This is a genomic window from Synechococcus sp. UW106, assembly GCF_900474015.1.
GTDB lineage: Bacteria > Cyanobacteriota > Cyanobacteriia > PCC-6307 > Cyanobiaceae > Parasynechococcus.
Genome location: NZ_UCNV01000001.1, coordinates 1 through 55,244, shown reverse-complemented (window position 1 = coordinate 55,244; position 55,244 = coordinate 1). Strand labels below are relative to the sequence as shown.

Sequence of the window (55,244 nt, the reverse complement as noted above, 5' to 3'; positions counted from 1 at the left end):
ACCGGCCTGCTGAGCTGCATCCCCCGATCGTCGGTGCTGAACGGCCATGGCGGTGCTCATGGCCAGATTGCGGACGCTCAGATCAACCACTCCATCCCCAGCGCTGCGCAGTTGCCCGACAACGGCGTCGGGCAACCGATCCATGAGCACACTGTCTCCTGCAAGGCTCACTACAAAAAATCCCCGGGCGCCATCTCGGCTGGCCACCATTTCACCGATGCGGTCGGCCAGCACTTCATCACTGATCTCCTCGTTGTCCCATTGCTGCAGCCAAGCGGCAGTGATCTCCATCGCCTGCTGGAAGGTGGGCTGCTGATCCGCCATGGCCCTCTCGAAATCCTCCCATCAGGCTATTGAACGATTCAACGGCGGCGCAGACTTGGGGCATGCACCCAACTCCGCTGCCAGAGGATTACCGCTCTGGCTTCATCGCACTGATTGGTCGCCCGAATGTGGGCAAATCCACCCTGTTGAATCAGCTGGTGGGGGAAAAAGTGGCAATCACCTCCCCTGTGGCTCAGACCACGCGAAACCGCCTGAGGGCGATCCTCACCACTGAGATGGCTCAGATGGTGCTGGTGGACACCCCTGGCATCCACAAACCCCACCATCTGCTTGGGGAACGATTGGTGAAGAGTGCTCGTAGTGCCATCGGTGAGGTGGACCTGGTGGTATTGCTTTTGGAGGGGTGTGAGCGCCCGGGGCGGGGTGATGCCTTCATCGTGAATCTGCTGCAGCAGCAGTCCTTGCCGGTGTTGGTGGCCCTCAACAAGTGGGACAAGTTGGCGGAGGGGCATCAGTCCGAGGCGGATGAGGCTTACAACGCCCTTCTGCAGGAGACCAACTGGCCGGTGCATCGCTGCAGCGCTCTGTCAGGAGATGGTTGCGCCGAGCTCACAGCAGCGATGGCAGCTCAGTTGCCCTTGGGGCCACAGCTCTATCCGCCTGAGATGGTTTGCGATCAACCGGAGCGGGTGCTGCTGGGGGAACTCATTCGCGAGCAGGTGCTTCTCCATACGCGAGAAGAGGTGCCCCACAGCGTCGCCGTCACGATTGATCGAATTGAGGAGATGCCGGCCAAGGGCAAAGGAACGGGGCGGACCGCAGTACTGGCCACCGTTCTGGTGGAACGCAAGAGTCAGAAGGGAATCCTGATCGGCAAAGGCGGGGCGATGCTTAAAACGATCGGACAGGGGGCGCGTCTGCAGATGCAGGTGCTCATCGATGGCCCGGTGTATCTGGAGCTGTTCGTCAAGGTGGTGCCGGATTGGCGAAGCAAACCTGCCCGCTTGGCTGAACTTGGGTACACAGGGGACCACTGAACGCTTCCTTAGAGCTGGCCGATGAATCCGGGGATCAGGAATGCATTGACCAGATCCAGGAAAAAGGCAGACACCAGCGGAACGATCAGAAAGGCCCGCGTCGAGGCTCCGTATTGCTGCGTCACAGCCGTCATGTTGGCCATGGCCGTTGGTGTGGAACCGAGGGCGATCCCGCCAAAGCCCGCGCAGATCACAGCTGCGTCATAGGTCCGTCCCATGAGCCGGAACACGAGCAGCAGGTTCACGGCCAGAGCGACGATGAACTGGGTCAGCAGGATCACCAGCAAGGGCAGGGCAAGACCGACCAAGGTCCACAGCTGCAAGCTCATCAGGGACATGGCCAGGAAGATTCCCAGGGACAGTTCACCGATCAGATCGAGGGATGGAGATTGACGGGGCCAATGGAAAACAGCTCGCTCAGATCGCTCTGCTGGGAGCAGATTCGAATACAAGATGCCCACTAGCAAACAGGGCACGAACAGCGGCAGTTTCAGGCCGAGGGCGGCAATGCCACCGTTCAGCAACGTGCCGGTGATGATGCAGATGTTGATGGCCAACAGGGCTGCCAGGAAGGAGGTCATGTCGATTTGCCTTCTTCCAGGCAACGGATCTTGTTCGTCGTTGGCTTGGCCTCTTTGGTTCTTATCTTCAACCGTTGAGCTCGGACAGGGAATCTGGAAACGACGAATCAGGAATTGGGCGATGGGTCCGCCGCTGGCACTGGCCAGCACCAACCCAAAGGTGGCCGCTGCAATACCGATTTCCATGGCACTTTCAATCTGGAACGTGTCCACAAAGCTCGGAGCCCAGGCAATTGTTGTGCCGTGTCCACCAATCAGTGACACCGTTCCCACGAGCAGTCCCGTGGCGGGATGCAGCCCCATCAAACCCGCCATCGTGACTCCGATGACGTTCTGCAGCGTCATGTAGCCGATCGTTATGCCCAGAAGAATGAACAGTGCCGGTCCGCCTCGGAGAAGGTCGCTGAAACGGGCATTCATCCCCACCGTGGTGAAGAAATAAACCAGAAGAAAGTCCCGCGAATCAAGGTTGAAACTGAGTTCGGGCCCACCCACCACATGCAGCAGGGTCAGGAGGACGGCCACAAGTAGGCCCCCCGATACGGGCTCTGGAATCGAATAGTTCTGTAATGCCTTGAATTCGCGGTTCAGGCGTTTCCCCACGAACAACACGAGAAAGCCGGTGGTGGTTGAAACCAGTGGCGAGAGTTCAATCACAGCAAAGGAATTGACCTTTCAACTTCAATGTATGAACGAAAGCATGAGCGCGTAATGTCGCGCTCATGCTTTCGTTGCTGACCCGCACCAAGACCTTTCGAGATCCGTGGGTGGGTCACCCTGGCCTGAACCGGCGTTGGAAGCTGCATCGACACCGCGTTCAGCTGGCGGAGACGCTTTGCCTCTGGAGACGTCTGCTTCGACCAGCTCAGCTGGCCAGCCTGGAGCGAGATGGCTTTGTGGTGCTGGAGAACTTTCTGCCGCAACACGACTTTGATGCCTTGCGTGACGAGGTGGAGGCTGTAGTCAGTTGCGCGTCACGCTCCCATCCAGCACCAGACAACACCCGACCTGGCTTTCGCCCGAAACAACCCTTTCCTGGAGGTTTTGACCGTTTTGATGGTGGAACCCTCAACCGTTTTCTCCACATCGATCCCGAGCAGATGCCTCGGGCCGCTGCCTTTTCCCATGACCAGCGGCTCCATGAGGGATCGCGTCAGATCATTGGGCTGCCAATGAATCCGCGCAAGCTCGACATCTACCTGACGGTGCATGGCGAGGAGACCCGGACGCATGATTTGCAGAAGGATCTGCATCGCGACACGTTCTTTCGTGCTCTCAAGTTCTGGTTTTTTCTGCGCCCGGTTCAACGCCAGGACGGACCCTTCGAATACGTGCCGGGTAGCCATCGCCTCGATGCGCCTCGCCTGCGTTGGGAGCAGGCCACGGCCACCGCTGCCGCTGAACAACGGCGGCAGCCGGATGTCTCTGGATCGTTCCGCATTCGTGAAGAATCCCTGGCAGAGCTGGGGCTGCCCAAGCCCGTTGCCTTGACTTGCCCAGCGAACACCCTGGTGCTGGCGGATGTCTTCGGCTTTCACCGTCGTGGTGCCGCCGCCCAGGGACAGCAGCGGCTTGCGCTTTATGGCTGGAACCGCCCTTATCCCTTTCTCCCCATCAGCTGGTGACCCGGCTGAGAAGATGGTCTGATGAGCGAACAAGCCTTTCCCCCGGAAGACCCTGCCTCTTTTCTGAATCTCTGCGACGGTGAGTGGATGAGCCTTCGCAGCTGTTTTGAGCTGGCTGCCGGAGGTGATGACGACTGGCATAGCAGCGAGCGGGGTGAACTCACTGTCCGCTGCGTGGAAGAGCAGGGGGCTCTCGGTCAACTGCAGGTGCAGGCCCCTGGAGGGACCTGCAGCACCCTCACCTTTGCCGCTGATGGACAGCTGATCCTGGATGGTGATGCCCCTGGTAGCTGGAGGTTCTGGCCCGACGGCAGCATGGAGTTGAACCTCAGCCGGGCCGACGGGGTGTTTGTTCAGGAGAGGATCTGGTTCACGCGGGTCAACCTGCGCCTGCGCAGCACCACAGCTGTTGATGCGCAAGGAACACCGGTTCAGGGCAGTTTCTGTACGGACATCCGAAGGGTGTCCAAACCCGCGGCCTGAGGCGGCATGGCGCCCTATCGCCTTGATGTGGTGAGTCTGGCGCCGCAGGCGTTTGCCCCTCTGCTGGAGCTGGGGGTGATCGGGCGTGCCTTCAAGGCAGGAATTGCCGAGTTGCACCTGCACAATCCCCGGGACTTCGCCACAGATCGCCATCGCAAGGTGGATGACGAGCCCTATGGCGGCGGTGCCGGCATGGTGCTCAAGCCGGAACCGGTGTTTGCCGCGATGGAGGCGATCCCCCGTAGCTCCCGCAGTCGGGTGCTGTTGATGTCACCACAGGGGCGTCCCCTGCAGCAGCAGGATTTGCAACGCTGGTCCACCGACCACGATCAACTGGTCTTCCTCTGCGGTCACTACGAGGGGTTCGACGAGCGCATTCGCGGCTTGGCGGATGAGGAGGTGTCGATGGGGGACTTCGTCCTCACCGGCGGTGAGCTGCCGGCGATGACGGTGATCAACGGTGTTGTTCGCTTACTTCCCGGCACGGTGGGGACGGCTGATTCGCTTGTGGAGGAAAGCCACAGTGCACTCCTCCTCGAACACCCGCATTACACCCGCCCCGCTGACTTTCGCGGCATGACGGTTCCCGACGTGCTGCGCAGTGGTGATCACGGTGCCATTGCCCGATGGCGTCAGGAGCAGCGGGAGCAGCGGACCCGCGAACGGCGGCCCGACCTGTTCGCCCGCTGGCAGGCCGCAACAATGGATGTCCTTTTCGACCCCATAGACCCCGGCATGGAGCTGCGCATCGGCAACGGATACGACATCCATCGGCTGGTGCCCGGACGGGCCCTCATCCTCGGGGGCGTGAGCCTGGAGCATCCCGACGGTCTTGGTCTTGATGGTCACAGTGATGCCGATGTGCTGGTGCATGCCGTGATGGATGCGTTGCTCGGGGCCCTAGCCCTTGGCGATATCGGCAAGTACTTCCCACCGACCGATCCCCAATGGAAAGGAGCCGACAGCTTGAAGCTGCTGGATCAAGTGGTGAAGCTGGTCAAAGAGCGTGGCTGGTCGGTGGTGAATATCGATGCAGTTGTGATTGCTGAGCGCCCGAAGCTCAAACCGCATATCGCGGCGATGAGCAGCACGATGGCGTCAACCATCGGAATTGCCGCTGACGCTGTGGGTGTGAAGGCCACCACGAACGAAGGCTTGGGTCCAGAGGGACGGGAAGAGGGCATCAGTTGCCAGGCTGTGGCACTCCTGCAGAGGAGCTGAATCGTGCATCGACTCAGGCTTGTTTTGCTTAGGGTCATCGGACCTTGTTTGGCGCTGGTTCTGTTGTTGGGAGGGCTTTCGGAGGCACGGGATCAGGCATGGGCCGACCCTCAAGTTGGTGACAAGGTGGCCGTGATTGAGCACCTGCGGCTGAAGGTGCCCCAGGAGAGTCGTGAGGATTGGATGGTTGCGGAACGCGGCAGCTGGGAGCCTTGGCTGAAGCACCAGTCTGGATTTTTGGGTCGTGATCTGTTCTGGGATCCGGCAACCGAGGAGGGGACGCTGCTGATTCGTTGGAGCAGTCGTGAGGCTTGGAAATCCATTCCTCCTGAGGAGGTGGAGCGGGTTCAGGCGCGCTTCGAGATGCTGGCCTGTGAGCAAACGGGACAGAACCAGGGCAACCCCTTTCCCCTTGTGTTTGAGGGAGAACTGTTGCCGCAGTGAACACCCCTGACGCTCGTCTTGATCTGCGGCGCCGCCAGCGGTTGGGCATGGTTGAGGCCGTCTGGGGGGAACACAAAACGGCCGATCAGATCATCGCCATCCTCGAGACCTTTGCCACAGCAGGAGAGTTGGGGCTCGTGACCCGGGTGGATCCCATCAAAGCGGCACGGGTGTTCGAGATGTTGCCGGAGGTTGAGCTGCACCCTGATGCCCGCTGCCTGACCTTGGGTTCTCTGCCTCCTGTACCACCGCCTCCTGCTGAGGTGGTGGTGCTGAGTGGAGGCAGCAGTGATCGCACTGTGGTGGCTGAAGCCGCTCTTGCCCTGCGTTGCCATGGCATTGGCGTTGACCCTGTGATGGATGTTGGCGTTGCCGGATTGCATCGCCTTCTCGATCAACTTCCCCGTTTGGCAACGGCTCGGATCCTGATCGCCTGCGCGGGGATGGAGGGTGCTCTCCCGACGGTACTGGCCGGTCTTGTCTCCCAGCCGGTGATTGGCGTCCCGGTCTCCGTCGGTTATGGGATCAGCTCAGGGGGGAGGACCGCTTTGGAAGGGATGCTCGCCAGCTGTGCCCCCGGTTTGACGGTGGTGAATATCGACAATGGCTACGGTGCCGCGATGGCTGCATTGCGGATCCTCAGAGGATTCGAGCCCGCTGAATTGGGCTGATTATTTAGGCGGCAGCAGCAGGTGGATCAATCTGGCCCAGTCGCTGGAGCTCGGCAGAGTTGCGGTCGCACTCCACGCGCAGCAGTGCATTTACAAGAGCATCCAGATCAGCCCGAGCCAGCTCGCCATCTTGTTGCCATTCCATGGAGCGGGGGTCGGGGGCCAACGCCGGAAGTCCAAATTTGGTTATCAACAAACTAAGACTGATTCCTGAGAAGGAATACTCAGAAACCCTGAAAATCGGCGAAGAAAATCTTTAGTTCTTCAGAGGTGCTGCAGATTGGGGTAGGCGGTGACGAGGTCGTTGGCGCTGAGCACATCACCGCGCCCCTCCGGTTGCCAGATCACTTCGAGGGCCATTAATTCAGTGGAGGCTGTGGAACCGAGGATGCGCAAGGTCTGGCGTAGATCTTCCCCAGTGTCAGCTCCACCGAGCTTGGCCGTTGCCGTTGACGCGACGAGAAGCGTCACGACGATGAATTCGTTGGTGGCATCTGCCTCGCCAGCGCTGCTGCTGGTGTCGCTCATCCGCTGACCAGCGACATTGCTGGTGAGCTCAGCGTCCAGTTTGCTGCGCTCGTTCATGGAGAGGCGATTAAAGGTCGATTCAGCGGAGCTGAACGGAACACTTCCACTCTCTGCATTGGCGTAGACCCAGAGGTCCGGTTGGCGTAGCAGGGCCAGGGTGGTTTCCTGAAGCAGCCTTTGGAGGCCGGCTGAACTGCTGGTGTCGGAGGAGGCAGCTAAAGAGCGCAGATCGTCCTGAAGGGATTTGGCACTGGCCAGCAGCCCCACTTGCACCTGAATCATGTTCACGTTGCGCGGTATGGCTGGAGCCGCAGCAGCACCTCCGATGGATGGGGCGCCGCCGCCACCCCGGACGGCATTGACCAGTACACCCGCTATGGCCATCAGGATCAGCAGCCCGAACAGACCACCGCCACCGAATCCAAAGATCGGAATGATGAAGGGGAAGCCCATCCCTCCGCCGCGGTAACCACCGCCGCGATACCCACCGCCATAGCTACCGCCGCTGGATCGGGGCATCGAAGGAGCGCGGAAGCTGCCCCCGCCCATGCGCCCACCGCGGGCTGCATCAGCCGGCTGTGCCTGGAACAGGCAGAGTCCCACAAGCACGAGCGGCAAAAGTAGTGATGCGAGCAGTCGTCGGGGTCGTGTCAACAGTCGGGGGGTGGCCACAGCAGCGCCCACAGCATCAATCCGGCGACTCTAGGAACCACCACCAACGATGGTGACGATCTCAAGGGTGTCGTCATCCTTCACCACGATGTTGTCCCAACGGCTGCGGGGTGCGATCACGCCGTTGTGCTCCGTGACCACCAGCTTGGGGTTGTTGGCCAGCAGGGCAACAACGGCCGCCAGGGTGGCGGGTGTCGGCGCTGGATCCAGCACGCGGGTTTCACCGTTGACCATCAGGGTGAGAGGCATGGCTCAGAACGTGGCGTGGTCCAGCTGCTGGAGCAGTTGCCGCGAGGCCTGCCCGGTGTCATCTGCATGCATGATTGCGCCGATCACCGCCGCGCGCTGGCCCCCAGCCGAGAGCAGTGCCGGCAGGTTGGCCAGCGTGATTCCACCAATGGCAAAGACGGGGCGTTGGCTGATCGCAGTGGCCTGTGCCAAGAGTTCCATGCCAACAGGGGATCGCTCGGGTTTGACGGCCGTGGAGTGGATGGGGCCGAAGCCGAGGTAGTCGATCGGCTCCTGCTGAGCTTGATGAACCTGATCGATGCTGTGGGTGCTGCGGCCCAGCAGACGCGCGGAACCCAGCAGAGAGCGTGCCACGTCGCTGGGCATGTCCTCCTGGCCCAGGTGTACCCCATCTGCATCCACCGCGAGGGCCAGGTCAACTCGGTCATTGATGATCAGCAGCGCCCCGAAGCGGTTGCAGAGCTGCCTCAGCTGCTGGGCCTCTTGCAGGCGTTCGAGATCGTTCCCCGCTTTGAAGCGGTACTGCACCATGCTCACCCCGTTCTGCAGGGCGGCCTGCACCCGATCGCTCAGGTCATCGCAGGGGGTTGTGATCAGGCAGAGGCGACAGTCCTGAAGCTTGGTGCGTCGCCTGGCCCGCAGGGTGGCGTTGAGGCAGACCACCTCCAGGTCGTAAAGGCCGTAGCGGATCACAGCGGCTTCAGCGGCCAGGGCAGGGTCGATGTTGCGTCCGTACTCCTCCAGCACCCTCAGTGCTTCCTGCACCCGGGCGCAATTGGCCGCAACCACGTGATCGGGGCTGTGGCGGTCGAGTTGGGCTGGATGCTCCAGTCCGGCGCCGGTGTCGGTGCTGGTGGAGCGGGCTTGCTTGTAGCTGTCGTGATGGAGCCGTCCCAGGCGTTGTCGCCAGTCCTTAAGTCGCACCACCAGGTCCTGCTGCTCCAGGCCGAAGCGGCACCAGTCCTCGACAACCCTCAGGCCTTCCCGGGCACGGTCGAGGTTGGCATCGATCAGGCGTGCCACCCGTGTATCCAGGGATGTCTCGCTAGGGGTCGGATTCATGGCACCCTGTGGGCAACGGTTTCTGCGTCGGTCATGGAGAACGGTGGTTCTGAAAGCACCATGCACGTTCTGGTCTGGGGAATCGTTCTTCTCTGTGGCATCGGCGTGTTCATCGTCTGGGGCCTGGTGAATGCCTATCCGACCGTGGCCTGAGAGCCTGTCTGAAGGATCTCGCGGGCTTGGGCTGCGTCGCGGCCGATCTGGCTGCTGAGCTCCTCGAGGCCACTGAATTTGGTCTGGCCGCGTAGGCGCTGCACCGGCTCGACGCCCAGGTGCCGCCCCTCCAGCTCCAGGCTCTGATCCAGCAGGTGCACCTCCACGGCAGAGGGGGATGTGGGATCGATCGTGGGTTGGGGGCCGAGGTTCATCACGGCTGGCAGGCGCTCGCCTGCCCTATCCAGTTGGGCCCAGGCGGCGTAGACACCGAGCCCTGGCAGTGCTTTGCGGCCATCCACCTGGAGATTGGCGGTGGGCCAGCCCAGTTCTCGTCCCAGGCCTCGGCCCCGCACCACCCGGCCCTGAAAGCGGTAGGCCCTGCCAAGCAAGCCTTTGGCTGCCTCTAGATCTCCCTGCTCGAGGGCCGCGCGGATTCTGCTGCTGCTCATCCGGCCCTCACGGTCTTCAACGATGGGCACGACCTTCACCTCAACGCCCCCGCGAGCGGCGAGCCGTTCCAGCATCTCGGCGTCGCCCCGCCGCTGATGGCCGAATCGGAAGTTGGTGCCCACCGCAATGCGCCTGGCCTCAAGGGTGCTCAATAGAACGGTTTTGACGAACTCTTCCGCACTCAGCTGAGCGAGCTCCCGGGTGAAGGGCACCAGCACGAGCTGCTGGATGCCAAGGGGTTCAAGCAGGGCGAGTTTTTCGCTCGGCAGATCCAGCCTCAGGCGTGCTTCGCCGAACAGCACCTCACGGGGATGGGGCCAGAAGCTCACCACTGAGGGAATGGCCTCCTCTGGGATGCCCTGGATGGCCTCATCGATCACACGACGATGGCCTGCGTGGAGGCCATCAAAACTCCCCAGAGCGAGGGCTGTTGGCCGACGGGCCTCCTCTGGAGAGCAGAGAGGAATCAAGGAGGTGCAGAAGGTGCGCTTTGGTGGCAAGTTTGAACGACCGAGCACCAGGGCATGGCCGACCTCCTCGATTTCCAGAAGTTGTCCTTCGGAGTGCGTCGGATGGGATGGATCCGTTTCTGGATTCAGGTGGTTCTCGGCATCGTTGTAGTGGGTGTTCTCCTGTTCAACAACATTGGCGGCAGCCTGGCCCGCAATTCCGAACGTGCTGTCGGGCTAGGGCCTGGCCTGTCGCTCACCTCCCTGGCCTTCCTCGTGCTGCTGTTCAGCCTCTGGCAGGGCTGGCTGATCGTTCGTGCCGGTCGGGCCATCGACAGTGCTGCCCGACCCAGTCGTGGGGAGGTGGCACGGCTGATCAAGCGGGGGCTGCTGGCGGATCTGCTGGGCCTCACCTTCGCCACGATCGGCTATCAGGCCCTCGCCGGCAGTCTGTTCGTGCAGGCTTCGATGCAGACCCCCGGTATTGCCATCGGCGGCCGCGGCATGGCCGACAACCTGGCGATTACGTCATTGGAAATGCTGTCCGTGCTCAGCAACACCCAGGTGCTGTTCGCCCATCTGATCGGTGTGTTGTTCTCCCTGTGGCTGCTGCAACGGGTTTATCGCACGCAATGAATGGATCCCTTTGGCTCCGGTTGCCTCTCCATCAGTGAATTAATGCCTTAAGGCTTTTTCGTGGTTCTGATCTGGGGAGAGAGGCATCAGGTCGAGCCTCGATGATTGGGTTTGGTTGCAAGTCAAAGCTCTTCGCGTGATGTCTTGATGCGCAAATCTCGCTGAACTGTTGAAGGCTGAATTGGCTTGCGTCCAGGACTGTTTGGATCTTCAAAGCAGTCGCTTCTCAGCGATGCTGCAAGGCTTTAAGAAACTAAAGATAACTAATTATTCTTTAATTTAATTTTTTTTCGCGTGCAGAGGAAATTGTTGTTTCACAACTAAGTTTTCAATGCGCTCCAATGGAGTTGCGCCATCAACGGTCTTTCGTGCTCGCAATTGCTTGGCAAAGGCTTTCAGTAATTCTGTTTTAAATGAACGCTTCCCTCTCACCCAAGTTCAGGTTCGGCGCTGAGTCCAAGTCAATGGACGTCGGTTTTGCGTCGTCTCAGGCCGGCAGGGGGATGAGTCCAGCCGCTCTGACGAATGCCGAATATCTGAGGCAATCGTGTGCACAGATGCGTATCGGCGTCGGCCCTAGGGACCATGTTGAGTGTCCGCATCGGGTGACGTTTGATCGTTTCTCCCCGTCTGATGGAGAGGCTCTGCGCGAGTGTGTTGATGCCGCATACCGGCAGGTTCTGGGTAATGCACATGTGATGGCCTATGAGCGTTGTGATTCGCTGGAAGCAGAATTCGCCGACGGACGTCTTTGTGCTCGAGAATTTGTTCGTCATCTCGCCAAGAGCGAGTTGTATAAATCCCGTTATTTCTTTAAGGTTTCTGCGTACAGAGGGATTGAGTTGAATTTCAAGCATTTGCTTGGCCGACCACCTCTTAATCAGCAAGAAATTATTAGTTCAGCTGCAATCCAGGCTGAGCATGGGTTTGATGGACTGATTGACTCCATTATTGATTCCGCGGAATATGCAGAAGTCTTCGGGGATCATACGATTCCTTATGTTCGATCGTTCACTTCTGCAAGTGGAATGTCGATGCAAAACTTTGTTCGCATTGCGGCTCTTGAGCAAAGCTTTGCAAGCAGTGATCGATCAAAAGGGAGCGATAGTTTGCTCCGTAGCAATCTTGCTGGTGGAGTATCCATGGCTATTCATGTGCCGCCGGCGCCAGACTATGTGCAAGTTTCCGCTGCATGGCTGGGAGGGAAGCCACCCGCAAATTATGAAAAGTTGTGGCGTGGTTTAGCTCTCGTGGGTGGTGCTCACCTCGCTGGAATGCTGGTGAATGTCGTGTCACAAATGCTTGGCATTCACGCACTCGATCGAATTCCTGCAATGTTCCTTGGTCTTTGATCTGAGCTTTCATTTCATCCTGGGTGCAAGCCACTTGATCGGTTTGCACCCAGGCGAAGTCAGAGGTTATGGCAAAACACCTGGCTAAATTCCTTGTGAAAGGCCTTTGAGTTGTGTACGCACTGCGGCTTGTCGGCTCAGTCAAGTCTTTGCCAGTGCATTGAGCCCCTGCCGTTTGTGCAGAACGCTGTTGGTTGTAATCGTCTGTCTGGCTTGATTCTTTGGGACGTTTTCTGTTGTCCTCCAGGCGCTAAACATTTTCTGACTCCCTGCCAGTAACTGTTGGGAAGTCGATCTAGCGCACCAGCTGATCGTTGAGCTTGAGATTTGGGAGGCCGCTGAGTGGTCCCCGCCAGAACAGATCAGGTTGGATCGGCGTGAGCGAGGCCGAATTAGCATGGATCTGGGCTACATCGCTGGGCCAATCCCGGGGGCCTTCTCCAGCTGATTCAAGATCCTGCACCGCTTCTCCGGCCAGCCAGTAGTAGGCGCGCCCACGGGGGTCTTCCCGGCGGCTGAATTGCTCGTCGTAACGCCGGATCGAGAGACGGGTCCAGCGCAGTCCACTCATCTCCTCCCTAGAGCAGGGGGGGATGTTGAGGTTGAGCAGAAGGTTTTCGGGCCACTGGTCCTCGATGGCCTGTTCACTCACTTCCAGGGCCAGGTCTGCGGCGGCTTGGAATTGACGCCATTGGAAGCAGGCGCTGCTAACCGCAAGCGATCGAATGCCTTCCAGGGTGCCCTCCATGGCTGCTGCAACGGTGCCGGAGCAGAACACATCTGTTCCCAGGTTGGGGCCGTGATTGATGCCGGAGAGCACCAGGTCCGGCTTCTCCTTCAGCAGTTCGAACAGGGCAAGCTTCATGCAGTCGGCAGGGGTGCCGCTACAGGCCCAGGCGGTGACTCCTGGAGCAAACAGTTCGTCGGCTCGCTCGGCGCGGATGGGGGTCTGCAGGGTGAGGCCATGGCCGGTGGCGGACCGTTCCTGATCCGGGCAGACCACCGTCACCTGATGGCCACGGGCTGCCGCAGTAGCGGCCAGGGTTCGGATGCCGTCGGCGAATACCCCATCGTCGTTGCTGATCAGGATCCGCAGCGGGGGCATGGCGGTATTTGCACTGCGGTGAACCTAAGCGGCTTGGCTGCTTACAGTCGGCAGCTGTCAGACACGTCCCTTTGAGCGCACCGGTCACCCTGCAGCAGCTCACCGATCAACTCGATGACCTCGAGCAGCAGGCTGCGGCCGAGATCGCCGAGGCGGCTGATGCCGCTGCCCTTGAGCAGCTGCGGGTCGGGCTGCTGGGCAAGAAAGGCCGCATTTCCGGTGTGCTGGGTGCCATGGGCAAGTTGCCCGGTCAGGAGCGCCCCCTGGTGGGTCAGCGCGCCAATGTGCTGAAAACGCAGGTGCAGACGCTGTTGGGTGAGCGGCTTGAAGCCGTGAAGCGGGCGGCCATGGCGGAGCGGATTGCCAAGGAAAGCCTGGATGTCACCGCTCCGGCTTCAGGGGTGCCGATGGGGCATCGCCATCCCCTAATCACCACGACAGAAGAGATCGTTGATCTGTTCCTGGGCCTCGGCTACAGCGTGGCTGAGGGGCCTGAGGTGGAGCAGGACCATTACAACTTCACCGCGTTGAACATCCCTGAGGACCATCCAGCCCGGGATATGCAGGACACCTTTTACCTCGGGGCTGATCTGCTGATGCGCACCCACACCTCGCCGGTGCAGATCCGCCATCTGGAGCAGAATCCCCCGCCGGTGCGCATCGTTGCTCCCGGGCGCGTGTATCGACGAGATGCCGTTGATGCCACCCACTCCCCGGTGTTCCATCAGGTGGAGGTGCTGGCCATTGATGAAGGGCTGGATTTCAGCCATCTGCGCGGCACGGTGATGGCCTTCCTGAAGGCCTTTTTCGGCGACCTGCCGGTGCGCTTCCGGGCCAGCTACTTCCCCTTCACTGAGCCCTCAGCTGAGGTGGATGTGCAGTGGCGCGGCCGCTGGCTGGAGGTGATGGGCTGCGGCATGGTCGATCCCGCTGTGCTGGAAGGCCTTGGGCTGGATCCTGAGCGTTACAGCGGGTTTGCTGCAGGTCTGGGGGTGGAGCGGTTCTGCATGGTGCGTCACGGCATCGATGACATCCGCCGGCTTTACACCAGCGATCTGCGTTTCCTGGAGCAGTTCTGAGGGGCAAATGCTGTTTTTCGGAGGCGCTGTCTCTGAAGCTCGAACAGAGCCAAGCTTCTCTTCGTTCCCTGCCCTCCCCAGTGAGTTCCAGAAACTTCCGTTGGCAACGCTGAACAGCGTGTTTAAAAAAGAGATTTAGGGGAGAGTCGATGGCACGTCTTGGGTGGCGACTGACCGCCTTGGCGACGCTCGCGATTGTGGCGGGTCTGGCGCTCCATTTCGGCGTCTCTGGTTGGACGTCAACGTCAGTCGCGGCAGGCATCGATGCAACGGGACGTAGCTCCCTGGTTCTCTTTTCGATGGCCTTTGTGGCTTCGAGTGTGCAACGCCTCTGGCCGTCATCCCTGAGTCAGTGGATGCTTCAAAACAGGCGCTGGATCGGGTTGAGTTTCGCGTCGTCCCACGCGATTCATCTGGCCTTGATCCTTGCGATGTCTCTGGATTTTCCGGATCCATTCCTGAGTGAGCAGCCCGCAGGGAAGTGGCTGGTTGGGGGTGTGGCTTATCTGTTGATTGCCTTGATGGCCCTGACGTCGACGAATGCGGCCCAGCGATGGATGGGCATGAAGCACTGGAAGCGATTGCACGTGATTGGCTCCTATTGGATTTGGGCAGAATTCGCCCTCACGTATGTGAGCCATGTGAAGAAAGGGCCAGCTGATTTCTATGCACCTTTTCTTGTTTTCACCCTGGTTCTCCTGCTGATCCGCTGGGTTGGCCACATCAAACCCAAAAGCCCATTAAGCCCCGTGAGTGGATAAACACTCAGGTCTCCCTGGATAAAAGCTCAGTCAAACAACCAGCGGAATCCCATCGAGACGCCGTTTTGTGTCGACGAGTAGGCGTCGCGTCCGTTGTGGGCGGAGTAGTCGATCCCGAAGTAGCGATAGGCCAGGGAAATCTGGGCGGAATTGCCCAGGGCGTAGGCCACACCCGCCTCGATGGTCCCTGACAGATCCTGTTTGCCGTTGAGCCCAAAACCACCGGCATCCATGGCCAGGAAGGCTTGCCAGTCTTCACCCAGAGCAAGGGTGGTGTTCATGCCAACGAGGGGCTGCACCCAGGTGTTGTGCCACGTCTCACTGGCTGCATCAGCAATGTCGCGTTGAAGCTGCCTTGAGGGAAGGATTCCTTCGACGGTGACGTCGTCTTTGAACGACACGTCCATATCCAATGAGGCGTCGATCAATCGCATCCCTGCGAAGCCAACGAAGCTCACCGAACCTGGCGTCATCTTTGGCTTTTGAATCTCACCAGCGCGGTAGCGCAGGGCTAGATCAAAAATGGTTTGCTCGGTGTCGGTGACCGACTTGATCGTTCCTTTGGAGTTGACCCGCCGCTCCGGCAGGAGCGGGTGGCGTTCGTTCTGAATGGGGTTCGAGCTGTTCCAGGACGAGACCGTCTCGGATGTGCTGAAGCTGAGATGGTCCAGCCCCGCCTGTAGGCCAAAGCGACCTTTCTCAACAGCCACCTTGCCGCTGAACACACCGGTGAGCATGTCCAACACATCGCTGAGATCCAGCGTTTCTTTGGTGCTGTTGTTGTCCAGAGTTGTTTTGGAGTGGGTTTCCAGGGGGAAGAAGCCGTAGGCCTCCACGTACACCCGGGTGTCGCCGTCGTTCTCTGAGGCTTCTTCTGCGGTAGACGGCAGTGCAAGCGGAGCGAGCAAACAGGCAGTGGCGAGGCCAAGCAGGCGGTTGAGACGCATCGGGTTTTGGAACGGAAGAATCAGGCGATTGAGGACAACGAAGCCATCAGCGTGGCTTGCGCACAGGACCCATCAGGGGGTTTTGAACCGGTCCGGCAACGCCATAGGTCACAACGAATCCCTGGCCCCCTCCAAATGTGGAGGTGCGTCCCCTGTAGGTGGGGTTGATCACGACTTCACCGTCGAACCAGTTGTTGGCGCTCCAGAGATTTCCAGCGTCATCAACGATCACATCGGTTGTCATTTGAATAACGCCGCTTTGGTAGTTGTGAATCACATCCCCAGTGGTTTTTCCTGCGGGGCATTTGGCGGGATTGACGCCGCAGATGTGAGTCAAGCTTTGACCATATAAATTGCCGACCCAGACATTGTCATTGCCGTCGATGGTCACACCCCAGGGGATATAAGCGGTGCCTTTGGCGATGTCCTGCTTGAGAATTTTCATGTCGGGTGAAATCAACCCAACCATGCCAGTTTGCGTGATGTTGGGGTTGGTTAAAAGGTATTCAGCACCGGCCTCAAATTCCTCCATGATGGTCTTGGGTTGTGGTGCATTGGCGGGGATGTTGGGCGGCATTTTCGCGCCTGGAGGTAGTGCTCCTTGAGGAGAATTGGATTGCTGGGCAATCCATACGTGCCCTGTTGAGTCAACGGCAACACCACGTGCCCCAAGGTTCACTTCGATCGTTTTGGCCTGATCAGGAGCGTCCCCTGGGAAAACGGTGAGTTTGTTGTTGTAACTGCTGCTCACCCACACTCTGTTCTGCGCGTCAACGGCAACACTGAAGGGTGCTTGGAGCCCATTAATTGTGATTCGTTCTCCCTGGGTGTAATCGCCACCTGGGAAATGAATCATGTGGTTTGCGGTGTTGTCGGCAATCCATACATCTCCGTTGGCGGCTGTGGCGACGCCCTGAAGCTGACCCACTTCCCCATCAATGGTGGCTGGCCCGAGGGCTTTGCCGTCTTTGAGGTCGAACACCCCAACCATGTTGTTGAACGCACCAACCCAGGCATATTTTTCGGATACTCCGGTCCCCCAGCCCACTCCGTTGATGCCTTGGCCGTTGTAACCGCTAATCGCTGGTGAGAGGGGTGTGCCACCGGGGCCGAAGTGGGTCACGCCTCCGCCGATGTTGTTCACCACGCCGGATTGAGATCCCGGCATCCAGTTGGTTCCACTCCACATGCTCCCTTTTCCGTCAAACATCAACTTCCCGAGCCCTAAAGCACCGCCACCGTCAAAAACCAGGGAGAGGGAAAAGCTTTTGGGTTGAAACAGCAAATAGGGAGCGGTTGCAGTTGTGCGCAGCTGTGTTGCTTTGTTGATCGGGTATGAGCTTTGGAACAGCTGATAGAGCGCGCCGGCGTTCTTCCAGGGTTGACGGGCAATGGACGTCATTGCCGAGAGTGTGTTCTCTGAATTTGTCAGTGCTAGCAGCTGATCGCACGCTCGAGATTGCGTCGGTTGCCCGCACAGAGCAATCAGATCTGAGAGCACATTCATCCGAGCTGCAGTCTCAGAATTCAGCAGGTTCGTGCTCTTCAGCAACGTTGCTCCAAAGCGTCCTGTGCTCTGGTCCACCAGGTTTTCCACTTGGCTCGATCCGATCGCTAAGGCGCTTTGGCTCCCTTCCAAAGCTGTGCCTTCAAGCAGCTGAGCATTTGGCCAAACCGAACCAACGGTAGTGAGCTCGTTGATGGCCACCTGCTGATGCTCATCTCCGCCGAGCACCGTGAGCATGGTGAGTTGGTCGGCGCTGGATCCGCCGATATCGCCCCCCTCGGCCAAGAGGTAATGGACGACCCCTTGCGTTGCTCGAACCTTGACACTGAAGGCACCGCTTTTGTTCGAGCGATGGGTGCTCAGTTGTTTGGGGGATTGCCCGGCCTGGGTTTGCCAGAGGGTGATGGATGAGTCGCTCACGGGCTGACCCTTCAAGGAGATCTGCCCTTTCAAGGTTGATTGCCCTCGGGCTTCGACGGATCCTGTTGCTGGTCCGAGAGCCAGTGCACTCAGGGCGAGGACGTGTCCAAGCGTTTTGAAGGCTTTCATGGACGTCAATACGTTTTTTTTGGTCTAGGGAGAAAAAGAAATTTGCGCAGCGTTTCGATCCAGATCACGGACGGATGGGCGCATGCCAAGTCCCATAAGCTGAACTTGTTCTTTACTGGCTGCGATCAGTGCCCCGGATCGGACTGATCGTCAATGACGGCAAGCCGCTGGCGGTGCAGACGGCGGACACCATTCAGCAGCGCCTGGAGGCAGCCGGCCATGCCGTGGAGCGGGCCAGCAGCTCTGGGGGCATGGTTGGCTTTGCCAATCCCGATCAGCACCTACGTCTGAGGGGCTACAGCGCCTGCGTGCCTCAGGGCTTCGACCAATCGATGGTGTTGGCCATCGTGCTCGGTGGTGACGGCACAGTTCTCTCCGCAGCGCGTCAGACCGCCCCTGTCGGGATCCCGATTCTCACGATCAATACCGGTCATTTGGGATTTCTGGCGGAGGCCTATCTCGACGATCTCGACCGGGCCCTAGACGTGGTGCTCACCCAGCAATGGACGATTGAAGAACGCAGCAACCTCGTGGTGAGTGTGATGCGGGGTGATCAGCGCCGCTGGGAGGCGCTGTCCCTCAACGAAATGGCGCTGCATCGGGAGCCGCTTACAAGCATGTGTCATTTCGAGATCGCCATTGGTCGTCATGCCCCGGTGGACATTGCTGCCGATGGTGTGATCCTCTCCACGCCGACGGGTTCAACGGCCTATGCCCTCAGTTCTGGAGGGCCGGTGATCACGCCGGATTGTCCGGTGCTGCAACTCACCCCGATTGCGCCCCATTCCCTGGCGTCCCGCGCTCTGGTGTTCAGTGACCGTGAACCCGTCACGGTGTTTCCGGCCACGCCGGAGCGCCTGATGATGGTGGTGGATGGAAGTGCTGGTTGCTATGTCTGGCCTGAAGATCGTGTGTTAATCCGTCGTAGCGACAATCCCGTGCGCTTTGTGCGCCTCGCAGACCACGAGTTCTTCCAGGTGCTGCGCAACAAACTGGGTTGGGGTCTGCCCCACATCGCCAAGCCTGACCGGGAATGAACGCTGATCCTCTGTTGTTGTTGGCAGGCCCTTCAGCGATATCCCTGGCGCCCCGTCTCGCTGCATCCGGCTACGCCACCCTGGACTGGCTTAGTGCCGGGCCTTCGGCCCATGCCCCTGAACCGGGTGAATCCCCTGTGGCTGCCGTGCTGGCGGCCGATCAGGCCGCTTTGATTCAGGATCTGCGCAACCGTTTCCGGGCCATGCCGATCCTGCTGGACCTGGAACGCGACAGCGTTGAAGCGCGCGCCGCCTGCCTGGGAACCGGCGCGGACGATTTCTGGCTGTCGGAGATCGGGCCCAGCGATCTACTGCTGCGTTTGCGCCTGCACCGCACGATCCAGCAGCGGTCAGGTCAGCGACCGGTGCTGCTTCAGATCGATGATCTCAGCGTTGATCCCACCACGCGAACGGTGCGCCGGGGAGGGCGTGTGGTGGCGTTGACGGCCCGTGAATTCACGCTTCTGCAGGTGCTTTTGCGTCGACGGGGCCAGGTGTTGAGTCGCGACGCGTTGCTCCGGGAGGTCTGGCAAGGGGAGCGGTCCAGCAGCAATGTCGTTGAGGTGTACGTGCGTTATCTGCGCCAGAAGCTGGAGGCCGGCGGTGAGCGCCGTCTGCTGCACACCGTGCGCGGCCGTGGCTACTGCCTTGGCCAGGTGTTGCCGGAGGCTTGAGCGGCCATGGATGCTCTGCCCCCTGAGCCGCCCCCGCAGTGGCTGCCGATTGCCGCCCGCTGGTGTGTTGAGAACCAGCGCTGCATCGATCTCGAGGTGGCCCGCGGCCCTGAACAACAGCGGCTGGGGTTGATGCGGCGCCCTGCCCTGCCTCCCTTGCGTGGGATGTGGTTCCCCTTTTCCACCCCGCAGCCGCAGCGTTTCTGGATGTTCAACACCATTGCGCCTCTCGACATGATCTTTGTTCGAGACGGACGCGTGCTCGATCTGGTCCGCGCTGTTCCAGCTTGCGCTGCATTGCCTTGTCGGTCCTATTCCGCAGATGCGGATGGCAACGGACGAGCCGATTTTGTCGATGCGGTGGTCGAAATCGGTGCGGGGGAGGCTCAACGCCTTGGGATTGACATCGGAGATCCGGTTCGGATTGAGCCGTTATGTCTTCGGACTGAGGCTGTTTCAGCTCCGCTTCGTTCCAGTCACGATCAAGGTTGGGTTCATCGGAGACAGGCGTGTGCCGTCCCCTAGCGGTTGTCCTCGCCAGGCCTGCAGCTGTTGCACGCGCACCGCTAACCCGGCGTTCTCGAGGAGGGGCCGAACGCTGGCTAACGCCTCCAGGCTGGCCAGGGGAATCACAACAACGCCTCCAGACCGGAGACGCTCCACAACCTTCTGCAGCAAGCGCTCCCGTTGCGCCCCTCCGCCTCCAAGCAGAACACGATCTGGATGGCTGAGCTCCGTGGGAAGGGCGCCGTTCATGACCTGGATGACGTCTGCTTCCAGCACTGCTGCTGGGCTGACTCCGAGCCGTCGCGCATTGCGCTGGATCAGTTGAGCGCCACCAGCACGCCGTTCCACCGCCAGCAGTTGCAGCCGTGGGCGCAGGCGCAGAGCTTCCAGTCCGACGCTGCCAGTACCCGCCCCCAGATCCCAGAGCACGCCGTGCTCGGGCAAGGTGAGTTCGGCCAGCAGTTGGACGCGCACCTCCCGCTTGGTCATCAGCCCGGGGTGATCGCTTTGCTGCAGGTAGAGCCCGTCATCGAGCCCGAACAACGGCAGCTCATGCAGATCCGGTACGGCGGGTTCCCGGGCGATTAGCAGTGCAATCAGCAGCGGATGCAGATCCTTCGGCAGGGCCGTGCCTGGGGCGATCTGCTGTACCCGCTCATCGGCGTGCCCGAGGTTTTCGCAGAGCCATAGGTCTGTGCTGGCTTCAAGGCCGCTGCTGCGCAACATGCGCTGCACGGTGCGAGCGCCACCCTGGTTGGGGTCCGTCAACACCGCCAGGGCCGCCGGTCGTTTTTGCAAGGCGCTGGCCAGGATCTCGGGGTCCCGTCCATGCAGGCTGACCCAGTCGGCGTCCTGCCAGGGGCGACCGATGCGGGCGAAGGCCAGTTGCAGCGATGTGGGGGCGGGATGAAACCGAAGCCGCTCCGCACCGATGCGGTCGCAAAGGATGCGCCCTAGGCCGAACCAGAGCGGATCACCGCTGGCGAGCACCACCACAGGTTGTGCCGCCGGTCTTGATTGCAGGCTGCCCACGAGAGCCCGCGGGTCGTCGCTGCTGATCAGTTCCTGCAGGTCGTCCCCCAGCCACTCCCTCACAGCGGCTTGCAACCGTTGTGGCGCAGCAATCAGCGCGGCAGTCCGCAGCAGCTTCTGCTGTGGAGCGGGCAGCGAGGCTGGAGCCCCCGCGTCGGTACCGATCACATCGATCATCCCGTCATTCTGGTGTCAGGGTTTGTGGGGCTATGGCACGGGGAGACCTGCTGTCGGATCGCTTGGTTGCTGGAGGGTTCGTCCGCCCTGCGGTGCTGCTTCGAGGCTTGCAGCTTCGTCGCCCGGCACTCTCCTGCTGGAGGGTGAGCTTGGTGATGGGGATCAGTGGGCTGATGGTTGAGCCCCTGGCTTGGGTGCAGTCATGGCTTTTTGCACGCCGTTTGCACAAGGCTGAACTTCCGGATGATCCGATTGTGGTGATTGGTCACTGGCGCAGTGGCACGACGTATCTGCATCAGTTGCTGGCCTCTGATCCCACGCTGGCGACGGCGCGCAATTGCCTCACCATGGCGCCGCAGGTGGCGTTGCTGCTTCAACCCTTGCTTCGCTCAGTACTTAGAGCCTGGATGACGCGGCAGCGGCCGATCGATGCGGTGCCCTGGGGGCCAGATGATCCCCAGGAAGATGAGGTCGGTCTGGCACGACTCACCATGGACACCAACATGGCGGGGATGGCTTTCCCTCAGGCCTACAAATGGTTTTTCCGTCGCAACGTTCTGGGGTTGTCCCGTGCGTTTGAGCGAGAGTGGCTTCTCTTCACCAAGCTCACCTGGCTCCACGACGGCCAGGGCAAGACTGGTCTGCTGATCAAGAACAGTGCTCATTCCGCCCGGGTGGAGCTGGTGCTGCGGCATTTCCCCAAGGCGAGGTTCGTGGTGCTGTGTCGTGATCCGCAGGCTTCGATCCGTTCGCTGGTTCGGGTGAAGCAGCGATTGGGTGGCTTGGTGGGGCTCCAGCCCGTGCCCGATGCCGTGACCCAGGTGGAGGAAACGGTGGCGGCCCATCGCCAGCTGCTCCAGGCCTTTGAGGCGTCTCGGCATCGGATCCCTCAGGGTCAGTTGATTGAGCTGCACTACGACGCGCTGGTCAGCCAACCCCTTGCGTCGGTGAAGCGTATTTATGACGAACTTGGGCTCAGCAGTTGGTTAGTGGCGGAGGCACCGATTCAGGCTCGGATTGCCCAAGCTCGGAGCTACATCGCTGATCCTGTGACTCTGCCCGTTGAAGCGCAACAGCGCCTGCACGACTTGATGGAGGTGGCATGACCCCATCCCACGATCGCCGTCAGCGTTTGCATGAACTTGTGATCGCCCTGATTGCGCGGGAGGACGATCTCCCCTTGCTCGATCCTGATCAGCCCGACCTAGAGGGGGCGGCCCCCGGTCGTTGGTTGGATCAGAACCGGCGCAGCCTCCAGCGTTACCAATCCTTGGTTCGCACGGCGGTCACGCTGGATGCCCTGCTCGACGCCGAGGACAATCCATCACCCTTGTCCACGGGCTGATCTGAACCGCTGGCTGATCGCGGTAAACCTGGCAATCTGGGGCGACTCTCGGCCCCTGCATGGCTTCGTTCGGTTGGTCCGCTCTGAACTCCCTGCTGGGCCGCGGCGCCAAAACCTCCAATTGGCAACCACCGGAGGCCTGCTGGAGCCATCCCTTTGGCCTGGGCTGGGATAAGCCCTACACGGTTCGCTACGCCAGCAACCTCGATGACGGGCCCAACCACGGCATGCCGCTTGGGGGCTTCGGGGCGGGCTGCTTCGGTCGTGCCCCCGACGGCAACATCAACCTCTGGCACCTCGATGGTGGTGAGCACTGGTTCGGTGTATTACCCGACTGCCAGTTCGCTCTGTTTGAGGGGAATGGTCGGGGCAAGCGGGCTCATGCCCTGGCGGTTCAGCCCCATCAGGATGCGTCGCGTCCGGAGGCTGGCCAGCCCCTAAAGGCCTGGGAGTGGTATCCGGCCAGCACGCCGGAATGCAGCACCGGCACCTACGCCGCCCGTTACCCGCTGAGTTGGACCAGCTACGAGGGGGTTTATGACGCTGAGGTGCGATGTGAGGCCTTCAGTCCGATCTTGCCTGGGGACTATCAGCGCACCAGCTATCCGGTCGCGGTGTTCGTCTGGACGCTGCGCAATCCCACCGACCAGCCTCTGGATTTGTCGTTGTTGTTGAGTTGGCGCAACACCACGGGCTGGTTCACCAACACCGATGCCTCGGCCGAGGTTCACTTCCGCGATGACGGAAGCCCCGAGCACAATTATGCCCCGGCCATCGGCATGACCAACGGTCAGCGCAATCGTTGCGTTGAGGATGGCTCCCTCAAGGGGGTGGTGCTGGAGGGCAACGTCTCCAATCCCGTTGCGGAAGGCGAGGGGCAGTGGTGCATCGCCACGGCCGAGCAGCCTGGTGTGACCGTCCAGCGATGTGGCCGATGGAATCCCAGCGGCGATGGCCGTGAGTTGTGGGACAGCTTCAGTGCCGATGGCTCCATCCCCGATAGCAACAACGATCGACGCAGTGGATCCGATGATCCCCTCAGCGCGGCTCTGGCGGTGAAGTGTCAGCTGGCTCCCGGGCAGAGCATCGAGATCCCGGTGGTGATTAGCTGGGATCTTCCCGTGACGGCTTTTGCAACCGGCAGCCAAGCTCTGCGCCGCTATACCGACTTCTTCGGTACCGATGCCAACCAGGCGGTTGCCATTGCCGCTGAAGCGCTGCGCGACTGGCAGACGTGGCGCCAGCAGATCGAGGCCTGGCAGCAGCCGGTGCTGCAGCGCACGGACCTGCCGGAACCGCTGCGGATGGCTCTGTTCAATGAGCTCTACGACCTCTGCAGTGGCGGCAGTCTCTGGAGCGCGGCCTCACCCGATGATCCCCACGGCCGCTTCGGCGTTTTGGAGTGCCTCGACTATGCCTGGTATGAGAGCCTCGATGTTCGTCTGTATGGATCCTTTGCCCTGTTGCAGCTCTGGCCCGAACTCGACAAGGCCGTGTTGCGCAGTTTTGCCCGGGCCATTCCGGCGGCAGACGCCACCCAGCGGCCGATCGGTTGGTATTTCACCCAGGGCAAAGGCCGGGTGGAGGCAGACCGCAAGGTGAAGGGAGCCACGCCCCATGATCTGGGGGCTCCCAACGAGATTCCCTGGGATGCAACCAACTACACCGCTTATCAGGACTGCAACCTCTGGAAAGATCTCGGCAGTGATTTTGTTCTGCAGGTTTGGCGCACGTTCAAGCTGGCGCCCAGCGGTGAAGACATTCGTTTCTTGGCCGACTGCTGGCCGGCGGCTGTAGAGGCTCTCCGCTACCTCAAGACCTTCGACGTCAACGATGATGGCTTGCCCGACAACGGTGGTGCTCCAGATCAGACCTTCGATGACTGGCCTCTGAAGGGGGTGAGTGCCTATTGCGGTGCCCTCTGGATCGCGGCTCTCGAGGCTGCTCTTGCCATTGCCCAGACTCTGCAGCTCAAGACAGGTCTTGATACCTCAGCCGAGCAGAAGGAATTCAGCGGTTGGTTGGAGCAATCCCGTGGCAACTTCGACAAGTTGCTCTGGAACGGCGAGTACTACGACATTGATGCCGAGAGCGGCACGCCGGTGGTCATGGCCGATCAGCTTTGCGGAGATTTCTACGCACGCTTGTTAGGTCTTCCGCCGGTGGTGAGTGACAGCAACAGTCGCAGCACGTTGAAGGCCGTCAAAGAGGCTTGTTTCGAGGCCTTTGATGGCGGATCCCTTGGTGTAGCCAACGGCTTACGCCGGGATGGCACTCCGTTGGATCCCAATGGCACCCACCCCCTGGAGGTGTGGACGGGGATCAACTTCGGGATTGCCAGCTACTACCGATTGATGGGCGAGAAGCAGACGGCGGAAGCCATCTGCTCCGCGGTGGTCGAGCAGGTGTATTCCGGCGGCTTGCAGTTCCGCACCCCTGAAGCCATCACTGCTGTGAACACCTACCGGGCCTGTCATTACCTCCGGGCCATGGCGATCTGGGGACTCTGGGCGACCGAGACCGACTGGAGTCCAATCCCCGGATCGGATGCCCGTTGAAGTGTCGCTCTTGGGGATTCTCCGAATTGGTTGCGGTAATCCCGAGCGAAGTGATTGCGACTTTGAAAGCCGTAATGGGAGGCAACCTCTTGCACCGTTTGACAGCGGATGGCGTGTTGCACGTCCGGCTCTCCCAGGGCGTGTTGCACCTGAGCGAGCCGGATCTGTTTGAGCACCGCCATGGGACCGGTGCCGAAGGTCTGACGACAGTGCTGAACGATGGAGGAGCGTGAGGCGATGATCGTTGCGCTTAGATCGTCAAGCGTGATGGCCTGGCGGCTGTTCTCGAACCCCCATCTGACCAGATCCTTCATTAGGGCGGTCCCCACGCCGAGTTCACTACTCGCTGTTCCCTTCAGCTCATGCGGTGTCAAGGCTTCAAGCATCGCGACCTCGACCAGATCCTCCTGGGCCACTCCCATCAGTTGGTCCTGGATTAACGCGCTGATTTCTTGAAACCGTTGGGGGTGGAGGTTGGCGGAATTGGAACCATGGATGACCTCAAGCACTTGGTGGTCGCCGGTGGTGCTGGCGAGCTGTTCAAGCCTTGTCTGCGAGACGAGCGCTACCTGGATGTGAGCCCCTGAGGGAAGCAGAAAAAAAGTGTCTGTCAGGCCTGCATGAAAACCATGAAGGGAGCCCGGATGAGTTTCCTCGCCACGAACCACCGGCTGCTGATCGGTGGTGTTCAAGCTGATGGGCAACATCCCCGGGCGCCTGTTGCCTTGAAGCACTAGGTCTTGATTGGTCTGGATCGACAAGACCGGCAGCTGCCGCGAACCACCCAGGTGGAAGACTCCATCGAGAGCGCCCTGGCTCAATTGAGCCACATCCATCTCAAAGCCGAGTGTTCGGAGGGTCGCGTCGAGGCCCCGAGCTGAGTTGAAGTCGAGCTTCAAAGCTCAATTGTTGGTCAAACTCACCTGTTGGGATGATTTGTTGTGAGAATTCTCTGAATGATTTATCCGGTATGCGCCGTCTCCTGTGTTGTCTGATGGCCGCTCTAGGGCTGTTGTTGCTCACTCCAGGGATGGCCTGGGCCCAGGTTCACCAACACGAGAGTGAGACCGGCGTCGCCATGGTGCGCTCTCTGGAGAGCCTGCGGGATCTCGATTACGACAGCTGGCAGGCGGTGGCCTATCGCGAGGGGCCTCCTGGTCAGCCAGTTGTCTTGCGCGTTGTGGGCTATCCCGGAAGATTGCGTCTGGATCATCCGGTGGGTCTTCAGGTGCTGGCGGGTCGACGCGAATGGCTGCTGGATGACATCACCATGGCCAATCCGGTGCTGGCCACGGATGGTCGTGAGGCGGCGGCTGAATTCGCCCTCGATCCTTTGCTGAACGATCTCAGCAACAACCGGCCGCTTCGCTTGGCGTTGCCGGGAGTCTTCACCGAGTTGCCCGTACCTCCCTACGTCGTTGGTGAATGGCGCTCGCTGCAGGAACTTCCCCTCAGCTGATGTGGGAGCTCTGGATGCGGCGGGCGCTGGCCCTGGCTGCCCTTGCCCAAGGTCACACCAGCCCCAATCCCCTGGTGGGGGCTGTGGTTCTGGATCGGGATGGGCGTCTCGTCGGCGAGGGGTTTCATGCGCGGGCCGGTGAAGCCCATGCCGAGGTGGGTGCCTTGCTGCAAGCCGGCGCTGCGGCCCGTGGAGGGACCCTTGTGGTGACCTTGGAACCTTGCTGCCATCACGGCCGCACTCCCCCCTGCAGTGAGGAGGTGGTGCAAGCCGGTATCCGTCGTGTTGTGGTTGCTCTTGAGGATCCAGATCCTCGTGTGGATGGGGGGGGGATTCGCCAGCTGCGTGAGGCTGGCCTGGAGGTGATCAGCGGTGTGCTGCGCGAAGAGGCCCTGCAGCAGAACAGGGCTTTCTTGCATCGCGTGCGTACCGGCAGGCCTTTCGGGATGCTGAAGTGGGCCATGAGCCTGGATGGCCGCACCGCCTTGCCCAATGGCGCTAGCCAATGGATCAGCGGCCCACCGGCGCGTGATTGGGTGCATCAGCTGCGCAGTGGCATGGATGCTGTGATCGTGGGGGGCGGCACGGTTCGCGTCGATGATCCGTTACTCACCAGCCGGGGCAGGCGTTCACCGGAACCGCTCCGGGTGGTGCTGAGCCGCAGTTTGGATTTACCGGATCAGGCGCAGCTCTGGGACACCGCGGTGGCTCCGACCCTGGTGGCCCATGGGCCCGATGCTGATCCCAATCGTCTGCCATGCGGCCCAGATGGGCTTGGGCTTTCGGTCTGTGATCCGTTGCAGCTGATGGAGGCCCTGGCTCAGCGCGGTTGCAACCAAGTGCTGTGGGAATGTGGCCCCGAGTTAGCGGCTGCGGCGATCCGACAGGGCTGTGTACAGGAGATCGCGGCGGTGGTGGCACCGAAGCTGATGGGGGGCACAGCAGCCCGCACTCCTCTGGGGGAGCTGGACTTCAGCGCTATGGATGAGGTGCTGCAGGGGGGATGGCATCAGTGCGAGCCGCTCGGGCATGACTGGTTGCTGCGCTGGCGGATCGGCTCTTAATCCAAGCCTCTGGTGAGGTCGCACACCTTGAGCGACAGACAAATCTGGGGATCTCGTTTAGGAGACGAGCGGTTTTTTCCTCGAACAATGCAGCTCTACAACGTGACCTGGCAGTTTCCTGAGATCGAAGGCCAAAAGGCTGCCTACGCGAAGCTGATCGATTACATGGCCAGTGGAGCCGAGGCGGATTGTTTCGATGGCTTCGAATTGATCAGCCGCACCCATTGTCCGCAGACCGGCAGCGGTGTGGTGATCTGCAAGGCCCGGGGCACCAAGGAGCTGTTTAAGCACTTCGCGCCATGGCGGGCCATGTTCGGCGTTGAGTTCGATATGCAACCGGCCTTCAGCGACGAAGAGGTGTGCGCCTGCCACAAGGAACTTTTTGAGTCGATGGCGGGCTGATTCCTTCAGCGGTCTTGATTTTTCTAGGTTTCGGATGCGCTTTACCGGGGCATAGGCCTAGGCGCAGACTTGTGCGCATGAGTGGGGCTTGATTGCTCGTTCGTGCGCACGCGCCAGCTTTTTTGCAGTAGGTCTCGCTCCCGGTTAAGAGCGCCGCGAGGCACGGCAGGCGTAGAAGCCCGCAAAGATGGTTAGAAACATTTGGCGTTATGGCACCCACCAAGAGAGAGATCCTCGCCGCATCAGCAGGCTGGGTGGCCGTCACCTTGAACGTGGTGCCGGGTTTAGGTGCCGGGTACCTGTACCAGCGCCGCTGGAAGGCCTACTGGATTACATCTGCTCTGGCCACTACCTGGTTCGTGCTTGGGGCAGTGCTTGGGCAAGGAGCAGAGGGTGCCCAGGACATTCAAAACCAATTGGTTGGCCTGGTTGGGTTAATCGCTCTGGCGGCTGGAACAGCGGTTGAAGCCGGCATAGCCGTGAAGAAATCTCGTGAAGAGAACTGAGAAGCTTTTGACGCGGCTTGCTGAGCACAAGCCAGTAATGGAGTGGAAGACCCTCAATAATTAACTTGCTTGGCGAAGATTTGCTTCTATGTCAGTAAGTGAAAAGAGTGAAGGCTCAAAATGTGACTTCAAGTTGAAGCCATATGAATGCAGCAGTAATGCCTGCTTGGGAGCAGATTAAGCAATTAAAAGTGGGCAGAGCTGAGTTCAGTGATGACATTCCAAGAATGTGCAGGGTTTAGGCGAGTGATTCACGGAAAATGAAATTAATATAAGATCAGAAATAGATAGATACTTAAGTTGGATACAGTTGGTAGTATTAGGAATCTGGCTTGAAAGAGTTGAACTCTGGCACCATTCGACGCCTCATTCTCACGCTGGCTACAGGGTACCTAACTGTATTTGGTGTTAGACAAATTCCTTACGAATTTCAGAACGAATGGCTAGTTCTTGTTCCAGCGCTCATATTTGTTTATGCGTTGACGGTTTGGGTTGAAGGTAAGATATTCAAGGATGATGCAATTGTGATATCAAAAAGTAATAAGCCTAAGCCTCAGATCAGCAAAGCCTCCAAGAAAGGGTTTGGATCTGACTGACTCCCAAAGCCTCGTGAACGCGGTTGTTATTGCGAGGTTTCGTATAGTTATGGCCATTGGCTGGTGGTTTGCTGTTCGACTCTTATTCGCTCTGATCCGCCAAGTTTCACTCCTCGGGTCGCTAAGTCGTACATTTCTTGGTGAATATTCTTTGATTCATTTGTAAACCAATTTGTTGATTCTGGCATCGTGCATTTTTTAGGTCCAAGGTCTATAAATGTATATTCAAGGGTAATGAAGTCTCCTTCTGGTGTTTTGTAGCCAAGCTCGAGAAGGATTAGGCCATTTGGAAAAGGGGTGTCGATCTGGGCTTGCGTGGCATGACGTCCAATTTCAATGGATTTGTTAGCAATAGTTCCATCGCCTGATGCATCTCTAATTCTTATCATTAACGCCGTGCCTTGGTTCTGATTTATTAATTGCTGCGTCTGCTTTCTTAGGCCCCATTTGCAATTAATTGTATTGGACTTGGCCGAGGCTTTGAGAAAGGAGAGTTCTCTCTTCAAGGTTTGGGTGTTTTTTTCTTGTTTTAACAGCCCTAGTTTTGAGAGAAGCCACTTCATGCTGCCTATTTTCGGTGAGCCTGTTTTTAGCTCATTTGCTGGTGACACTAAGAAATTCTTCTCAATGCTTAACTTGAGTATCTATTGCTACCAATAGTTCGCGGAATTCTCTTCGTCGCACGTATGGGGCTGGTCTCCATAGGCTGGAAAATTCTCGAACTGTGAGCGTTGTAACGCCATGGCTTTGATGATTAAAGCCATGACAAAGGGGCTTTCTTGGCAAGTTCAATGGCTTCAGAAGATCTGATTGCTCAGACCCCGCGAGGTTCGTCCATTCAAAGAATCGACGACGGTAAATTTTTGGTGTGTAATAGCGAGAATTTGTGCTTCTTCACCCGCAGCCTTTATCTGGCTGAAGAACAGCTGGAGGAGATGGAGCTTGGCTACCGCTTCCCTTACTCCACCAACTTCCGTGAGGTGAAAGTATGACTGGTGTAAGTAAGTTGGCTGGGCTCCATTGATTCCTGTGGGGAAGAGAAATGGGTTGAATGCACGCTTTGCATTCACGCTTCACCCCGTCGAAAGATGGGGTTTTTCAATGGTCACTGGATTGGTGGTGAAGAGCGCCACAACTCTCCTGCGGCTCATTTGGTCGCTGTCAGTGACTCATTTGTACGTGCTGTCCCTATGGTCGCCGTCAGGGTGAATTTGGAGTCCCCAAGACCTCCATCCAATGGATCCACAGCCATTGGGCGCTGGTAACACCACTGACTCCCTTCTGACGATGCAGGGAGTCAGATCAGCGTTGAACTGCTTTTAGAGATGCTGATGTCCATTGCCAAAGAACCTGCTCGGGTTGAGCTGTTGAGTTACACGCGACCTGATGGTGAAGAACTCGTTGGGCTTGCTGTGGAATTAGGCCAAGAACCCAATGGTGGCGTTCAAGTACGGGTACTAATTGATTCAAATGTCGTCAACGACGTAACAGTGATCCCCTTGCAACAAGGTGGCTGCTGCGAATAAGTGGCTAAAGCCATAGCTAGAGCAAGATTTGTTATTCCCGGCATGACCATCATCAGCACAGGGTTTGGGATCATAAATCCCGTCTTTGTCCAAGGGGTTTTCTGGGCAAGCACGATGGCTACAGGGCTCACCAGGCATCCCTAGCCGACCGGTTTCTCTGTCGGGGTGTTTCTACATGTGTCGTCGTCCATGCGTGGCATGGCCTGCAGGCTGACGACGTCTCTGCCTCGTCAGTGTTGACCGGAAACTGGGCTTGGCAAGCCACCCCCACAATCGGTCGATCAGCTTCAGAAGGCAATGAGCACGACAGCTGATTGCCAGACCTTGCACCGCTGACGAGAGTGTGATCATTGAGATCGGAGGAGCCCATGACGGCCGACACTCCACCGCAGCAAAACGCAGAAGTCGCCTGACTTTTCAAGCCACTGCTCCACAGGTTTTCTCGCCATCCATGGGCTTGCCCTAAATCCCGGCACCGTCTCGTCGGGGGGCACTCACCAGAGTCAAAGAGTCCACCACCTGGAACCTTGGCCCCAGACGCTTGAAGAGCCCGACACTTCGCCTCTCGCCAGCAATGGCATGCGGCATGGCCCCTGTCTTGGGAAAGCGGGGGTGTCGGAAGCGAGCAATAGGAGAGGTCACTCCATTCCTGTCGTAGGTGGGCTGGCCTCTCAACCCCTGAATAACTCACGGGTTCAACATGAACAAACGAGCGAGCTAGGCCGTCTTTCCATCCGGAAGGGCGGCCTTCCTCCTTGAGGAGGATTTAGGCATTAAGCCTTAGCCACCGGCGAGAGAAAAAACAGCAGACTCATGCAAACCACAGAGGCTGCATGAAAGGACTCCACACGAACGTTGCTTACTTCAGTGGAACCGTTGCGATTGCAGTCCTTGTTATGGCTTTCGTCGTCAAAGCAACGGCCTAAGGCCCTAGAGGCTGATCCGTTCCCGTGGGTACAAAGTCGCTGCAGTCCGCATGCAAACGGCTTCGCTCGGTCATGGCTTGCATCTCTGCTGCCCCACTGCTGTCGAATTCGACCCTGATGAGGATTGTCTAGGAACATTCACCCCCAAAAACCCAATCTGTCCCGGCGATAGCCATATCTCCTCAGATTTCAGCCAAAGCACTGACTCGTCAGTTCTTTTGAGCCATCTTTGACTCGGTGGAGCCTGAGTGGGGAAACTCAGCGTTGACGACCTCTCTTAGCAGGGTCGTCAATCCTCCACCCCATACCTCTATGCCCCTGCTTTTGGTTAGGGCTTGGAAAAGGTCTATTTAAAGGGTTGCATTCTGTAGTAAGTGACGCGTAATTCCGGCAATTGCCAGGGATAAGAATGAAGAGCCGGTGGTTATGAATGCAGGGCTATCGGTGGCGGAACCGCATTACTTATCGCTCAGTGATGTGGTTCCGTCCTGTTGCAGTAAGCGACTGACTGATTCAGCCAGACTCCGGGCCATGCACTTTCAAAAGTGATATTTGCCAGGGCGATCCGCTCACATCGTGTTCCTCTTAAATCCTCTTGGATCCCTAGGGAATGGTTCCGTTCGTCTTGCCCCTCGCTGGCTTGATATTGGTTGTCGCTGGAATTTTCTACGGGAACACCCCTCAGAACCAAGGCTGATGCTGCCATCCGGATGCCGCATATAGAGCGCAGGTGCGTTCTTTTTTGACCAGCATCGAATCGTCAGGAAGCGAAATCCTGAAAGCCGGGTTGTTCCACACCCGACGAGAGGGGGTGAGCCGTCCAGTCTCCTGGGGTTGATTGGGCGGTCGCTCTTCTTTGGGCCAATCGGTTGCCAAAGTCAACGCGACGGCAGACCTAGTAGCAGCGGTTAAGGTCTGATCGATCAAGCCAGGCTGCGTGAACTAGCTGAATACACCACCCAGCAAAAAGTGAAAGAAAATATACAAAACAACTCCGATTGAGAACGTCGGAATAGTAAATCCCATGGCCATCACGCTTGCCGATTAAACCTTAATAGGCTGATTGCGGTGGTTCTGCATCATTGATCACACAAAACTTTTAGGAGCATTAATGCTTGGTCTGGCCATTGAAGCCTCCATCGCACGTCAATGTCATTTTGTGGCACTTGGCACATTTACCCCATGCTTACTGAGGCAATGTTTTCTGTACCAAGGGTTTACTCATGGACTCCCAACAGAAGCAATGCCACGAATTGAGCAAACAGCTCTCTGTCTATCGCGCATTCAACAATCAGACCGCAATAGCAGCAATCATGCGGCAAATGGCTGTGTCACATTGCCCCATCGGAGCATCCAAGCACTTATAAGAGAAAGTTCGATAGGCACAAAAAAGCCGGTTCATCACACTAGGTCCATGTGCAGATCAACCTGCCTGTCGGCTGACATCTGACGCGCAAGAGGGCAGCACGACCCATCCCTCACCCCATCCTCTCTGGTGATTCGGCCCGAATCACCAGAGAGGATGGGGGTCCAGCCGTCTGGGACTGCCGTTGTCTTCCGCCTCAGCCCTGCCGCCCTTGCGCTTGGCCGTCGTCGGCCATGTCGAGTGGGTGGAATTTCTGGCGGTGGATCAATTGCCCCGTCCCGGGGCCATTGGTCACGCCCTGCGGACCCTGCAGGAACCCGCCGGTGGTGGTGCTGTCGTTGCGGTGCAAATGACACGGTTGCAGCAGCAGCCCGTCCAGTTCTTTACGGCCCTAGGCCGTGATTCGGTCGGCGAAGCCTGCGTTAAGCGGCTCGAACATCTGGGCCTTGAGGTGCATGTCGCCTGGAGGGAGGCGCCAACCCGGCGGGGCCTGAGCTTGGTCGATGGTGAGGGGGACCGGGCGATCACCGTGATGGGCGAGCGGCTGACCCCATCACTCGACGATGACCTGCCCTGGGAGACCCTCGGCGAGTGCGACGGCCTTTTCGTCACGGCAGCTGATGCCCCTCTGTTGAAAGCCTGCCGCTCTGCTGCAGTCCTTGCCGCGACTCCGCGGGTTCGTTTGCCTGTGCTTCAAGAGGCCAAGGTGTCCCTCGACGCCCTGATTGGCAGTGGGCTTGATCCGGGTGAGCGGGTGGAGCCGGAGCAGTTGAACCCAGCTCCCCACACCTTGATTCGCACGGAGGGTGCCGCAGGGGGCCTCAGTCTTCCTGGCGGGCGTTATGACCCAGCGCCACTCCCAGGGCCAATGGTGGAGAGCTATGGCTGCGGTGACAGCTTTGCGGCGGGGGTGGTCACCGGCCTTGCCGCGCGATGGTCCTTGGCGAAGGCCATCGCTTTGGGTGCGCAGTGTGGTGCCGCCTGTGCGACGCGCTTTGGCCCCTACGGCTAGTCAACTTGGACGGTTCGCCCTGTCCGAGGATCCCCTCCACATCGGTTCGGGCCGGTTTCTTCTGCCAACGGGCCTTGGTGGTCATCAGACCTTGACCGTCTCGCTCGGCTGGTGCCTGGCTCACCCCCTTTCATCTCTAATTTTTACTGGTGCTTACTGGTCTCTGGATTGTCGGTCGAGGCTGCTGGCATAGCGCCCGATCAGCACGCCCATCACGGCAGCGAGGTAGAGCGGTCCGGCGACGCTCGTGGCCACACTCACCATTCGAGCGAGGGGCAGCACCGGACTGATGTCTCCGAAACCGACGGTGGTGAGGCAAACGAAGGCGAAGTAGTTGATCGCTGAAAAGATGCGGGCGCTGGCCAGAACGCTGGTATCGCCGAAATTGGTCAGTTCCAGCGGTTCGAAGCTGCCGGGCTGGATGGTCTCCAGGGCACTCATCACCAGCCCTGCGGTAAGACCGATGTGCAGATACCCTGCGGTGGCGCCCATCAGCAGCGCTTCGGTGACGCGTTTTGTGCTGGCGAGGCGTGTCACCAGGCGGATCACGCTCCAGCCCACCAACACGCTCCAGCTCAGGGCCAGCGGCATGCCGCTGTAGATCAGCTCCAGGGGTGTGAGGAGCCAGATCCACATCGTGGCAACTGCGAACAGTCCCAGACCGCGATACAGAGCATCACTCCAATCCGGAGCGTTACTGCTCCCCACCATGACCTGGGTGAGCAGTAAGGCAATCAGGGTGTAGCCGATGTATGTCGCCCAGACCAAGCGAGGAAAGGCGAATCCAACGGTGGCGATCAGGGTGCAGAGCAGCAGCAGTTTCAGCTGTGTGCCATCGCGCAGCAGGATTCGTTGAACCAGTCCCACCAGCACTTTGGCAACTGCGGCTGCCCCCAGGGTCGGCAGCAAGCGATGGCTGTCAAGAGCTGTTTAGTCCAGGAGGGACAGTTGCTGGTGGTTGTGCTTGCTGGATGCTGGCTTCAGCGTTCGGCATTCCCATGGGTCGGGTGGCGATGGCGTGAGCATCGGCTCGAGGGCGCGACGGTGGGCCCCATCTCCAGGTTCGAGCCAGATGCTTTCCAACCCGTCGGGAATGATCACCGGCATTCGATCGTGCAACGGCTTCACCATGCTGTTCGGTCGTGTCGTGATCACGCAGCAGGTCTCCACTTCACTGCCATCGGGCCCAATCCATCTGTCCCAGATGCCGGCCAGCCAGAACAGCTGCCGGTCTTTGCGACGGATCAAATGTCCCTTCTCAAAAAAACCCGTGCTGGGAAGAAGGCAGCGGTGATGACGCCATGGACCGCGGAAGGAGGTTTTTTCCGCAATGGTTTCTGCGCGGGCATTGATCGGTCGTGGAGCCTGAAGCGGGTCCTTGACCCACCCCGGCAGCAGACCCCAAAGCATGTGGGAGAGGTGATCTTCGCCATGCTCACGCCGCACGGCAAGCACCGGCTCCTGGGGTCGGATCAAGTCGCGGGGGGCGTAGTGGGCCAGCCATGCGCTGTCGTCCGGCCGAAGCCAGCTGTTCAGCACCCGCTGCAGTTCAGCGCGAGGCGTTTCGAGGCAATAGCGACCGCACATGGCCAGAACCTAGGTGCCGTTCGGTTCTCACACCCATTGATTGCAAGAGATCCCTCGTAGCGTGGCGGGAATTTCAGGCCATCCATGCCGATCCGCCAGGACGACAACCAGCCGAACCGTCGCTTCGGAATCATCAACCTGGTGCTGATTGGTTTCGGAGTGTTGTTGCTTCTCAGCAGCTTCATTCCCAGCAATGGCATGCAGCAGGTGCCCCGGGTGCCTTACTCCCTGTTTATTGACCAGGTCAATGACGGCGCTGTGAAGCGGGCGTTCATCACTCAGGACCAGATTCGCTACGAGCTGAGTGATCCCGAGGAGGGCACGCCTCCGGTCTTGGCCACGACGCCGATCTTCGATATGGATTTGCCGCAGCGCCTTGAAACAAAAGGCGTTGAATTCGCTGCAGCACCACCGAAGAAGCCCAACATTTTCACCACCATCTTGAGCTGGGTGGTGCCTCCACTGATCTTCATCCTGGTGCTCCAGTTCTTCGCCCGTCGCTCGATGGGGGGTGGTGCGCAGGGCGCTTTGAGCTTTACCAAGAGCAAAGCAAAGGTGTATGTGCCCGATGAAGAGTCGCGAATCACCTTTGCTGACGTTGCAGGCGTTGATGAGGCGAAGCAGGAACTTACGGAGATCGTTGATTTCCTCAAGCGGCCTGAGCGCTACGCCGAGATCGGTGCCCGGATTCCCAAGGGCGTGCTGCTGGTCGGCCCCCCTGGCACTGGCAAGACCCTGCTGTCAAAGGCCGTCGCCGGTGAAGCGGAGGTGCCGTTCTTCATTATTTCTGGTTCGGAGTTCGTCGAGCTCTTCGTTGGTGCCGGTGCCGCCCGGGTGCGCGACCTCTTTGAAGAAGCAAAGAAGAAGGCGCCCTGCATCATTTTTATTGACGAACTCGATGCCATTGGCAAGAGCCGCTCGGGCTCAATGGGTGTCGTCGGAGGCAATGACGAGCGGGAACAGACCCTCAACCAGCTGCTCACGGAGATGGATGGTTTCGCCGCTCAGGACAAACCGGTGATCGTGCTGGCTGCCACCAACCAGCCAGAGGTGCTCGATGCAGCCTTGCTGCGTCCGGGGCGTTTCGACCGTCAGGTTCTGGTGGATCGTCCGGATCTGTCTGGACGGAAAACCATCCTCGAGATCTATGCCAAGAAGGTGAAGCTTGCCTCCGGCGTTGACCTCGACAGCGTGGCCCAAGCCACTAGCGGTTTTGCAGGTGCTGACCTCGCCAACCTGGTCAACGAAGCCGCCTTGTTAGCAGCTCGGGCACAGCGCACCAGCGTCGAGCAGCAAGACCTGGGTGAGGCGATTGAGCGTGTCGTTGCAGGCCTTGAGAAGAAGAGCCGCGTTCTTCAAGACGACGAAAAGAAGGTGGTCGCGTATCACGAAGTGGGCCACGCGATCGTGGGTCATCTCATGCCAGGTGGCAGCAAAGTGGCCAAGATCTCGATCGTGCCCCGCGGCATGAGCGCTCTCGGTTACACCTTGCAGTTGCCGACGGAGGAACGCTTCCTCAATTCCAAGGAGGAACTTCAGGGTCAGATTGCCACCCTGCTGGGAGGTCGCTCCGCCGAGGAGATTGTGTTCGGCAAGATCACCACAGGGGCGGCCAATGACCTGCAGCGAGCCACTGATCTGGCTGAGCAGATGGTGGGCACCTACGGCATGAGCGACACCCTTGGGCCGCTTGCCTACGACAAGCAGGGCGGTGGACGTTTCCTGGGGGGTGGCAACAACCCGAGGCGTTCCGTGAGCGACGCCACTGCTCAGGCCATCGATAAGGAGGTTCGCGGGCTCGTGGATCAGGCCCATGACGATGCCCTGGCCATCCTGCGGGAGAACATGGCGTTGCTGGAAACGATCGCTCAGAAGATCCTTGAAAAAGAGGTCATTGAGGGGGATGACCTCAAGCAGATGCTCGAGGCGAGTGTGCTGCCTTCAGGCGTGACCGCTTGACGGCAGCGGGCCTCATCCCCGATAACTGTCCTTTGAACCGTTGCGATGGCTACCGCTCCTGCGGGTGTTGCTGCTGTCCTCTCTCCGCTTTGCGGCCGTGATTTCCTGTCATCGGCGGACTTCTCCGCCAATGAAACAGCGGCGTTGCTGGATCTGGCTGCACAACTGAAGAGCGGTGATCGTCGGATCGATCTCGGCAACCGTGTGCTGGGTCTGATCTTCAGCAAGGCGTCCACCCGAACCCGCGTCAGTTTTCAGGTGGCCATGGCTCGCCTCGGTGGTCAAACGGTTGACCTCAATCCTTCTGTGACGCAGCTCGGCCGCGGGGAGCCCCTGGAGGACACGGCCCGTGTCCTCAGCAGGTATTGCGACGTTCTGGCGATTCGAACCTTCGCGCAGCAGGAGCTGGTGGATTACGCCCATTGGGCGTCTGTTCCGGTGATCAATGCCTTGACCGATCTGGAACATCCCTGCCAAGCCTTGGCTGACTTCCTCACCATGCAGGAAGCTCATGGCGATCTTGCGGGTCAGACCCTGGCTTATGTGGGCGATGGCAACAATGTTGCCCATTCCCTGATGCTGTGCGGTGCCTTGCTGGGGGTGAATGTGCGAATTGGCTGTCCAGAGGGCTTCGACCCTCTGCCGGGCGTTCTCGAGCAGGCACGAACCCTGGCGCAGCACGGGGCATCGATTGATGTGGTGACCGATCCCCGGGAGGCTGTGGCCGGTGCTCAAGCCGTTTATACCGACGTCTGGGCCTCGATGGGCCAAGAAGCTGAGCAGATGCAGCGTGAGCAGGCCTTTGCCGGTTTCTGCGTAGATCAAGCCCTGATGGATCTGGCGTCCTCAGAAGCGATCGTTCTGCACTGCCTGCCAGCCCACCGCGGCGAGGAGATCAGTGCAGAAGTGATGGAGGGAACGGCAAGCCGCATCTTCGATCAAGCGGAAAACCGCCTGCATGCACAACAGGCTCTGTTGGCGGTGTTGATGGGAGGTCTGTGAAGGTGGTCTGGTGTTTTTTGCTGCTGTTGATGGTTACGGCCAGTACGGTTTCAGCGGTACAAGCCACCAGCAAAAAACAGCAGAGCACCATTGCCCGATGGACAGGAGAGCAGATCTGCGCCATGGGCGTGGATGCGTTCTATGCGTTGCCGGACCCTCAGCTCAAAGCGTTGTTTGAGAGAGACACGTCGATGCGCTATGAGGACATTCCTACCGCTCCGAATGATCAGGAGCGGGCCCGGATCACGGGGCAATTAATGGGTTATCTGATGGCTGCGTGCCCGCAACAGCTTGAGAACTACAAGAACCGCTGAAGAGCCTCGTGATGCGCAAGGAACGTTGTTGGGTCTGGTTCAAAGGTGGTCTGTCTGAGGAGGGGCACTGGATGTCGGGCTGGGTGGCGACCCAAACCGATGAACCGGGTCTGGTGATTGAACATCCCGGTTACGTCACATGCCGTGTTCCTGAATGGCGCGTGGCCTTCAAGGAACCCCAAGACCTCAAGGTAGCGCCGAGCATCCCAGAGCCTGCGGTGTGGAAGCTCGTCTGACCTGAATTAGCGGTTGCGGAGCCGGGGAGGTAGCGGTACAAATGTATTGCCCGAACCTTTTCTGCGGTGACTCGTGTACTTCAGGAGCCTCTCACCTCTGCTCAGCAAGAGCTTTACGACTGGCTGGCTGACTACATCGGCACGCATCGCCATAGTCCATCGATTCGCCAGATGATGCAGGCGATGGGGCTTCGTTCGCCCGCTCCAATCCAAAGCCGGTTACGTCATCTCCAGCAGAAAGGATGGATCACCTGGCAGGAGGGCCAGGCACGCACCTTGCAGCTATTGGGTGACATGGTGGGGGCAGCGGGTATCCCGGTTCTTGGGGCCGTCGCTGCAGGTGGTCTGGTCACCGCCTTTGATGATGTTCAGGAGCACCTGGACTTGGCGCCTGTGCTGGAGACCCGTGGTCTGTTCGCGCTCACGGTGAACGGAGATTCGATGGTCGATTCCCACATCGCCGACGGTGATGTGGTGCTGATGGAGCCTGTTCAGGATCCCCAGCGCCTGCGCAACGGCACGGTTGTTAGCGCTCTGGTGGCTGGCAGCGGCACCACGCTGAAGCACTTCCATCGCCAGGGCGCGACGGTGGTTCTCGAAGCAGCCAATCCTGCCTATGAACCAATTGAGCTCCCGGCCGAGCAGGTCGAGGTGCAAGGTCGCCTGGTGGCTGTTTGGCGTCAGGTCTGAGGCCTTCTCGGTGTAAACTCTCAAGTGACGTCGGTCGCACGAAGCTTCCACGTTGCAATGGGGCCATAGCTCAGCTGGTAGAGCACCTGCATGGCATGCAGGGGGTCAGGAGTTCGAGTCTCCTTGGCTCCATTGAATTTTCTAAGTTGCCCACTGGCTTCTTTGCTGGTGGGCGATTTTATTTACCCGTTCTGATACATCAGGACCTAGCCAAATAGAGCAGTTTTGCTCTACCTCTTGCTCTACCGTTGACCCCCTGCATCACGCAGGACCTAGAGCAAACATGCCCGCTACCTACGTCAAAGACGGCACCTGGGAAAAGGATCTGCGTCGTCAGCTCAAGCGTGATCATGGCGCTGGCTGGGGGCTATTTCCGCAGAGCAAAGGCACCAAGCTCACCCGCCGATATCAGGACGGAAGCAAGCAATCTGTGATGCTCTCGATCACATGGTCTGCAGGCAATGCAACCGCCATCGCCAATGAAGTGGCGGTGCTTATTGCTCGAATGAAAGAGCACGACATCAGCCTCAAAGAAGCTCACAACCGCGCCAATCAGGTTGGTGGGATTGTCACTGCAGATGGGGTGAAAGCAGGCACCATCGATTGGTCAGCTATCAGCGAATCGTTCCTGCTCACTCGCAGCGATCGACGCGGCACCACTCTGCGAGACACCAGCAATCGTGTTGCCAATGCCGTCACTCTTCTGACTGCTGCCAAGCGCCGCCCACGGGATGGCAGGGAGCTGATGGAGCAATACGCCGCCACCTTCTTTGATCGTTGCCCCGCTGCAGGAAATGGCCGCAAACGCCATCTTGGAGATGTTGCCGCGTTCCTCACCTATGCCATCGACAAGGCTGGAGTGCCTGGGCTGTGGCAGCCATTAGAAGGTGATGAACGTCAGGTGTTGATCGGCACTGCAGACGACGTTGATTCCTCGCTGACGCCTCCAGTGAAGCCAGAACAGCTGGCTGCATTGCTCGATGCACTGGAAGCCGATGGCAAACCTGAACTGCACCTTGCTGTTGCTCTGATCGGGTGCTTTGGTTTGCGCCCCGCTGAACTCGCAGCACTGGAAGTTGACGACGGTTGCCTGAAGGTTGGCAGTCAGGTGAAACGCAATCGCAGGAGCATGAAATCTGCCAAGCCGCCCCGCCTTGCTTTGCCGCTGGAACTGGATGGACGGACCGACGGTGCAAAGGCTCTCGCGCTGTATTCAGGCGGGTTGGTGAAGCTACCGCTGGCGATCCGCACCGCGATCATTTCAGGCGAGTTCAAAAAGGTTGGTGATGCCTTCAGGCAATTGATGGATCGTTATCCCTTCTGGCAATCGATGGTTGCTGCAACACCAGGATTGACGCCTTACAGCCTGCGGCATGGCTGGGCATGGCGTGCGCATAAGGGCTACGACAACCCGTTATCAGTGCGGGATGCAGCTGCATTGATGGGTCATACGCCTGCTACTCACCACAGGCATTACGGGCAGTGGACTGATGAACAGGGGCTAAAGGATGCAGTGGCACGCATTACACAGGCGTCTGCCGCGTTATCAACAACTTCTGCAAAGTTCTGATTTCATCGCTCGATCTAACAAGACCACACAAGGTGCATCAGACGTGATAAATTTTTAGTAACGCTAAGGCTCGCAGGTGATCCCTGCCCTGGAAGCGCGAACTTCATTCGTAGAGATTCGATTGGCGTCACAGCTGATCACACCTCCAACAAGACCAACAATTCCGGATTACTGGCAGGGTCCTGCTACTCCTCCTGTTGTTGGTGTTGAGATCGTCCTCAATCGACTTCCCAAGAACAGCAACCGCCAGTGGTTGTTAGATGTTGCTTGGAGCTGGCGAAATCGCCACGTCGTTCCAGAGGAGCTGACGCCTGTTGTTGTTCCTGATCAGGCATCCTTGCAAAGGATGGAAAAGGTGGCACCAAATGTTGCTGCTATTTATCGCCAGCAGATTGCCGATGCCATTGCCTGCAACAGGCGAATGAAGCCAACGCGAGTTATTGCACGGCTTCAGCGGCTAATCATCGATCAATACGGATGGCCTGATCGGGACTAATCCCGAAAGCCAATGGAAACTGATCTCACTCTGGCGCAAGCCGAGATAATGCAATGCGCCCGCGACTTGCCGTCGCATTGCCGTCAGTTCAACCCCAATTCTGATCGTGAATCGCTATTCACGTCAGTCACCGACGCACTGGAACGTGTTGGCGTCAATTTGCAGGTAATTCACGATTCAGCACCACTGATTACAGAGTTGTTTGAACAGGAGGGTGTTAACTGATGGCTAACTCCAACTGGCTTGCAACACCGGATGCCAGCAGTGCATTGGGCATCAGTCCCATCACGCTGAAGCGGCGTCGTGATTCTCACGGTGGATTTCTGGAGCATGGGAAACATTGGCGGTTCAAAACCGACAACAGCAATAGCCCAATGCTTTGGGAAGTTCAGCTCATTCGAAATGAGTTCGAGAAGCGTTCATGGCGTGCTTCGCGTCGTGTTCAAGCAGGAGATGCATGAGCACAGATTCTGCGGGACTTCTGCCAATCCATCTTGATTACCTCCATGACCGTGGCATCAATTCGCAATGTCTTAGAGGTCAATACTTCAGTTGTGGAGAAAACCTCGCCATTCGCTATCTGGATCCTCACGGTGCCCCCTACAAGGACAGTCGAGGCAATGATTACATCGTTGAGCGATTGTTCCCGACAAGTCAACCCAAGTTCAAGGCACCTTTCAACAGCGGGTCACGTCCGTACTTCAGCCCGTTGATGCCTGAGGGCTACCTGAACAACATCAGCATTCCGCTGGTGTTCATAGAAGGACCCGTAAAAGTCGATGCCTGCTATCAAGCCATCCCATCGATGCCAAGCGTGTTTCTCTTTATCCGAGGCACCAAAACGACAACCCGCACTGATCACACTGCCAGAATCAATTCATGGGAAAGAGATGCACAAAAGCACAGAAGACAGCGCGTGTTGAAGAGCTGGCTGACCTCATCGTTAAAAGCAACTCTCAGCGTTGGCTGCAGCATCACGTCTGCGATAGCTGGGGGGTGTGCAGAGAAACAGCACGGGTATATATCCACGAAGCACGCGCCATCGTCAGAGAAGATCTGGCTGACATTGACCGCGCCGACATGCTTGCCAGCAAGGTTCAACTGCTTGAGCAGATCGCAACTGATGCCGTTGCCGGAGGCAGGGAGAGCAATGCGATTGGTGCAATACGCCTCTTAAACGAACTTGTGGGCTTTGGGGCAGGGCAGAAGCCTGGAGCACATTGATGAATCGATCACAGGCACATCAGTACATCGAGCAGCTATGGGGAAAGAGAGAGCTGGAAGAAGCAACTAATCGCTACGCACTAATCGTCATTGACTTGATCTGTGAGGCAGGAAACGAAGAGCTATTGACCTGCCATACGCCGGGAGAGCTATCGGCCTGGATACGTCGAGATGCACTCGCCTGGCAAGCAAAGCTGAGCGAGGAGGCATTCGCAGAGCAATTTGAGGTTGGGCATGGAAATGCCTATGGATGCATCGAACAGATGCTGAGCTGTGTCGACTACGCGTTTGTGCTTGACCTATTGGATTCAATGCGTCAGTCCGACTAGCCACCAAGGGCTTGTGCCTCAAAGCATCCCGAAACTCTCGCTGGCAACTGCCTCCAACACCTTTAACGCCTGAAGGTTCTTGAGACGCTTCTGAGCCTGAGTCAGCATCGCTCTGCCGTGCGGTCACACAGCCATCAATTAGAGCAGCGCACACAGAGTTAAGAGGCCGACTTTTCAACCAAAGCAACGGTCAGGTCATCACCTTGAGTCTGTAGATAGGCGTAGCCCGATCCATCTGAGCGCAGTATCGCGGTGTAGGCGTAGGTCGCACCCCGATCATCCTGTTGACGAATCCGACCGATGCAATTCTCATCCTGAATGAATCGGCCTTGATAACCAGCCACCTCACCAGCGCCGTTGTAGGAGGAGACCGCGAGACCAACCATTTGCCATTCGGTCCAGCTCTCCCGCTGAATCACGGCATTGGCCTTCCATGACGAAGCAGCAAAGCTGCTACCTCTTTGCTGGCTCAGGAAGCTGCCGTTCATGCTCTCTGGTTCACAGCGACGATATGATTGGGGCATCCATTGTTCTCTTACAACGTCGCCAATTCGAGTGCTGAGTCCGAACCGAGGCAGCCCCTGTGCGGTGAGCAAAACCTTGCTTTCGTGACCTTGTTGATCTCTGGTCACAGTCAATCCACAGTCGCTTTCTGACCCCCAGCGACCTTCGTATTTCGTTTCGCTGTAGCTGCGACCAACCCGCAAAAAACGGATTCCGCTGACGGACCCATTGGGTAACCATGTTTCCAGTTGAAGGCTGCCCATTGGTTGCTGACCACGCAGACCCTGACTAACGATCAGATATTGACCTGTTACGGGAGCTGAGCAAGAGATGGTTGCCTGGACAGGCTGTGCCTGAACGAATGCATTTGAAAGAGCTGATGCCAGCAATCCAATCGAGAGGTGGCGAAGCATTGGATCAGTCGTCAGTCCGCGCATGATGCCGAGCTTTGCTTGGGTGTGATCCTAAGTGCAATGCTTGTCAATGCAATCTGTATTTCGGACACAGTTTGGCTTGCTTTTGTTGAAAAGTGTTCCTGTGGTTGGTTGACCATCCATGAAGTGTTCATTTCGCGAGCCCCAGAGTGATTCAGAACTCATTTCTGTCTGAGTTGATACAAATACGCAAGCTATTTTTCAACAATTTTTTTGACTCGAATAATCTTAAGAGTTAATATGGGAAAAGCATTCAAATGTTCTTGATTCCATGAACCCTTCCTGGAGATCTAAGCAAGGATTTTTACGCCCTGGTGAGTCAAGCATTGATTCAATACAGACTTTGATGGGTGATTTCCTTCGTGATAGGGATTCTCCCCATTTGCTTGAAAGTTTTAATGATCTCATGTCGAACAGCCACATTTCTGGTGGCTGGGGAGAAAAAGCTCCCTTCGAGAAGGTTGTAAGGACAAATGATGATCTTCAGGTGTTACTTGAAAATGATCACCTTTTAAGACATGCTCTATGTATCATTGAGCCTGCTGATCACGTTGGATTAAATAGTTGCGGTGAATCCGTGCGTGCGTCATTAAATGTTGCTTACTTGGCACAGTCTATTGCGGACTGTGATTCAATTTTGATTCCATTGTGGGACATTGATGATATCGATAAATCACTCCTTCTTCGGGTTTTGAGCCGATCGCTGGCGATCATTATTGAGGGTGGCCACCCTACGGTTAGAGATTCTTCGACTTTTAAGGATTTGAAATGGAGTCTTGTTGAATTACAGTGTCTTTGTGAGGAGTTGATACTCTCAAGACAAAGTAGAACTCCTCCAGTAGTGTTTATATGCTTGGGGCATCAACTTGCGGCTCAAGCGCACGTTAGATTAATTCAGAAGGCAACAGCGGAAATTCAAAGGACTTATCTGGATATATTTAAAGAAGAAACCTATCTTGCTAAAAGCTTGATTGATACTTGCAATGATATATGGAAGCTTGGAGAAGCCCTTGCTATCGTAAAAGACGAAAATAATGTAATCGCTTGTGGTTGGCGTGATCCTCAATTTGCTGTTGGCATAAATGAGATTCCAGAGGCTGGTCACTGTGAGTTAATGCATTATGGGAATGCAAGAACGCATGCACGTGAGGATCTGTCTGAATTGTTGATTACTCATGCGGTTTCTAGCGAAGAATACGATGGCATTATTGAAAACTCTATAAGCTATGAGAAGAACCTCAACATAGTGATGTTTCACACTGATGAGGTTAATGAAGAGGCGATGTTGTTTGCTAATTGGGCTTACAGAAAGCTGCGCAACAGCCTTGTGCCCTCGCGGAAAATCATTTCAGTATCACCGCTCGCTTGGCTTCTCAAGCTTCCAAGTTCTATCGAAATTCTGTGTTCTACAACAGTGCAAGGCAAATTATGTACTGAGACTGCGGCAACGTGTATCAGTTACCTTGATTTCGAAACTAAAAATGTAAGGAGATCATTTTCTTGTCAATTTCATCCGGAACTTCTTGATGACCTCAGAGAATTTAGTAAAAGTGGCTTACCTGAATACTCCGCCCTGAAGCAAGATGATGGCGTGCGATTACTCGTCCGAATTTTATATGAGGCAATTAAAGAGTAGCTACCAAAGTGAAAAAGGTTTTCAGGAAAATTTTTTGAAGTTTCTAGATTAGCATGAGCTTGCGCTATCTGGTCAACTTAAGAATGGAATTGGAGATGTGTTTGTAGGAAGGTACAACCTTTAAAGTACTGGTTTAAGTTTTTCACAATAATGATTCGTTGGTCCGCGCATGATGTCGGACTTTGCTTGGTTGCGCCCGCAACTGCAATGCTGGTCAATATGTGCAGCACTACGGCGCCAATGCCAGAGAGTCGGAGCTGATTGCTGCCGCTGAACGAGTGTTAGCCGGTGTTGCTAGTTGATTGCAGCCTTGATTGCTAATTAAGCCCTGACTATCTCTGCTCAATTGTGCTAGGCATTGAAGGCTAATTTGCTATCCTTTGGAGATGACTGACAAACAAAAAGCAACTAATAGAGCAGGAGATTTGCTAGGAAGGGTATAGCTTATCATCAGGATCTGGATTATAGTCAACTAACTCGCCATTCAAGCATTTCTGCCCCTGCCTCAGAGATCCCTTCTTATCGAGGTACGAGACTAGTTCTATCCTTTGACCATCTCCCACGTCATTGACTAAACCAAAGATGCTATTACCTGCTTGGATGGGTGTGCCTGCTGGCACTTCACACTTAGATTTCAGTTTGCCATTCACGCATTTGTAGACCTGTATTCGGCTGTACTTAGGCCCATTTCTATATATACTGCCCTCGGCACAAACATCATGCACTCTTACATCTCGGTTGCTTGGTGTTGATGTTAATGCAGAAATAACAGGTAGCTGCTGAACTTCTTTGCGCTGTGCTGTCGTACTTGCACCACCAAAGCGAACTTTAATATCGGCTGACACTCTGGTGTCGAAAGCTTCGTCATAGGAGATGTTCACACCAGCCGTTAAGCCATTGCTGATCTCATAAGCCAGGCGCCCAAGCACACCAGAACCATCAGCAGATCCAAGGTCACCATTTTGGTAGTAGTAACCAACAGAAGCATTCAGCTCAGGCGTGATGAAATAACCAACATCAAGCCCGTAGGTGTTGAGTGCACCGCCTTGGTAAAAGAAGTTGAGATCTTGTTCCGTATCACCAATAGGAAGTAAGGCATAAGCGTTGAAGTTCCAGTCATTGGAAACAGCTTCTGCATTGACTGCCACCTGCTGGAAGAACGCACTCTTTTCTGTTCCAAACAAAGGAATTCCTGTGTCGGTTCCGCCTGTATTCATCGGGCGGCTGTCATAACCAGCATTCAGCCCGTACATCCAGCTGCGGTCTCCGTTTAGCCAGCGGTAACCAAGTCTGGTTGATGTGGAGATGGTTGTACCTGCAACGTCGGTGTTGATGATGCTGCTGTAGCCCTCACGATCAGCAAAGTTGGCGTTAGCGAGAACATCAAGAAACCAGACGCTGTTGTCGCCAACAGAAAGCGGCAAGAACCCACCAATACCTGCTTGGTTCGGAGTGCCAGCGCCTTGCAAGGCACCTTGAAAGCCAAAGGTGGGCTTGACCACATCCTTAAGGCTGATGCTCATCACCCCGAGGTCATCAGCACTGCCGTCCTGTGCCTTCAAAGGCAGTGGGGCGATGGCAACAGCAGAAGCGAGCAATCCAACGGAAAGGCGGCGAAGCATTGGATCAGGCGTCAGTGCGCGCATGATGCCGGGCATTACTTGATTGCGCATGCAGTAGTCACCACTTGGGCTGACAGCGTTTCCACCCGCCTGACTTCTGCATGGTTTCCCAGGCTTCAATCGCGTTGTGGCGAAGCATGCGTCTGATGACTGGTTGTCCACCACCTCTGAGCGGCCTCATTTCCACCACGACCCATTGGGCATGAGAAGTCGGATTGGCGTTGGTGAAACTGCAGACCTTTCCTTGCTGGGTGTTCACCAGCCAGCCGACACCCTTCTTTGGTGCATGGCGATCAACAAGTGGGCGATCCTTGTTCGGCATCAATCAACGATGGCGAGTCAGCGTGCCTTTAAGGGTCTGAGATGGGGGATCTCAGTAACACGGTTTTTGGTGCGAAAGATGGTCAACTCCCTATTTCGATCAACCTGATACGTAGCGGGGAAAACCTTGCCATCGCTTACAACTGAGACATCCCCACCGGCAGGCTTCACATAGATGACTCGCTTGCCGTCAGAGAGGTATGTCACTTCCAATTCGCTGGTGCTTTCACGTACGAAACACGCCTCTGAAACGCCATTGAAAGTGCATGTTCCATGAAATTCAATGATGGGACGTGCGGCAGATACAGAAACCGAGCAAGAGCTAACGGCAGCGATCAGTACAAGCCGTAAAGGGTTCATTGATAACGCCTGAGCATTTCTACCAATACTGCAGTTTCGTCACTAAACAAGTTGGTGGTCTGCAAGTGGTCGGTCCTTGTTTGGCATGCCGACACGATGGCGAAATCACTTGGATGAGGTCGGCACACTGAGATGGTTTGCCACTTCGCCCATGCCTGCAGTTGAGATGACCTGCCTTCAATCACTGTCGGATCTTGAGCAACTGGAGGGACCGTGCATGGAGGCACTGAGCGATGGAGACCCTGAAGGGGTTGCGACGGTTATCCGGCTGGGGCTGAGCCATCTGGCGATGACTGCCAAGCGACTGACCGATGCAATGGTTCTGGATCGGCTGGATGCAGAGCTTGATCAGATCGACGCATCAACGTCTGCACGGTTCAACTGTTTCTCATAGCGCAAACCGTTCGAATGGTGTATATTTAGCAGATAAATAAGGGGTCTCTATATATAAGTTAAGCTTATGCAATATATAAACAATGCTAATCAATTAGGGGTTGACAATCAGCAGGGTTTGTGTTACATTAGAATTGACGGGTAAGGTGTATCTAAATGCCCTGCTTTGTCGTTTGTGGGTCTAGTCCCACGCAAATCAAACCGAAATCAAACCGCTGAGAACGCCCTTGGGGGCTGATCCGGCACCGCAACTTGACAACTGAATCCGGCGGCGCAACTGCGAAAACCACCTTTTGGAGTTAAGCAACTATGCGCCGAACTAAAGCTGAAATCGACAGCGTCAAAGCTGCGATCTACGAACTGTGCGAGAAATACGCACCCATGACCGTCCGCCAGCTGTTTTATCAGTTGGTTTCTCTGTTCATCATTTAAAAGACTGAACAGGAATACAAAGGCACGGTTTGTCGTCTCACAAAGGAAATGCGGCTCAACGGTGAACTGCCTTGGAACTGGCTGGCAGACAACACCCGTTGGATGCACAAGCCAAACACCTATGGCGGTCTCAGCGACCTGTTGGACCGAACACAGCGGAATTACCGCCGCGAGTTGTGGGACCCGAAGACCAACCCTGATTACTGCGAGGTCTGGATCGAGAAAGACGCCCTAACAGGCGTTTTCTATGACGTGACCAAGGAATACGACGTGCCTTTGATGCCCTGTAAGGGGTATCCCAGCCTGAGCTTCATCAGGCAGGCAGCAGAGACCCTTACGCGTCAGATTCACAGCCGATACAGACAAGCGGAAAAAGGGATCATCACTGATGCCAACGCGCCATCAGCCAATGTCTATTACTTCGGGGATTTCGATCCCAGCGGAATGGACATCAGCCGCAGCACTGAAGCCCGCCTGCGTGAGTTCATCCTTGAACTTTCAGGGGGCGATGACTTCCTGCAGCGGTATTTCCACTTCCACCGCGTTGCGGTGAATCATGACCAGATCGAAGCGATGGGGCTCCCGACCCGTCCGACCAAAAAAGCAGACAGTCGCAGCGCCAAGTTCGGTCATGACGTTTCAGTTGAGGTTGATGCCATCAACCCCGACACCCTGCGTCAGATGACCAGGGACTGCATCACTGCTCACATCAATGAGCACGAGCTTCAGAGCATTCGGGACACCGAGGCATCTGAGCGCCAATTGCTGGAGCAGGTCAGCAATTTCACCAACCTGCATGGCACCACCGCTCTCAGTGAGCGACTGGCTGCCTGACCCCTTGTGGGTCTAGTCCAATAAGCCGCTGGATTCAGGAGTCACCCAATCCGCCCCGCTCTGGAGTTAGAGCAAAACTTTTGAGGGGTCATCATTTTTGCTCTAGTTTTTGCTCTATTGCCCGTTCATGGTTTGTGTAAAAGCCAGCCATGGCAGGCAGTTGCAGCGGATTTAATGCCTGCATGGCATGCAGGGGGTCTGGAGTTCGAATCTCCTTGGCTCCACTGAGATCTCAGACACCGTCTCACGACGGTGAGTCTGATTTATAAGTCTGATTCCGTATTGAGTCCGATTTGCTCATGTGGACAGCGCACACCATCCGTGGTCGTCTGCTCGAGTTGTTACGAGCTGCTGCCTCCTTTACGGTGGTTTTGAACACCGATGGGACTGCTGTCGGCCAATTAGGTCGGCCAGGATGTGACCAGAGTCACCACGGATCCCGGAGTTCTTCCACTTATTGGGAGTAACTCCTATGGGCAAATCCAATTCGGAAAAAAGGCGAACTCACAAGTACGCCCAGAAGTAGCCGGCGACCAGAAATTTTGTCCAACACGCTCTCTGGCAGCACTATCGGCTGCTGGAGCGGCTCATCAACGATCCCTCCACGCCTAACCATCTCGATCGGGTCGCTGATGGTGACCCTGTGCTTCGCAAGCTCTCCGTAAGGCTGGCGTTGCTGGCCTGACCCGCAGTGAGCTTTTTGAAAAGCGTGATGACTATGTCGCGCGCCAAGACGCTGGTGAAAAGCCTTACAGCAGCAAGCTCTACAAAGTTGGCTGGCTTAATCACGACGGAGAAATGATCGACAGCCAAACCGACGAGTTCATTCCTTTCGTTCCAGTCGGCTCCGCTAACTGAGTTCGGGGCATGAAAACTGAACTCTGGCTGCCCACCAAGGCAGCAGCGGATGCTCTATGCATCTCGACGGACACGCTGAAATGCAAGCGTGAAATTTGCGGCGGTTTTCTTGAAGCCGGCCGCGATTGGTGCGCGGGTTCTACCCGCAACAGCTCACTGACATTCTGTGTTGAGCGATGCCGCGAGGCATTCCATAAACGCGGCACGCAGGCTCGCGGAGGGCAGAGCTGATGCCTGAAATTGCATGGGACATCAAACGAATTGAGGCTCAAGCCAAGAAGTGGCAGGAGATGGCGTCGGTCCTGCCAAATGACAGTGAACGCGTGGCTTGGTTTATCGAACAGGTCTCGTTGCTGAGTGCTTTTCACATGCAGCTGCAGGAGGTCTGCAGGGTCCACAGCGATGCCGTCGTTAACGCCTTCAACAGGGCCGAAAACATCGAACAGGTCCAGCTGATTCAGATGCAGTCCATCGCTGAACGACTTGAAGCACTGGAGAAAAAGTCATGAAAAAACCCCCTGCGCCAACAGGGGGCCAAGAGCAAAACACTGACTTCAACGTACCTGCGGCATTCAGCAATGGATGGCCCATGGCGTCGGAGTTCAGGACAACTTGGCCCTTGCTCGACGCTCGAACTCTGATGACCTGCTGAGCGAACTACTGCCAGCCCGGTCACCCCAAAGAGCCAATGCGGCGACGGTGATGCAGGTGCTGTCAGAGATGGCAGCACAAGGAAACGGTTCGCTGCGCTGGAACCTGATGACGCATGAGGTGGAAGTTGAGGGCATGGCCCTCTCCCCCACGGCGCATGACTGCTTCTACGTGCTCTGCCAGAGCCGCGGATATGACATCGCCAAGGGTGAAGCCATCGATGCACTGGACCTTGCAGCGCAGGCTGACGCGTATCACCCGGTGCAGGACTGGTTACTGAGCTGCAGTGACCGCGAGCCATATGACATTTGTCGTCTCGCCTCAGAGTTTCTCCGCCCCGCTGACCTTTCCGGACCAGAGACGATCTACGACCGGATGCTGGTCAAAACCTTGGTCGGCGCAGTGCGTCGTGCCTTTGAGCCGGGCTGTCAGCACGACACCTGTTTGGTCCTGCAGGGGGAGGGAGGCAGCCGGAAGACATCGTTCTGGCGCACGCTGTTCGACCACTGGTTCAACACGTTCCTAGGGCGCATAGGCAGCAAGGACGCGATGCTCACGGTTCATCGTTTCTGGGGGCTGGAGCTGGGTGAGCTGGATGGGATCACCAGCCAGACCCACGCCGGTCATCTCAAGAACTTTCTGAGCACCAACGTCGACAGCTTCCGGACCCCCTACGGACGAAAGGTCTCGCCGGTCCCACGCCATTCCGTTTTCCTCGGCACCTGCAACGAGGGGACGTTCCTGGTCGATCCGACCGGCAATCGACGCTGGTGGATCATCCCAGTCATGTGCACACGGCAGGACCAGATCGACACCGACGCTCTGGCCCGTCTCAAGCCGCGCATCTGGGCTGAGGCTTGTCGGCTTTTCTCAAACGACTACAGCTCGTACTTAAAGGAGTCTGATGAACGTTTAAACGATCTAATTAATGATGACTTTGGCGAAGACAATCCGTTAGAGGAGCACATCAACAGCTTCATTAGGAGCAGACCGGACTGCACACAGATTGCGCTAAGCGAGCTGTACGCGGAGCTGGCAAGGACATCGGACATCTTCCGGAAGATGACGGACAGACGTGGACAGATGTTGGTCAAGTTCCACATGACGAGGACCGGATGGAGTCTTAAACGGATTGCAGCGACGAAAAGCGACCCAACACGTCCACGAAGATGGTGCCGGTCGTAGGTAGGTCCATGGTGCTGTCCAGGGTCAAAAGCCAGTTGCTGCAGTCATAGGTCCACTGTCCTACTTACCCCTCCGCTCTAAAAAATATGGAGGTAGGGATGCACTGGAGAAAGTTTGGGGGGAGGGGGGCCACGGACTCGTGGACCTCATTGAGGCGTTGCGCGATCGACTTGCCGTCGCAGAACTCGGCGCCACGTTCCTTGGCGGTTTGGTCGGTGACGTGAGCATCCCGAACAAACGTCAGGAATTGGTTTGGTCGCGGGAGGAACCAACGGTTTGGCCCCAACCTTGGATCACTTGTTGGATTTGAAGAAGGAGGTCTCCGTTGACAACGCAGATGTTGCATCTTGCGGCTTCCTCACCACCACCAAGGTCGAGGCGGTTCTTGCAAAGGCCAAGGACTCGCAGAGCCAATACCTCCTCAGCCCATATAGAACTGAACTTGGCCGTTCCCAGATTGCAGGGCGGCGTTTTGAGGTCAGCAACAACGTCCCCTCAAACCTCACAAAGGGTTCAGGGACCAACTTGTCGGCTGTCATCTACGGGAATTTCGCCGATCTGCTGATCGGTCTGTACGGGACGCTGGAAATCTTGGTGGACGCCTACACCGACTTCGCCAAAGGCAAGACGGGAATCAGGGCTCTGCAGTCAATCGACATTGCTGTTCGTCACGCCGAATCATTCACAGCGATGCAGGACGCAATCGCATAACCGCGACAGCGCCCTGCTTGTGGTGCGTACTGGCCCGGGGCTTGGACACCCCGGGCTTTTTTGTTTATATGTTCGAAACTGGTTGATGAAGCAATGTCACTTATTGATCGGGCAAAAAGTCCTGGAGAGATTTACGTGTTGCTTGTTACTTTTGTTTTTACCGAGCAATTTGACAGAAATTTAGACCTGGAAGCGGTCGAAGAAGGTGCAATTAGAAATTTTCTTGAAATATCTCATTCATTTTTGGATGCACTTACTAATCATATGCAGCCAATAGGAGCTGCATTTTTTGTGTATACATTCATCCTGATAGTGCTAAGGCTGTCGGGGATTAAATCGCGAAGATTGATTGATATGCTTGCAATTTTCCTTACAGCATGCTGGATCGTTGAGCTTGTCATCATTAATCTACTTCTTATTGCTCCTATCAAAAGCCCCGTCCTTTTAATTGTTGAGCTTTTGCTCTTCATTCCAATTATTTTGATTTGTTTTTCGTGGTGGTATTGGCGAATAAATCATGGGCGATCTGAAAGAAATTTGTCGCCTGCAATTGTAGTAAAGGATGGCCCAGGGGCTCTTGAATATTTTTTCTTCGCAGCAGAGGTTTGCTTTGACTACTCTCAGGATTCATGTAAAACTTCTATTTCAAAAATGGTACGACTTTTAAATGGATTTGTAGTGCTTGACGTTTTTGGATTGACTCTTTCAAGAGCAGTAGATTTAGCTATAGGTTGACTTCAGGGTCCTTACTTGAACATCGGCCTCGGGTCTTCCGAAGGCGCGTTGTTTGTCTAGCCTGTTGTTTTCAAAACAGTAGACAGATAGGAACAGCTAGATGGAGTTAATGACGATTAGCGAGGCTGCAAGGCACCTCGGATATAAGTCCAGGTCTCAGTTCTACAGACTGCTTAACGACGGCTATCTGCACGAGCATGTCCAAGTGCAGCAGTACACGGGACAGCGTTTGGTTGACATAGAGGGGCTGCGGGAGAAGATGCAGTGCATCTGCCAGTGGCGCCTCGACAGCGTGTTCCTAAGGTGCAACGTGATTTCAATGGCTGAAGACAGCTAACCAGTTGGGGGATAAAGCCCGCTGAATAAATCCCTCAGATGGGGAAGGTGATTCCTAGTTGAAACGGAGATGGTGAAGAGGTCCAGGAGGGTTGACCTCCACAACACTTCAAACCAATGACCAACAACACCAACACCAACACCAACACCAAAGCTGCCAAGACTTCCTTCGTTTAGCAAGCTGCAACTGGAGTTGCATTCGCACTGGCTCCATTCGCACTTGCAGTCGGAATTGGAGCATTCGAAACTATGCAGCCACAGGCAGCTAATGCTGGTGGCTGCTACCACTCCACGGGCTACACGAAGCCTCACTGGACCTCCACTCCCGTAGGCCGCACAAACACTGGCCAAACTATCTGGATGACCTGCAACTGATGAAATGTCGGGAAGCCTGATGCCTATTGGCTGAAAGCAATACAAAACCCGCAAGGGAAAAGCAGGGGGCGTTGTGATTGTCGCTATCCATCTCCCGACAAAACCTCACACACACGACCCCGTCAGCAATGGCGGGGTTTTTATTGCTTGTGCAAAGCGGGGAACACTCAAGGCACCTACTCCTGACCCATGACCCGCGACGCCCGCATTGCCCTGTTCCTGGTGGATGAGCTTGTTGCTGCCCTACGCGTCAATGCCTCTGACAGGCTAAGGAAGCTGCATTCCAATGCCGTTGCTGAACCTGGATGGTTTGCGGCAGACGAATTCCCTAATTGTTGACCTTCTTCTTAGGTATGAGCAATATTAACTTCTTGAAATACAACTTGAAAGCTCGAGCAAGGGGTGGATAAGCTT

63 protein-coding genes and 1 tRNA gene (1 of these 64 running past the window's edge) are annotated in these 55,244 nt (G+C 57.1%); 46 read left to right on the top strand and 18 right to left on the bottom strand.

Annotation, left to right across the window (positions count from 1 at the left end; all coding sequences use genetic code 11):
• A protein-coding gene (locus tag DXY30_RS00320) for a hypothetical protein (protein ID WP_115092885.1) crosses the window boundary here: on the bottom strand, positions 1-324 show its 5' portion. 198 nt of this gene lie to the left of the window's left edge; 324 of the gene's 522 nt are visible here — the first part of the coding sequence; the start codon lies at positions 322-324; its stop codon lies beyond the left edge, outside the window.
• 62 nt (positions 325-386) lie between these two features.
• On the opposite strand from DXY30_RS00320, the gene era reads away from it, so the two are divergent.
• Entirely contained in the window at positions 387-1,322 is a 936-nt protein-coding gene (gene era / locus DXY30_RS00315; protein WP_115092884.1) for a GTPase Era, read from the top strand.
• Positions 1,323-1,330: 8 nt separating this feature from the next.
• On the opposite strand, the gene gltS is transcribed toward era, so the two are convergent.
• A complete protein-coding gene (gene gltS / locus DXY30_RS00310) occupies positions 1,331-2,560 on the bottom strand; it encodes a sodium/glutamate symporter (protein ID WP_115092883.1) in 1,230 nt (409 codons plus the stop codon).
• 65 nt (positions 2,561-2,625) lie between these two features.
• On the opposite strand from gltS, the gene DXY30_RS00305 reads away from it, so the two are divergent.
• The 5 genes from DXY30_RS00305 to larB are packed head-to-tail and all read left to right on the top strand — an operon-like array spanning position 2,626 to position 6,347.
• Entirely contained in the window at positions 2,626-3,528 is a 903-nt protein-coding gene (locus DXY30_RS00305; RefSeq protein ID WP_115092882.1) for a phytanoyl-CoA dioxygenase family protein, read from the top strand.
• 21 nt (positions 3,529-3,549) lie between these two features.
• Positions 3,550-4,011, top strand: coding sequence for a phycobiliprotein lyase (locus DXY30_RS00300; protein WP_115092881.1), 462 nt, complete (start codon positions 3,550-3,552; stop codon positions 4,009-4,011).
• A 6-nt stretch (positions 4,012-4,017) separates the two neighbouring features.
• Complete coding sequence (gene trmD, locus DXY30_RS00295; protein WP_115092880.1) at positions 4,018-5,232, top strand: tRNA (guanosine(37)-N1)-methyltransferase TrmD; 1,215 nt, start codon at positions 4,018-4,020, stop codon at positions 5,230-5,232.
• Positions 5,233-5,235: 3 nt separating this feature from the next.
• Positions 5,236-5,676: a TIGR03792 family protein gene (locus DXY30_RS00290; protein WP_115092879.1), complete on the top strand. Its 441-nt coding sequence runs from the start codon at positions 5,236-5,238 to the stop codon at positions 5,674-5,676.
• Complete coding sequence (gene larB / locus DXY30_RS00285) at positions 5,673-6,347, top strand: nickel pincer cofactor biosynthesis protein LarB (RefSeq protein WP_115092878.1); 675 nt, start codon at positions 5,673-5,675, stop codon at positions 6,345-6,347. Before DXY30_RS00290 ends, larB begins: the two co-directional genes overlap by 4 nt.
• 4 nt (positions 6,348-6,351) lie before the next feature.
• On the opposite strand, the gene DXY30_RS13755 is transcribed toward larB, so the two are convergent.
• From DXY30_RS13755 to DXY30_RS00260, 5 genes are all read right to left on the bottom strand, one after another.
• Complete coding sequence (locus tag DXY30_RS13755) at positions 6,352-6,513, bottom strand: hypothetical protein (protein ID WP_170951059.1); 162 nt, start codon at positions 6,511-6,513, stop codon at positions 6,352-6,354.
• Between the two features lie 98 nt (positions 6,514-6,611).
• A complete protein-coding gene (locus DXY30_RS00275; RefSeq protein ID WP_115092876.1) occupies positions 6,612-7,559 on the bottom strand; it encodes a DUF1517 domain-containing protein in 948 nt (315 codons plus the stop codon).
• A gap of 18 nt (positions 7,560-7,577) precedes the next feature.
• The gene (gene thiS, locus DXY30_RS00270) at positions 7,578-7,796 is read right to left on the bottom strand and encodes a sulfur carrier protein ThiS (protein ID WP_115092875.1); all 219 of its coding nucleotides are present in this window, start codon (positions 7,794-7,796) and stop codon (positions 7,578-7,580) included.
• Positions 7,797-7,799: 3 nt separating this feature from the next.
• Complete coding sequence (locus DXY30_RS00265; RefSeq protein WP_115092874.1) at positions 7,800-8,858, bottom strand: thiamine phosphate synthase; 1,059 nt, start codon at positions 8,856-8,858, stop codon at positions 7,800-7,802.
• 134 nt (positions 8,859-8,992) lie between these two features.
• The gene (locus tag DXY30_RS00260) at positions 8,993-9,934 is read right to left on the bottom strand and encodes a bifunctional riboflavin kinase/FAD synthetase (protein WP_115092957.1); all 942 of its coding nucleotides are present in this window, start codon (positions 9,932-9,934) and stop codon (positions 8,993-8,995) included.
• A 54-nt stretch (positions 9,935-9,988) separates the two neighbouring features.
• Between DXY30_RS00260 and DXY30_RS00255 the strand changes: the two genes are divergently transcribed.
• Both DXY30_RS00255 and DXY30_RS00250 read left to right on the top strand, forming a co-directional pair.
• Entirely contained in the window at positions 9,989-10,549 is a 561-nt protein-coding gene (locus tag DXY30_RS00255; RefSeq protein ID WP_115092873.1) for a DUF3611 family protein, read from the top strand.
• Positions 10,550-11,154: 605 nt separating this feature from the next.
• Positions 11,155-11,901: a phycobilisome rod-core linker polypeptide gene (locus DXY30_RS00250; RefSeq protein WP_244281176.1), complete on the top strand. Its 747-nt coding sequence runs from the start codon at positions 11,155-11,157 to the stop codon at positions 11,899-11,901.
• Positions 11,902-12,196: 295 nt separating this feature from the next.
• On the opposite strand, the gene surE is transcribed toward DXY30_RS00250, so the two are convergent.
• Positions 12,197-13,006, bottom strand: a complete 810-nt coding sequence (surE, locus tag DXY30_RS00245; RefSeq protein ID WP_115092871.1) for a 5'/3'-nucleotidase SurE — start codon at positions 13,004-13,006, stop codon at positions 12,197-12,199.
• 71 nt (positions 13,007-13,077) lie between these two features.
• On the opposite strand from surE, the gene pheS reads away from it, so the two are divergent.
• Positions 13,078-14,085, top strand: a complete 1,008-nt coding sequence (gene pheS / locus DXY30_RS00240; RefSeq protein WP_115092870.1) for a phenylalanine--tRNA ligase subunit alpha — start codon at positions 13,078-13,080, stop codon at positions 14,083-14,085.
• Between the two features lie 149 nt (positions 14,086-14,234).
• A complete protein-coding gene (locus DXY30_RS00235) occupies positions 14,235-14,846 on the top strand; it encodes a ferric reductase-like transmembrane domain-containing protein (protein WP_115092869.1) in 612 nt (203 codons plus the stop codon).
• Positions 14,847-14,872: 26 nt separating this feature from the next.
• Here DXY30_RS00235 and DXY30_RS00230 read toward each other — a convergent pair whose 3' ends face one another.
• Entirely contained in the window at positions 14,873-15,793 is a 921-nt protein-coding gene (locus tag DXY30_RS00230; protein ID WP_115092868.1) for a hypothetical protein, read from the bottom strand.
• Between the two features lie 46 nt (positions 15,794-15,839).
• Positions 15,840-17,720 (bottom strand): hypothetical protein, encoded by a 1,881-nt coding sequence (locus DXY30_RS00225; protein WP_371638438.1) that lies wholly within the window; start codon positions 17,718-17,720, stop codon positions 15,840-15,842.
• A 257-nt stretch (positions 17,721-17,977) separates the two neighbouring features.
• Between DXY30_RS00225 and DXY30_RS00220 the strand changes: the two genes are divergently transcribed.
• From DXY30_RS00220 to DXY30_RS00210, 3 genes are read left to right on the top strand one after another with little or no spacing between them, the layout of a single operon-like run.
• The gene (locus DXY30_RS00220; RefSeq protein WP_115092866.1) at positions 17,978-18,886 is read left to right on the top strand and encodes an NAD(+) kinase; all 909 of its coding nucleotides are present in this window, start codon (positions 17,978-17,980) and stop codon (positions 18,884-18,886) included.
• Positions 18,883-19,560, top strand: a complete 678-nt coding sequence (locus DXY30_RS00215; protein ID WP_115092865.1) for a response regulator transcription factor — start codon at positions 18,883-18,885, stop codon at positions 19,558-19,560. Before DXY30_RS00220 ends, DXY30_RS00215 begins: the two co-directional genes overlap by 4 nt.
• Before the next feature lie 6 nt (positions 19,561-19,566).
• Positions 19,567-20,085, top strand: coding sequence for a DUF192 domain-containing protein (locus DXY30_RS00210; RefSeq protein ID WP_115092864.1), 519 nt, complete (start codon positions 19,567-19,569; stop codon positions 20,083-20,085).
• Here the strand turns inward: DXY30_RS00210 and cbiE are convergent.
• Complete coding sequence (gene cbiE, locus DXY30_RS00205; RefSeq protein WP_115092863.1) at positions 20,017-21,276, bottom strand: precorrin-6y C5,15-methyltransferase (decarboxylating) subunit CbiE; 1,260 nt, start codon at positions 21,274-21,276, stop codon at positions 20,017-20,019. The genes DXY30_RS00210 and cbiE overlap by 69 nt on opposite strands.
• Positions 21,277-21,308: 32 nt before the next feature.
• Between cbiE and DXY30_RS00200 the strand changes: the two genes are divergently transcribed.
• From DXY30_RS00200 to DXY30_RS00190, 3 genes are read left to right on the top strand one after another with little or no spacing between them, the layout of a single operon-like run.
• Complete coding sequence (locus DXY30_RS00200) at positions 21,309-22,382, top strand: sulfotransferase (protein ID WP_115092862.1); 1,074 nt, start codon at positions 21,309-21,311, stop codon at positions 22,380-22,382.
• Positions 22,379-22,621, top strand: a complete 243-nt coding sequence (locus tag DXY30_RS00195; RefSeq protein ID WP_115092861.1) for a hypothetical protein — start codon at positions 22,379-22,381, stop codon at positions 22,619-22,621. The genes DXY30_RS00200 and DXY30_RS00195 overlap by 4 nt, the downstream gene beginning before the upstream one ends.
• Positions 22,622-22,680: 59 nt before the next feature.
• Positions 22,681-25,179 carry a GH116 family glycosyl hydrolase gene (locus tag DXY30_RS00190; protein WP_115092860.1) on the top strand — a complete coding sequence of 833 codons (2,499 nt, stop codon included), beginning with the start codon at positions 22,681-22,683 and terminating at the stop codon, positions 25,177-25,179.
• Here the strand turns inward: DXY30_RS00190 and DXY30_RS00185 are convergent.
• Positions 25,098-26,078 (bottom strand): AraC family transcriptional regulator, encoded by a 981-nt coding sequence (locus tag DXY30_RS00185; RefSeq protein WP_115092859.1) that lies wholly within the window; start codon positions 26,076-26,078, stop codon positions 25,098-25,100. The two genes, DXY30_RS00190 and DXY30_RS00185, sit on opposite strands and share 82 nt — an antisense overlap.
• 71 nt (positions 26,079-26,149) lie before the next feature.
• Here DXY30_RS00185 and DXY30_RS00180 point away from each other — a divergent pair, with 71 nt between their 5' ends.
• The 5 genes from DXY30_RS00180 (at position 26,150) to DXY30_RS00160 (ending at position 29,206) form a co-directional block, all read left to right on the top strand.
• On the top strand, positions 26,150-26,638 hold the full coding sequence (locus DXY30_RS00180) for a DUF3122 domain-containing protein (protein WP_115092858.1): 489 nt from the start codon (positions 26,150-26,152) through the stop codon (positions 26,636-26,638).
• On the top strand, positions 26,638-27,702 hold the full coding sequence (gene ribD / locus DXY30_RS00175; RefSeq protein WP_115092857.1) for a bifunctional diaminohydroxyphosphoribosylaminopyrimidine deaminase/5-amino-6-(5-phosphoribosylamino)uracil reductase RibD: 1,065 nt from the start codon (positions 26,638-26,640) through the stop codon (positions 27,700-27,702). The genes DXY30_RS00180 and ribD overlap by 1 nt, the downstream gene beginning before the upstream one ends.
• A gap of 87 nt (positions 27,703-27,789) precedes the next feature.
• Positions 27,790-28,104 (top strand): DUF3303 domain-containing protein, encoded by a 315-nt coding sequence (locus DXY30_RS00170; RefSeq protein ID WP_115092856.1) that lies wholly within the window; start codon positions 27,790-27,792, stop codon positions 28,102-28,104.
• 209 nt (positions 28,105-28,313) lie between these two features.
• Positions 28,314-28,610 carry a hypothetical protein gene (locus DXY30_RS00165; RefSeq protein WP_115023664.1) on the top strand — a complete coding sequence of 99 codons (297 nt, stop codon included), beginning with the start codon at positions 28,314-28,316 and terminating at the stop codon, positions 28,608-28,610.
• Between the two features lie 341 nt (positions 28,611-28,951).
• Complete coding sequence (locus DXY30_RS00160) at positions 28,952-29,206, top strand: hypothetical protein (protein WP_170951065.1); 255 nt, start codon at positions 28,952-28,954, stop codon at positions 29,204-29,206.
• Between the two features lie 47 nt (positions 29,207-29,253).
• On the opposite strand, the gene DXY30_RS00155 is transcribed toward DXY30_RS00160, so the two are convergent.
• Positions 29,254-29,769 (bottom strand): hypothetical protein, encoded by a 516-nt coding sequence (locus DXY30_RS00155; RefSeq protein WP_115092854.1) that lies wholly within the window; start codon positions 29,767-29,769, stop codon positions 29,254-29,256.
• A gap of 228 nt (positions 29,770-29,997) precedes the next feature.
• Between DXY30_RS00155 and DXY30_RS00150 the strand changes: the two genes are divergently transcribed.
• The 3 genes from DXY30_RS00150 (at position 29,998) to DXY30_RS00140 (ending at position 34,036) form a co-directional block, all read left to right on the top strand.
• Positions 29,998-30,198, top strand: a complete 201-nt coding sequence (locus tag DXY30_RS00150) for a hypothetical protein (protein WP_115023659.1) — start codon at positions 29,998-30,000, stop codon at positions 30,196-30,198.
• 333 nt (positions 30,199-30,531) lie between these two features.
• Complete coding sequence (locus tag DXY30_RS00145; protein WP_115092853.1) at positions 30,532-30,732, top strand: hypothetical protein; 201 nt, start codon at positions 30,532-30,534, stop codon at positions 30,730-30,732.
• A gap of 2,470 nt (positions 30,733-33,202) precedes the next feature.
• Positions 33,203-34,036: a PfkB family carbohydrate kinase gene (locus DXY30_RS00140; RefSeq protein ID WP_115092852.1), complete on the top strand. Its 834-nt coding sequence runs from the start codon at positions 33,203-33,205 to the stop codon at positions 34,034-34,036.
• Between the two features lie 153 nt (positions 34,037-34,189).
• On the opposite strand, the gene DXY30_RS00135 is transcribed toward DXY30_RS00140, so the two are convergent.
• Positions 34,190-34,885 carry an ion channel gene (locus DXY30_RS00135; protein WP_371638462.1) on the bottom strand — a complete coding sequence of 232 codons (696 nt, stop codon included), beginning with the start codon at positions 34,883-34,885 and terminating at the stop codon, positions 34,190-34,192.
• Between the two features lie 81 nt (positions 34,886-34,966).
• Complete coding sequence (locus DXY30_RS00130; RefSeq protein WP_115092851.1) at positions 34,967-35,623, bottom strand: SOS response-associated peptidase; 657 nt, start codon at positions 35,621-35,623, stop codon at positions 34,967-34,969.
• Between the two features lie 84 nt (positions 35,624-35,707).
• Here DXY30_RS00130 and ftsH point away from each other — a divergent pair, with 84 nt between their 5' ends.
• The 12 genes from ftsH to DXY30_RS00070 all read left to right on the top strand — a co-directional run bounded on the left by ftsH (position 35,708) and on the right by DXY30_RS00070 (position 43,443).
• A complete protein-coding gene (gene ftsH / locus DXY30_RS00125) occupies positions 35,708-37,582 on the top strand; it encodes an ATP-dependent zinc metalloprotease FtsH (RefSeq protein ID WP_115092850.1) in 1,875 nt (624 codons plus the stop codon).
• 45 nt (positions 37,583-37,627) lie between these two features.
• On the top strand, positions 37,628-38,584 hold the full coding sequence (argF, locus tag DXY30_RS00120) for an ornithine carbamoyltransferase (protein ID WP_115092849.1): 957 nt from the start codon (positions 37,628-37,630) through the stop codon (positions 38,582-38,584).
• 29 nt (positions 38,585-38,613) lie between these two features.
• Complete coding sequence (locus DXY30_RS00115) at positions 38,614-38,898, top strand: hypothetical protein (protein WP_244281175.1); 285 nt, start codon at positions 38,614-38,616, stop codon at positions 38,896-38,898.
• An 11-nt stretch (positions 38,899-38,909) separates the two neighbouring features.
• Positions 38,910-39,134, top strand: a complete 225-nt coding sequence (locus tag DXY30_RS00110; protein ID WP_115092848.1) for a hypothetical protein — start codon at positions 38,910-38,912, stop codon at positions 39,132-39,134.
• 66 nt (positions 39,135-39,200) lie between these two features.
• On the top strand, positions 39,201-39,824 hold the full coding sequence (lexA, locus tag DXY30_RS00105; RefSeq protein WP_115092847.1) for a transcriptional repressor LexA: 624 nt from the start codon (positions 39,201-39,203) through the stop codon (positions 39,822-39,824).
• A gap of 59 nt (positions 39,825-39,883) precedes the next feature.
• Positions 39,884-39,956 (top strand) — tRNA-Ala (locus tag DXY30_RS00100).
• 151 nt (positions 39,957-40,107) lie between these two features.
• Entirely contained in the window at positions 40,108-41,394 is a 1,287-nt protein-coding gene (locus tag DXY30_RS00095) for a site-specific integrase (protein WP_115092846.1), read from the top strand.
• A 121-nt stretch (positions 41,395-41,515) separates the two neighbouring features.
• Positions 41,516-41,890, top strand: a complete 375-nt coding sequence (locus DXY30_RS00090; RefSeq protein WP_170951064.1) for a hypothetical protein — start codon at positions 41,516-41,518, stop codon at positions 41,888-41,890.
• A gap of 12 nt (positions 41,891-41,902) precedes the next feature.
• Positions 41,903-42,115, top strand: a complete 213-nt coding sequence (locus DXY30_RS00085) for a hypothetical protein (RefSeq protein ID WP_115092844.1) — start codon at positions 41,903-41,905, stop codon at positions 42,113-42,115.
• Positions 42,115-42,351 carry a hypothetical protein gene (locus DXY30_RS00080; RefSeq protein WP_115092843.1) on the top strand — a complete coding sequence of 79 codons (237 nt, stop codon included), beginning with the start codon at positions 42,115-42,117 and terminating at the stop codon, positions 42,349-42,351. The genes DXY30_RS00085 and DXY30_RS00080 overlap by 1 nt, the downstream gene beginning before the upstream one ends.
• Positions 42,348-43,067 (top strand): hypothetical protein, encoded by a 720-nt coding sequence (locus tag DXY30_RS14285; RefSeq protein WP_137006751.1) that lies wholly within the window; start codon positions 42,348-42,350, stop codon positions 43,065-43,067. Before DXY30_RS00080 ends, DXY30_RS14285 begins: the two co-directional genes overlap by 4 nt.
• Positions 43,068-43,113: 46 nt before the next feature.
• A complete protein-coding gene (locus DXY30_RS00070; RefSeq protein WP_115092841.1) occupies positions 43,114-43,443 on the top strand; it encodes a hypothetical protein in 330 nt (109 codons plus the stop codon).
• Positions 43,444-43,601: 158 nt separating this feature from the next.
• Here DXY30_RS00070 and DXY30_RS14350 read toward each other — a convergent pair whose 3' ends face one another.
• A complete protein-coding gene (locus tag DXY30_RS14350) occupies positions 43,602-43,931 on the bottom strand; it encodes a hypothetical protein (RefSeq protein WP_244281174.1) in 330 nt (109 codons plus the stop codon).
• Between the two features lie 721 nt (positions 43,932-44,652).
• Between DXY30_RS14350 and DXY30_RS00060 the strand changes: the two genes are divergently transcribed.
• The gene (locus DXY30_RS00060) at positions 44,653-46,017 is read left to right on the top strand and encodes a hypothetical protein (RefSeq protein ID WP_115092839.1); all 1,365 of its coding nucleotides are present in this window, start codon (positions 44,653-44,655) and stop codon (positions 46,015-46,017) included.
• A 428-nt stretch (positions 46,018-46,445) separates the two neighbouring features.
• On the opposite strand, the gene DXY30_RS00055 is transcribed toward DXY30_RS00060, so the two are convergent.
• Both DXY30_RS00055 and DXY30_RS00050 read right to left on the bottom strand, forming a co-directional pair.
• On the bottom strand, positions 46,446-47,639 hold the full coding sequence (locus tag DXY30_RS00055) for a carbamoyl-phosphate synthase (protein ID WP_244281173.1): 1,194 nt from the start codon (positions 47,637-47,639) through the stop codon (positions 46,446-46,448).
• A gap of 58 nt (positions 47,640-47,697) precedes the next feature.
• Complete coding sequence (locus DXY30_RS00050; protein ID WP_115092838.1) at positions 47,698-47,961, bottom strand: DUF1651 domain-containing protein; 264 nt, start codon at positions 47,959-47,961, stop codon at positions 47,698-47,700.
• Positions 47,962-48,471: 510 nt separating this feature from the next.
• Here DXY30_RS00050 and DXY30_RS00045 point away from each other — a divergent pair.
• From DXY30_RS00045 to DXY30_RS13740, 9 genes are all read left to right on the top strand, one after another.
• Entirely contained in the window at positions 48,472-48,714 is a 243-nt protein-coding gene (locus tag DXY30_RS00045) for a hypothetical protein (RefSeq protein WP_115092837.1), read from the top strand.
• Between the two features lie 479 nt (positions 48,715-49,193).
• The gene (locus DXY30_RS00040) at positions 49,194-49,979 is read left to right on the top strand and encodes a hypothetical protein (RefSeq protein ID WP_244281172.1); all 786 of its coding nucleotides are present in this window, start codon (positions 49,194-49,196) and stop codon (positions 49,977-49,979) included.
• A gap of 867 nt (positions 49,980-50,846) precedes the next feature.
• Entirely contained in the window at positions 50,847-51,068 is a 222-nt protein-coding gene (locus DXY30_RS00030; RefSeq protein WP_115092836.1) for a hypothetical protein, read from the top strand.
• Complete coding sequence (locus DXY30_RS00025; RefSeq protein WP_115092835.1) at positions 51,068-51,346, top strand: hypothetical protein; 279 nt, start codon at positions 51,068-51,070, stop codon at positions 51,344-51,346. The genes DXY30_RS00030 and DXY30_RS00025 overlap by 1 nt, the downstream gene beginning before the upstream one ends.
• Before the next feature lie 73 nt (positions 51,347-51,419).
• Positions 51,420-52,673 (top strand): VapE domain-containing protein, encoded by a 1,254-nt coding sequence (locus DXY30_RS00020; RefSeq protein WP_115092834.1) that lies wholly within the window; start codon positions 51,420-51,422, stop codon positions 52,671-52,673.
• 139 nt (positions 52,674-52,812) lie between these two features.
• On the top strand, positions 52,813-52,983 hold the full coding sequence (locus DXY30_RS13745) for a hypothetical protein (RefSeq protein WP_170951061.1): 171 nt from the start codon (positions 52,813-52,815) through the stop codon (positions 52,981-52,983).
• The gene (locus DXY30_RS00015; RefSeq protein ID WP_244281171.1) at positions 52,974-53,384 is read left to right on the top strand and encodes a phage major capsid protein; all 411 of its coding nucleotides are present in this window, start codon (positions 52,974-52,976) and stop codon (positions 53,382-53,384) included. Before DXY30_RS13745 ends, DXY30_RS00015 begins: the two co-directional genes overlap by 10 nt.
• Before the next feature lie 93 nt (positions 53,385-53,477).
• Positions 53,478-54,119, top strand: a complete 642-nt coding sequence (locus tag DXY30_RS00010) for a hypothetical protein (RefSeq protein ID WP_115092832.1) — start codon at positions 53,478-53,480, stop codon at positions 54,117-54,119.
• A gap of 900 nt (positions 54,120-55,019) precedes the next feature.
• Positions 55,020-55,169, top strand: a complete 150-nt coding sequence (locus tag DXY30_RS13740; protein ID WP_170951060.1) for a hypothetical protein — start codon at positions 55,020-55,022, stop codon at positions 55,167-55,169.
• The last annotated feature ends 75 nt before the right edge of the window (positions 55,170-55,244 follow it).

What these genes read in the sequence shown, in the direction of transcription:
- era (WP_115092884.1), top strand. Translation starts at nt 387, where the DNA reads ATGCACCCAACTCCGCTGCCAGAGGATTACCGCTCTGGCTTCATCGCA.
- DXY30_RS00305 (WP_115092882.1), top strand. Translation starts at nt 2,626, where the DNA reads ATGCTTTCGTTGCTGACCCGCACCAAGACCTTTCGAGATCCGTGGGTG.
- DXY30_RS00300 (WP_115092881.1), top strand. Translation starts at nt 3,550, where the DNA reads ATGAGCGAACAAGCCTTTCCCCCGGAAGACCCTGCCTCTTTTCTGAAT.
- trmD (WP_115092880.1), top strand. Translation starts at nt 4,018, where the DNA reads ATGGCGCCCTATCGCCTTGATGTGGTGAGTCTGGCGCCGCAGGCGTTT.
- thiS (WP_115092875.1), bottom strand. Translation starts at nt 7,796, where the DNA reads ATGCCTCTCACCCTGATGGTCAACGGTGAAACCCGCGTGCTGGATCCA.
- DXY30_RS00265 (WP_115092874.1), bottom strand. Translation starts at nt 8,858, where the DNA reads ATGAATCCGACCCCTAGCGAGACATCCCTGGATACACGGGTGGCACGC.
- DXY30_RS00255 (WP_115092873.1), top strand. Translation starts at nt 9,989, where the DNA reads ATGGCCGACCTCCTCGATTTCCAGAAGTTGTCCTTCGGAGTGCGTCGG.
- surE (WP_115092871.1), bottom strand. Translation starts at nt 13,006, where the DNA reads ATGCCCCCGCTGCGGATCCTGATCAGCAACGACGATGGGGTATTCGCC.
- DXY30_RS00235 (WP_115092869.1), top strand. Translation starts at nt 14,235, where the DNA reads ATGGCACGTCTTGGGTGGCGACTGACCGCCTTGGCGACGCTCGCGATT.
- DXY30_RS00230 (WP_115092868.1), bottom strand. Translation starts at nt 15,793, where the DNA reads ATGCGTCTCAACCGCCTGCTTGGCCTCGCCACTGCCTGTTTGCTCGCT.
- DXY30_RS00215 (WP_115092865.1), top strand. Translation starts at nt 18,883, where the DNA reads ATGAACGCTGATCCTCTGTTGTTGTTGGCAGGCCCTTCAGCGATATCC.
- DXY30_RS00210 (WP_115092864.1), top strand. Translation starts at nt 19,567, where the DNA reads ATGGATGCTCTGCCCCCTGAGCCGCCCCCGCAGTGGCTGCCGATTGCC.
- cbiE (WP_115092863.1), bottom strand. Translation starts at nt 21,276, where the DNA reads ATGATCGATGTGATCGGTACCGACGCGGGGGCTCCAGCCTCGCTGCCC.
- DXY30_RS00200 (WP_115092862.1), top strand. Translation starts at nt 21,309, where the DNA reads ATGGCACGGGGAGACCTGCTGTCGGATCGCTTGGTTGCTGGAGGGTTC.
- DXY30_RS00195 (WP_115092861.1), top strand. Translation starts at nt 22,379, where the DNA reads ATGACCCCATCCCACGATCGCCGTCAGCGTTTGCATGAACTTGTGATC.
- DXY30_RS00190 (WP_115092860.1), top strand. Translation starts at nt 22,681, where the DNA reads ATGGCTTCGTTCGGTTGGTCCGCTCTGAACTCCCTGCTGGGCCGCGGC.
- DXY30_RS00180 (WP_115092858.1), top strand. Translation starts at nt 26,150, where the DNA reads ATGCGCCGTCTCCTGTGTTGTCTGATGGCCGCTCTAGGGCTGTTGTTG.
- ribD (WP_115092857.1), top strand. Translation starts at nt 26,638, where the DNA reads ATGTGGGAGCTCTGGATGCGGCGGGCGCTGGCCCTGGCTGCCCTTGCC.
- DXY30_RS00170 (WP_115092856.1), top strand. Translation starts at nt 27,790, where the DNA reads ATGCAGCTCTACAACGTGACCTGGCAGTTTCCTGAGATCGAAGGCCAA.
- DXY30_RS00165 (WP_115023664.1), top strand. Translation starts at nt 28,314, where the DNA reads ATGGCACCCACCAAGAGAGAGATCCTCGCCGCATCAGCAGGCTGGGTG.
- DXY30_RS00155 (WP_115092854.1), bottom strand. Translation starts at nt 29,769, where the DNA reads ATGAAGTGGCTTCTCTCAAAACTAGGGCTGTTAAAACAAGAAAAAAAC.
- DXY30_RS00150 (WP_115023659.1), top strand. Translation starts at nt 29,998, where the DNA reads ATGGCTTCAGAAGATCTGATTGCTCAGACCCCGCGAGGTTCGTCCATT.
- DXY30_RS00145 (WP_115092853.1), top strand. Translation starts at nt 30,532, where the DNA reads ATGCTGATGTCCATTGCCAAAGAACCTGCTCGGGTTGAGCTGTTGAGT.
- DXY30_RS00130 (WP_115092851.1), bottom strand. Translation starts at nt 35,623, where the DNA reads ATGTGCGGTCGCTATTGCCTCGAAACGCCTCGCGCTGAACTGCAGCGG.
- ftsH (WP_115092850.1), top strand. Translation starts at nt 35,708, where the DNA reads ATGCCGATCCGCCAGGACGACAACCAGCCGAACCGTCGCTTCGGAATC.
- argF (WP_115092849.1), top strand. Translation starts at nt 37,628, where the DNA reads ATGGCTACCGCTCCTGCGGGTGTTGCTGCTGTCCTCTCTCCGCTTTGC.
- DXY30_RS00115 (WP_244281175.1), top strand. Translation starts at nt 38,614, where the DNA reads ATGGTTACGGCCAGTACGGTTTCAGCGGTACAAGCCACCAGCAAAAAA.
- DXY30_RS00110 (WP_115092848.1), top strand. Translation starts at nt 38,910, where the DNA reads ATGCGCAAGGAACGTTGTTGGGTCTGGTTCAAAGGTGGTCTGTCTGAG.
- DXY30_RS00095 (WP_115092846.1), top strand. Translation starts at nt 40,108, where the DNA reads ATGCCCGCTACCTACGTCAAAGACGGCACCTGGGAAAAGGATCTGCGT.
- DXY30_RS00085 (WP_115092844.1), top strand. Translation starts at nt 41,903, where the DNA reads ATGGAAACTGATCTCACTCTGGCGCAAGCCGAGATAATGCAATGCGCC.
- DXY30_RS00080 (WP_115092843.1), top strand. Translation starts at nt 42,115, where the DNA reads ATGGCTAACTCCAACTGGCTTGCAACACCGGATGCCAGCAGTGCATTG.
- DXY30_RS14285 (WP_137006751.1), top strand. Translation starts at nt 42,348, where the DNA reads ATGAGCACAGATTCTGCGGGACTTCTGCCAATCCATCTTGATTACCTC.
- DXY30_RS00070 (WP_115092841.1), top strand. Translation starts at nt 43,114, where the DNA reads ATGAATCGATCACAGGCACATCAGTACATCGAGCAGCTATGGGGAAAG.
- DXY30_RS14350 (WP_244281174.1), bottom strand. Translation starts at nt 43,931, where the DNA reads ATGAACGGCAGCTTCCTGAGCCAGCAAAGAGGTAGCAGCTTTGCTGCT.
- DXY30_RS00060 (WP_115092839.1), top strand. Translation starts at nt 44,653, where the DNA reads ATGAACCCTTCCTGGAGATCTAAGCAAGGATTTTTACGCCCTGGTGAG.
- DXY30_RS00055 (WP_244281173.1), bottom strand. Translation starts at nt 47,639, where the DNA reads ATGCTTCGCCGCCTTTCCGTTGGATTGCTCGCTTCTGCTGTTGCCATC.
- DXY30_RS00050 (WP_115092838.1), bottom strand. Translation starts at nt 47,961, where the DNA reads ATGCCGAACAAGGATCGCCCACTTGTTGATCGCCATGCACCAAAGAAG.
- DXY30_RS00045 (WP_115092837.1), top strand. Translation starts at nt 48,472, where the DNA reads ATGCCTGCAGTTGAGATGACCTGCCTTCAATCACTGTCGGATCTTGAG.
- DXY30_RS00040 (WP_244281172.1), top strand. Translation starts at nt 49,194, where the DNA reads ATGCGGCTCAACGGTGAACTGCCTTGGAACTGGCTGGCAGACAACACC.
- DXY30_RS00030 (WP_115092836.1), top strand. Translation starts at nt 50,847, where the DNA reads ATGAAAACTGAACTCTGGCTGCCCACCAAGGCAGCAGCGGATGCTCTA.
- DXY30_RS00025 (WP_115092835.1), top strand. Translation starts at nt 51,068, where the DNA reads ATGCCTGAAATTGCATGGGACATCAAACGAATTGAGGCTCAAGCCAAG.
- DXY30_RS00020 (WP_115092834.1), top strand. Translation starts at nt 51,420, where the DNA reads ATGGCCCATGGCGTCGGAGTTCAGGACAACTTGGCCCTTGCTCGACGC.
- DXY30_RS00010 (WP_115092832.1), top strand. Translation starts at nt 53,478, where the DNA reads ATGTCACTTATTGATCGGGCAAAAAGTCCTGGAGAGATTTACGTGTTG.
- DXY30_RS13740 (WP_170951060.1), top strand. Translation starts at nt 55,020, where the DNA reads ATGACCCGCGACGCCCGCATTGCCCTGTTCCTGGTGGATGAGCTTGTT.